Raw genomic sequence first — 55353 nt, 5'->3', positions numbered from 1 at the left:
GTTCCTGTGCCGGGGCGAAACGGAGTGTTCATGAACGCCGTCTCGAACCACTGGTACTGGCCTTCCACTTGGGCGTCGGCGTACCAGAGGGAGTGGCTGCGGCCCCCATAGCCGTGATGGTTGGCAGGGATCTTCAGGGAGAGGGTCGCGGAGGCGATGACGTCGAACGGCGCCGGCGCCGCAGGGGCGTGCCAGACCTCGGGCGCCGTCTGCATGAAGCCGGACAGGGTCAGCTGAGCGTCGTTGAGGCGGAGCGTCCATCCGGCCTGGTTGCCCCGGCGGATCTCCGCGCTCGGCGCGGCAGCTTTGAGGCTCGCGAGGAAGGCGTCGGCGGTGAGGGAGAAGGATGTTGTGGCTGCCTCGAGCAGGGTTGCGCGGCGGTCGGTCTCGGTGGCGTGCGCCGAAGCCCGGCGGTCGGCCTCGGCTTGACGTGCGACCGCGCCCTGGTTGGCCTGCGCAAGTGCGGCCAGCCCGCCGGAGGGCGGGGCGGAGGGGATCTGCGCCAGCCGGGCGAGCACGTTACCGGCTGCCGGACGTGCCTGCGGAGCGCGGAAGAGGCACTCGGTGATCAGCGCGGCCAGCAGGGGCGGGGGTGTGGTCGTGAGGGGTGGTGGGGTTCCGTGCAGGTGCTGCTCCTGGTAGTCGTGCTCGTCGGGTCCGGTGAAGGGGGTGGTGCCTTCCATGAGTTCGTAGGCCAGGACGCCCAGGGCGTAGATGTCGGTCGCGCCAGTGGCCCGCTGGTACTTCCAGACCTCGGGGGCCATGTATGGCAGGGTTCCTGCCCCTTTGTAGGTGTGCCGGGCGGTGGTCGCTTCGGCGTAGCGGGCGATACCGAAGTCGGCCAGGCACCAGCGGCCGTCGAGCAGCAGGATGTTCTCCGGCTTGAGGTCGCGGTGGACGATCTCGCGGTCCTGGAGGTCGGCGAGTGCCTGGGCGACGTCGGACAGGACGGCGATCGCTTCGTTGAGGGGCAGTCGTCCGTGCTCTTGGAGGTGGGCGCGCAGGGACGTCTCGGCACGGGGCATCACCAGCACCCACTGGTCTTCGTGTTCGCCGCTGTCGATGACCGGCACTACGTTGCGGACGCCGTCCAGGTTGGTGAACAGCATCTCGCGCTCGGTGCCCGGCCGTTGAGGGACGAGTTTGACCGCTGCTTGCTCGCCGGCCGCGTTCTGCGCCTCGAAAACGGCGCCGAAGCCGCCGTCCCCGATGGATCCGCCCAGGGTCCACTGTTCATTCAGTACCAGCTTCATGGCGCGTGTTGTCTCCGTCGTCAACTGATGTGCCGTGGGGCGGTTTCGTCCCACTTCCTATTCTCTCTGGCCCCACTGACAACGGGTCAGCGCTCCCACGCACGCCGTGTCCGCTGTCAGGGGGCTTGGACACTGCGGTAATCCCTCGACTGCGTCCTGCCCGCGTGGCGGACGGCAGACTGGCCGGAGGGCAAGAAGCAGCCGTACTGGCGGCATCGCGAAGCGGCCCACCGCGCGATTGCTCAATTCGGGGCCGAACAGGAACTCATCGACAATCTCGGCAAGCGTTCAGGGGCTTTGGAGCAGCGGGCGCTTCCGCGGAGCAGTGGGTATGGCAGCCAAGGCGATCAATGCCCAGGCGCAGGCCAAAACTGGCGGACCTCGGCGAGCTCTCCCTCGTCGGCCGGGATGCCGAGTTCCATGGGCACCACGGCCACGAGCGCCTCCATCACGGGGCGAGTCTCGACGCCGTGGCGCTCGGCCAGGTACTCGCCCGCGCGGTCATCACGGCGGATCGCGGCGAGGAGCTCGGATCCGGCTCGGTCATCATCTGCTCCCTGGTCTTGAGTCAGCCGGTGGTCGGGGTGGAACGTTTGGGCCTCGTGCCGCCCGGACGGGCGCGCCTTCGCCCCCGCGACGGGCCGGGCGCCGGGAGTTCGTGCAGCGCGCAGATGCGGGCTGCTTCGCCGACGGCCTTCTGGTCCCAGCCGCTCAGCCGCAGCGGTCCCTGGCCGCGGGCCAGCCGGTCCAGGTTCCCGAAACAGTGCGCCGCCTTGATGAGGTCCGCGGCCCACGCCGGTGCTGGTGTCGCGCCGCCGGGTGCTGCCTCGGCGTCCGCCCCTGGCCCGGCGGGGCTGGGCAGCTGGGTGACCGGGCGGCCGGTGAGGATGCGCCAGGTCAGCGCCGCGACGTGCACGGGGTGGGCGATGCGCGCGTGCAGCCGGTGCGCGAGGAGCAGGGTGTGCTCGTCCGGCCCGCACCCGAAGCGGCCGGGTGCGGGCAGTTCGAGCACCACGCCGTCCAGGCGGCGGGAAGCCTCCGCGAGAACGGCGCGCGACGGCGGACGCCGCACCGGCAGCCAGAAACACGGCTCGCCCGGACGGGGCGGGAACTGCGCGGTGGCCTCCCACCACGCGAACCGGCCGGCCGCGGGCGCGTCGGCCAGCCCGGTGGCGGCCAGGGCCCGGCGGGCCGCGGGCAGGGTGTGCACCTGCTCGTGCGCCACCGCCGGCAGGGCGGCGGCCAGGGCGGGCGGCAGCGGGCCGTGGCACAGTAGGGTCAGGCGCATGCCGGTCAACTCCCGCAGGGCGAAGAGGTGTTCAAAGTGCCGGGAGCTGATGCGGTGGGCACGGGTGATCACGACATGGCCGATGCGCAGCGCCACCGTCCAGGCGGCCACCGCGCGCCAGGCGATCTCGGCCTGGGCCGCCCAGCCGACGGCCTCCGGACTCCCGTGGGACGGGAGGTGTTTGCCCATCGAGCGCAGCAGATCGTGGGCGAGGGATGCGGGGGCGACGGCCACGGGGGTGGGGTGGACGGTGATGCGTCCGCGCGCAGGGGCGTGGGCGAGCGCGGCGGCGGCCATGAAGGCGTAGTCGTCGCCAGCGTCGTGGACCACGGTGAGCGGGGGCAGACCGGGGCGGGTGCCCTCCGGTGACCACGTCGGGCGCCACGGGCCGCCCTCCTGCACCGGTCCGGCCGTCTCGTACGACGTCACCGCCCGTCCCCTCCCGCCGGTGGCGGTGTACCGGCCGCCGCGGCGTGCGGTACACCGCCACCGGCGGGAGGGAAGACCGCGGGCAGGGGATGATCGGTCAGCCCGAGGGCGAACAGCACGTCGGGGTGCGGGGCCGGCTCGCCGCCGAAGGGAGCGAGCAGCCCGCGCCCGGCCAGGCGCGGGAGTTGCTCGGCGGGCACGGCGTGGGGAACGCCATGGGCAGCCGCGTGCAGCAGACCGGTCAGCGCGATGGCCTCGCCCGGGCTGAGGCTGGCGGCAGTATGGCCGCCCTCGTGCAGGTTCTGCTGCTGTTCGGCGGTGAGCAGGCCGGGCTGCACCGCCAGGTGGAGGGTGGTGTCGGTGTGGACGAGCCGGTGCGGGCCCGCCTGCTGCTCGAGCTGGACGGCCAGGGCCCCAGCGGCCCGCTGCAGCCGGTGCGCCGGCCACTGAAGGGCCGAGGCCAGGTCGTCGGGGTGGACACGGCCGGTCTGCAGCAGGGCGGCGTGCAGCACGGTGGCATACGGGGCCTTCCCCGCTGGCGGCTGCGGGCGCCGGGTGGGCCCGCCCTCGTGCAGCAGCGAGGCGGGGTCGGTGTCCAGGGCGCGGGCCAGAGCGAACAGTGCTGCGGCCGAAAGGGTGCGGGGGTTGAGGCGCTTGTCCCAGTCGGCGGTGGGGATGCCGGTCAGGGCGGCCAGGTCCTCGTCGGTGAGATCGCGTGCCCGGGCGCGCTCGCGGCACAGCGCCAGGTCGAAGGTCATCACGTCTGTCGTGTCCCGCCCGTCGAGCGGCAGTTCGTCCCTCATGGGCGCACCCGGCCCAGGCGCGGCAGAACATCCAGGGTGGGCAGGGTGGGGGTGTGCAGGTGCCAGCCGCGGGCGGCGGTGTGCCAGTCGTCGTCGGTGTGCGAGTGGTTCAGGGCGGGGACGGCCAAGCCCGCATCAGCGATCAGGGCTTCGAGGCGGGGCGTGGTGCCGAAGCAGTTCGCGAACAGGCCGTGCGCAGGAGCGGTGCGCGGGGTACGGCGGCGGAATGCGAGCGCGGCGGCCAGCAGCGGGCGGGCGCGGGGCGGAATCGCGTACAGGTGCCGCGCCGTGGGCGGCGCGCCGGGGCTGATCCGACGGTCACGGTCAATGGCCATCTGAGTGGCCCCCTCGTCGATGCCGGCGATCGGCGTCATCGCCAGCAGCGCGGTGGCGGTGCCGGTGAACAGCAGGGCCGCGACGGCGGCGGCGCGCAGCGGGTTGGGCAGCCGCATCGTGATCGTGTGCACGGTGCGCGGGGTCAGGGGCACGGTGGTGATCCCGGGACCTGCGCGGCGGGTGAGGTCGTCGGGCACATTCAGCAGCACCGCACCGGTCAGCAGGCCGGCCTGGGCGCCGCGGACGCGGGCCACGGTGTGCTCCGGGCTGGGACTTGAGACGGTCAGCCGGGACAGGAACAGCCGCAGCGCCTCACTCTCGTGCAGGTCAAACGCGGTCGGCTCGGCCGGACCGACGTCTTCGCTGCCTGCGCTGCTGGTGGGAGCGGGTGGCGCCTTCGCCGGCAGGGTGCGGGCCAGCCAGGTGCGGGCGGCAGCGTAGCCAGCGCGGTACTGGCCGTCGGTGTGGGCGAAGTCGGCCCCGTTCTGGCGGCGCCAGGCCTGCGCGCGGAAGGCGGCAACCGAGGCACGCGGTACGGCGGGAAGGGGGTAGGCGTGATCGGGCGGGGGCGGGCCGATGGGCCGGCGGGCGGCGGGCGGGCCGATCGCGTCGAGGATCGCCTCCGTGCCTTGCACGTGCACGACGTCCGTCATATCGGCGGCGGCCAGGTGCTCCGTCAGGTGCCGGATGCCGGCCGGATCCGGGGCGTGGGCCACCAGGGTGAGGCGGATACCGGTCTCGGTGCGCCAGACGGTCAGCCGGCGCAGCCGCTCGACGGTGAGACGGTGGGCGCGCAGCACGATCGCCTCGTGCACGCCGGTGGCCAGGCTCCAGCAGGTCACCGCTCGCCAGGCCGGGTCGGTAGACATCCGCTCCGCACCCTCGCGGGAGAACCCGGACCGGCCCATCGCGCGCAGCACATCCAGCGCAAGGTAGGCGGGGCTGGTGGTGTGAGGGGTGGGATCGACGGTGATCCGGCCGGGGGCGGGATCAGCCCACTGGTAGGCGGCCTGGTGCACCGTACGGTCGTCCTCGCCATCCAGCAGCAGCCGCACCGGCCCCGCCGCGGCGGCCGCGGGCGGGGGCGGCGTCGATGCCGGGCAGGCCGGTACACCGCCGGCGGCAGCAGCGGGCGCCAGCGTCGTCATGTGCACCGTCCGCCGTCGATCCGGTCGGCGACCGCCTCGAGCAGCCGCCCGTCGGGCACGTCGGCACGGGCGCGGACCAGCAGCTGCCGGGTGTGATGGGTGATCACGGCCCAGCGTCGCAGCGCGCCGCTGGCCAGCCGGGCATCCAGCGCCATCAGGACGCCGGCCTCGACGCCCCGCCACACCGGGTGCAGCGCGGGCACCGCGAGCGGGACCTGATCGCGCGTGAGCGGCTGAACGCGGAGCCAGCCGGAGGTCCGGGTGGCGAGCATCCGCTGGGCACGCAGGCGCCGCTCCCCTCGGCGAGCGCCGACGAGGACCACACACAGCCCACCCGGGGCACCGTCGTGCAGGAAACGCAGGTACTCCATGCAGGACGCCGACAATCGGTGGGCGTCCTCGACCACCACGATCCGCGGCCGATCGGCCAGCGCGTGCCGGATCAGCGTGTCCGCGGCCCCCGGATCAGCAGGCGCCTGGCCGGGCAGCCCCAGGGCCCGGTGCAGAGCCGTACGCAGGTCCACCGGCGCCGGCTGCGCCCTGAACTCCAGCGACAGCAGCGAGCCGAGCTCACCCAGACGGCGTGCGGCGGCATGGACGGCAAAGGTCTTGCCGACCCCGGCGTCGCCCAGCACACACAGGAAACAGCGCTCGGCCGCGGCAGCGGCGAGCGCTGCGCCCACCGCGAGCATCGCCGGGGTGAGCAGCGTCCGCATCCCCTCAGCACGCAGAAAATGCAGGCCGGACAAGGCAGCGTCGTCGCCCAGGACGGCGAACGGCCCAGCCGCGGCCGCCTCGCCCCACACGGAGTGCGCGGAAAACCCTGGAGCCTCGGTGGACTCGGTGGTCAGCATCGGCCCAACGCCCAGTCCACGACACGGTCGTCGATCTGGTCGGCCCCGAAGTACTCCATGCCCTTGAGGACATGCTTGGTGACCTTGACCCATTCACGGAACGAGCCGAGCGCGTACTGGGTGTCGATCCGCTTCAGCAGCGCCTCGTCCACACCCCGCCACACCGGGTGGGAGTCGGGGACCGCCTTGAGGATCTCGCCCTCGGTCATCGCGAGGATCTCCAGCCGGATGTAGATCCGGGAGGCCAGCGCCGGGTCGCTCTGCAGCGTCTCATAGGCCTCGCGGCCGCCGACGAACACGATGGCGGGCTTGGGCTCGCAGTTGTCCCACAATTTGCGCAGGAACTCGAAATTCTCCCTGCGGTACTGCTGCGCCTCGTCGCACACGATCACATACGGGCGCCGCGGCAGGGCCTCGCGCAGCAGCTTGTCGAACGCGGTCGGCGTGCCGGGCATCTTGCAGCTGAGATTCATCTGGTGGAACAGCTCCTCGCGCAGGTCCTTCGGCCCCGGGCGGGAGCGGGCGAAGTCCAGCGGAAGGATCAGGTCCGGGTTCATCTCCTGAATCGTGGCCCGGGTGGAGAAACTCTTCCCCAGCCCCGGGTCGCCGTAGATCACGGACATCGCCTGCGACTCGACGGTGTCGATGACGGTGTCCTTGATCTGCAGCAGGGTGTCCGTGGCGACCAGTGTGGAGTCCTTGAGGCCGAGAAAGTGCTGCGGACGCAGATCGGGGCGGCGCCGCGATATCTCGCTCTCGGCCGCGGCGGCCGGCTGGCGGCGCTGGCCAAGGTGCTTGCGTTTGGGGGCAGTTGTCATGAGGCGTCCTCTTCGGATGGAGTGTCGGTAGATGTGGTGTCGGGGAGGTCCTGGCCGGGGCGTTTCCACGCAGCCGGGACGGGGGTCAGTGGCCGGTAGGGCTGGGTACGGCGGCGCGGCGTGTCGGGCGCCTTCGTGCCCTCCAGTTCGGCGCGGGCCTCGGCCTCGGTCATCCGCAGAGCGCGGACGGGCACCTCGGGCCGGGTGGACGGCAGATGGCGTTCCTGCTTGCGCTCCGCGGAGCGCTTCAAGGCTTGCCGCAGCCGGCTGCTGTGCTCGTCGCGCTCCAGGAGCACCTTGGCGCGCAGTTCCTCGCTCGCCTCGTCGCTCAGGAAGGCCCGGCCCAGATAGCGGTTGCCGCGGAAGGTGTACAAGTCGATCTCGTGCGTGTGGTGCGGCATCCACCGCACCCGCACCTCCAGACCGATCCGGCCCACCCCGTTCTCGGGCATGTAGCAGCGCTTGTTGAACTCCACCCCATGACTGGTGATCTTGTGAACCCGGTGGTCGCTCTCCAGCATGAAGGCGCGCAACTCGGACGCGCTCGGCTCGGGCCGGATCTCGGTGGGATCCGCCTGCCAGGCCTCGAGCGGCGTCATCCCGGTGCGCTCGATGACGTGCCCGGTGTTGTACTTATGGACCCACTGGCCCAGCAGGCCCACGAACGCCTCGAATGTCAGCGGCGGGTCAGTGTCTCCGACCCGGCGGCGGTGATCGAGCCGGGGCGCCTTCGTATAGCGGGGCAGATCGGCGAAGAACCGCGTCATACTCGTACGGTTCAGCCGCTCGATCCCGCCCTTGTGCCGGGCGCTGCGTACGCGGTGGACCGGCACGCCGAGGAGTCCGAACGCCCGACGGACCGTCTTGGACAGGAAGTCCGCGCCGCCGTCCACACGCACCAGGCGCGGCAGCCCGCCCGCCGGACCGTAGGGATCCTCCCGCAGCACCGACATCCGCACGGCCGCCAGGACCGAACCCCGGTGCGCAGAGCCGGGAGTGACGGCCCAGCCCATCACATAGCCGGTGCCGCGGTCCTCGAACCATGTCACCCACACCCGCGACGGCTTCCCGTCGGGCATCATCACCACGGTCTCGGCCTGCTTGTGATCGCCTTCCCACACCTCGTTCCGGGCCGCCTGCGGGCGCTGGAACGCCGGGTCGAAACCGCGGGCCGCGGGGATCCCCTGGCGCAGGCCCGCCATGAAACCCGGATCGAGATCCCGGGCGATCGCATCATGCAGCGTCGTCAGACCCGGCGGCCGCTCCCCCGCTGCCACCGCCAGCTCGACCAGCCGCTCGTGAGCACGCTTCACATTGCCCTGGCAGTCGGCGAGGACGTCGACGATCTCCTCGGTGACACGGAAGCGCCGGCGTTCCGGCTTCTCCACACTGCCGGTCTCCTCCGCCTGCTTCAGCCAGCTCCACACCGTCCTGATGTGCACACCCACCACCTCGGCGACCAGCCGCACATGCGCCGTCGTCAACTCCCCCGACGCACGCAGCCGCAACAACTCGCGCACCGCGGCGGGACGCAGCTCGTCTCGATGCCGCCCCAAACCGTCCACGGCCCCAAGGGCCTCGCCCGCCGTCACCGGAGCCGGCAGGCACGCACAGAGCAGACCGGTATCCGAGCAGTGATCACAGCACCAGCCTCCGGGCAGTCAATTACCGCCCCACACAGGGCAGTTCACGATGACGCCCGCAACAAGGGCGACGGAAGAGACGCTAGAGCCGCCACCCCGACACACATCCCCGCGACCACTGGGACGGGTGACAGATCCCCGTCCCGCCTCCACCCCACCCCCTCATGCGCTACAGAGCACGCCGCCAAGGAGGAGGTTCGAGGAACGCAGCACCGAGCGATCCAGGACCCCGCCACCACATATCCGGAAACCCACCACCAAGATCACACAACTGAAACGCCTACCGACCAGCGCAAAAGCACACCCTCGTCAACGGCGAAGAAACCCGAACACCTCAGTGACACCTTCCCCGAACCTCACAGCGTGTCGGCGCGGCGCTGCGGCAGTGGCTCTCGCCCGACAACTTCGAGGCGGAAGGCCGCCAGAAGCGGTCCCTGCCCGACGTCCGCGCTGCCGGCGCAGGACCGGGGCACTGACCAGCGTTTCCATCCACCCGACATCACCGAAGGACCGCATGAACACCGGCTTCGACGCCACGGCCTGGCGCTACGGACCGCTGGCAACCCTGTACTACGAACTCGACAAACCGGCAGGCACCTCGTTCGGGGACGTCGAGTTCTACGCCGAGCGCCTGCGGAACGTGTCCGGCCCCGTACTGGAACCAGCCGTGGGCACCGGCCGCATCCTGATCCCCCTCCTCGAACGGGGACTTGCCGTGCGCGGCTACGACACCTCGGCCGTCATGCTGGCACAGTGCCGCGCGAACTGCGCCTTGCGCGGACTGGAGGCCGATGTCTTCGAAGGCGACATGACCACGCACCGCGAGCCCGGCGCCTACGAGGCGATCGTGATCCCCACCGGTTCCCTCGCCCTGCTGCCCGACCACGACAGCGCACGGACCGCGCTGACCGCCATGCACGACAGCCTCGCTCCCGGAGGCCGGCTGATCGTCGACGTCGAACCGCCGAATCCGGACACGGCGCCCGACACGGGACCGGTGCCGCACCAGTGGAACGGCACCGAGCTGGTCACCCTCACCACCTGGCGCACGCACATGGACCCGGTGGCCCAGCGCACCACCCGCTGGCTGCGCTACGAAGCCTGGACGGACGGCGCCCTGACGCGCACCGAACTCCAGATCTTCTCCCTGCTGTGGTTCGGGCTCGCCGAGTTCACCGCCATGCTGCACCGGGCGGGCTTCACCGACGTCACCGTCCACGGCGGCTACCGGGCAGACACCGCGCCGACCGCCGCAGACGACGTGTGGACCTTCGAGGCCACCCGCACGTAGCACGCCCGCCCCCACCGGAAAAACCGCACGGGCGAACGGCGCTCGACACGGCACCAGCAGCGCGTGCCGCGTCCCGCCGCCCGTGCACGAACACAGAAGGAACACCACATGACATCGAACACTCCGACCATCCGCCCCCTCGCCGCGGCGGACGAAGCCCGCTGGCGCGAACTGTTCCGCCAGTACCGCGAGTTCTACAAGCTGGAGGAGTCCGAGGAAGTCGTCTCCCGCGCCTGGGCCTGGCTGACGGACCCCGGGCACGCATGCGACGCCCTCGTCGCGGAGGTCGACGGAGCCGTCCTCGGGTTCGCGCACCACCGCCCCGTCCCCTCCCCGTACACCGGGACGACGGGCATCTTCCTCGACGACCTGTTCACCGACCCGGCAGTCCGCGGACGGGGCGTCGGACGGGCACTGATCCAGGGGCTGCGAGCACGCGCCGCCGCCGAGGGGCGGTCCTTCGTGCAATGGGTCACCGCAGAGGACAACCACCAGGCCCAGGCCCTCTACAACACCGTCGCCGTGCGCACGACCTGGGTCACGTACGAGAGCAGCGTCCAACTGGTCATGTGACTGTCGCCGGGCTTCGGTCGTCGGTCCGGGCATGGGGCAGGAAGAACGCGGCGTTCCGTCAGAACACGATCAAGCGCCGCCCGGCCTGCGGATCCCCGGTGCGGCTTGCCGCCGGGAAGGCCCCGATCTCCATTCCGTCCCATGAGCATTTCGAAGCCGCCGCGGGCGTGGAGGCGGAGGCGGGCCACGTCGCGGGCGCTGGTGCGGGCGGCCCCGGTCTTCTTCCGGTTGCGGATGATGCCCGGGTGGCTTGCGCGTTGTTCGAGGCGGCTGTCGGTGAGCCGTGCGAAGGTGTCGGGGTCGGAGCCGTCGAATGCCTCGCGGAAGGCGGGGCGTTCGACGAGGACGGTGCGCCGGCTCGGACCGGCCTGGAAGGCTTCCAGGGTGATGCGAGCCGGGCCTGCCCGTTGTAGAAGTCGATCAGCGCGGTGTCCGGGGTGTAGCCGTCCGCCGTCTGCTCGTCGTGGTCGGCCGGGCGCAGGGCGCCGCGGCCGAGGTGGACCATCCAGTCGGGGAACGGGGCGACCTGTTCGCCGTTTCCGTCGCCGGCGGTACGGGTGCGGCGGCAGGGCTGCCGGTGCCGGCCGACGCAGACGGTCTGGACGGACATGACGCCGCCGCGCGCGGCAGCCGGGTGTGGCGGATGGGGACCGGGCCGGTGGCCCGGGTGCGGCAGGCGGCGACCAGGTCACGCCGCTCGTCGAGGGTGAGCCGGCCCGGCACGTGCCCCGTGCCCGGCGCGACCTCCATGGCGGGACGGGGAATCAGCGCGCTCACGCGTCCCCTTCCGACGGCGGGTAAAAGGTGACCCAGACACCGCGTACGTGCCAGATGCCGCCGTCGGCGCTCGCGCCGCGCAGTCCGCTCAGGGTGCCGGAGCCGGCGAGCGCGGGCAGGCGGGAGGTGTGCAGCGAGGAGAACGCCACGGTGCGGGCGGGGTCGAAGTCGGTGGATGTGCGCAGGCGGCGTGCGAGCTGGGCGAAGCCGGGCACGGAGGCGGCGATCACCCAGGCGTCGGGGGTTTCGGCGGTCAGCCGCGTTGCCGGGCGCAGCCAGGAGGCGGCCGCTTCGGGCCAGTCGACGACCGTGAGCACGTGTCCGCCGCGGGCCGTCCAGGCGTTCCGGAACGCCTGGACGGTCGTGCGGGAGGCGTCGTCGCGGCTGTGCCCGATCGCGACCGTCTCGATCCGCGGCTTCGGTACGGTCAGCAGGCCGAGGAGCGCGGTGAGTTCGGCGGCGGTGTGCGGCTGGGGCGGGGGAAGGCCGTCGGCGTGGACGGCGAGGTCGGCGGGGCTGATGAGGGGCGAGCGGGAGTCTTCGTCCTGCTCGGTGAGGGGGTTCATCGGGTGGTGACTTTCCCGTCCGGCTTTCCAGCGGGCGTAGCCGGCGGGCAGGCACACGGCGCAGGGCCGGTAACCGGCGGCGACGGCGGCGTGCTCGTCGGCGAAGAACACCCGTTGGGTGACGTAGTGTCCGTCGGCGATGGCCCGCAGCGCGGAGGGGCAGTCCAGCCGCCCGTAGAGCCGGCCGCGGCGGTGTCCGCCGAGCGTGCCGGGTGTCGGGCTCCGGTAGGGCTGTCCGTCGGCGCCGCACAGGGTGTAGGTGCGTGCAGGCTCGCCGCCGTCGGCATGGGCGGGGATCATGCGGCGTCGTGGAAGACGAGACCGAGGGTGTGCCGACGGCCGGAGCGGATGGTGCTCACACCGTGCCGCATCGGCCCGTTCGACCAGCCGCGTCTGGTGGCCACCGGCCGGTCGCGGGTGGTGAAGACCAGGCCGTGGCCACGGGGCAGGGCGGTGGCCGAGCCGCGGGACTGTGCCCGGGGACGCTGTTCGGTCATCAGGAACTCCCCACCGGTGAAGTCGGTGCCGGGGGCGTCGAGGCCGATGACGACCTGCAGGGGGAAGAGCATGTCGCCGAACACGTCGCGGTGCAGGGCGTTCCAGTCGCCGGGCCCGTAGCGCAGGAGGATCTGCGCGGACTTGGCCTGCCCCGCCTCGTGGCACTTCTCCAGCCATTCGGTCAGGGTGTCGGGCCAGGGGTCGGGCTTGCCCAGCTTGGCGGCCCAGTCCCGTGCGACGGGCAGCAGGCGTGGGTAGAACGCCTCGCGCAGATCCCGCACGAGGTCGGGCAGGTCGTGGGTGAAGTAGCGGTACTGGCCGGAGCCGAATCGGTGGCGGGCCATGTCCACGGTCGTGCGGAAGCGGTCCGGCTGGTCGTACAGGGCGGTGAGGGCGCGGCACTCGGCGGGGGTGATCAGCGGCCCGGTCAGGGCGTTGCCGTGCTCGTCGAGTTCGGCCGCCAGCGCGGCCCAGTCGGTCTGTGCGACCCGGCCTGCGACCGGGCCCGCGAGCCGGATGGTCTCGGTCATGACGGAGATTCCTTGGATCGGTGAGGGGAACGGAGCCGCCCGCCCCGTTCCCCGTACGGGATCGGCGGGGCCGGGGTGATGCCGGTCAGGCGGCCTGGCGGACGTTTTCCAGGTCCGGTAGCCGCTGCTTGTGCTCCAAGCCGCCGGCAAGCCGGCCAGCCTGCCTCCGGCGGAGATGACGCGGTGACAGGGGCGTACGACCAGCGCCGGGTTCGCGCCGATCGCCGTGCCCACGGCCCGCACCGCGGTGGTGGCGCCGATCTTGTCGGCGATGTCGCCGTAGGTGAGGGCGGTGCCGTACCGGATGGCCTCCGGGGCCGTCCACAGCCGCTGGTGACGTACTCGATGTCGAAGCGGGTCAGCCGTCCGTCGAAGCAGGAGCTCAGCTGGGCGACGATCTCGGCGAATGCCTCCGGCTTGCTGGTCCAGCCGTCCTGGACGCCCGCGCCGCCTCTCCGTCCGGCCACGGACGGCGAGGCCGGCGCGGTGCCGCCCTCTGCGGTGACCGATTCCTCGCCGACCAGCAGCGATTCACCCGGCGGGCTGTCCGTCGCCGTGCAGACCGTCATCGGTCAATATCCTTTCGTACAGTTCTGAAATACTGGCATCACCATCGACTTTGCGGCTGATGAGCCACATTGTCTGGCGGGATTCGGACGCCGCTCTGTAGGGTTGCAGCAAGCCGGTGCCTTTCCCGGGACCGTGAACGGGCCGTGCTGCGAACGGAGTGCAGACGAGGGCGGGAAGGCCATTCGGGTGATCAACCACCATGGCGGCTCGGGCCGTGAACTCGTACTCGTGGGTGAACTGAGCCCAGCGGACGTCGTGCTTCTTCACCGCGAGGCGCTTCGCGTTCTGCGCGACGGCGTCGACGCTGCCAACCTCGACGCCTACAGCGACGACGACTGGCCACCCGCGGTGCTGCGTTCGCACGAACACGCGCTGTCCCTGGCCGCGGAAGCGGTGGCCGATGGCACTCGCTCCCGACGTGCCGACCCCGGGATGGGCATCGACATCGACGTCCGTGACGACGCGCAGTTCGAGCTGCTGTTGGACCTGGTTCCCCACACGATCAATGCCGAAGGCTGGCGGGGGGACCAGTTGGTCTTCAGCGCCAGTGACTCGGGAACCTCACTGTGGATGACCGTCACCCAGGAACAGGAGGCAGAACTCCTGTCCCGCCTGGAAGCGCAGGGGATCCCGCCCACCGCACTTGCCGTCCAGCCGTCCGGCCGCTGAGACGCATCCACGGTACGGGCCCGCGAAGCCACAGGATCAGAGCAGCAAGCCTGAGTCCTACACGGTATCGTGCCGCGAGCCCGTCAAAACGGGTGGCGATCGCGCGGAACTGCTTGAGGCGCTTGAAGCAGCGTTCGACCACGTTGCGGGCCGTGTGGAGCTCGCGGTCGAGGACCGGTGGCCTGCCGCCCGCCTGAGGGAACGCGCGGCGGGACAGCGCCCGCATCGCGGCGGTTTGCCGCGTTGGGCCCGCGTCCCGATCCGCCTGCTCGGCCCTGTCGCTCCGTGCCCGGGATGTTCCGGCGTCACGTGGGTGGCTACGAAACGGCCCTCTGGCGTGGCGGGCTCGATCATGGCGCGCATGCCCACTTCGGCCACGGCCGGGACGAGCGCGTGCGGCATCGCACCCGTAAAGCGCGCCGGACGGCGAGGTCCAGGGGATTCCGCTCGTCCGGTATCCCCACGACGCGTAGGGGCCGGTCCGGAGCGTCACGGCACGACAAGTCCGCCCCGGTACGCGGCGATCACCAGCTGAGCCCGGTCGCGTGCCTGCAGCTTGGCCAGCAGATTGCCGATGTGGGTCTTCACGGTCTTCACGGACAGCACGAGGTCCTGGGCGATCTCGTCGTTGGAGCGCCCCTGGGCGATGAGCAGCAGGATGTCAGTCTCGCGTGGCGTCAGGTGCCCGAGTCCTGCGGTGCACGGAGATCCCGGCGTGGGCCGATCGAGATAGTGCTCGACCAGGCGCGTCAGAATGCTCGGCGCGAACAGCGAGTCGCCGGCGTGCGTGCGGCGCACCGCGTCGAGGAGTGCGGCCGGCCGCGCGTCCTTGAGGAGGAAGCCGCTGGCTCCTGCCCGCAGGGCCGAGTAGACGTACTCGTCGAGCTCGAACATGGACAGCACGAGTACCCGCGTGCCCGCCAGACCCGGCTCGGCGGAGATGCGCCGGGTTGCCTCGATGCCGTCGCCGCCGGGCATGCGGATGTCCATCAGGACCACGTCGGGCCGTTCGGTCACCGTCTGCGCGAAGGCGTCCTCGCCGGTGGTCGCCTCGGCCACGACCGTCAGGTCCTCGCGGGAGTTGATCAGCAGCGCCAGGCTCTCCCGGAACAGGTGCTGGTCGTCGGCGACGAGTACGCGTACGGCACCGTTCATCGGGCCATCTCCTGCCGGAAGCGGGCCTCTACGCGGAAGCCGGGGCCACAGGGTGCGGCGGTCAGGGCGCCGCCGACGGCCTGTACCCGGTCGTGCAGCACGCTCAGTCCGTGCCCCGCGCCGGTGCCTGCCCGCCAACCCGGCACCGGCCCTTCGTCCTCGACCCTGACCAACAGGTCATCGCCGTCTGCTCGGACCGTGAGCGTCGTGATGGTGGGGCCGGCGTGCCGCAGCGCGTTGTGCAGTGCCTCACGGGCCACCGCGCAGGTGGCCAGCTGCACCCCGGCGGAGACCCGGGCGGGCCCGACGCAGTCGAGGTGCACCGTCAGACCGGTGCGTTCGGCCGCCGCGACGATGCCGGGCAGATCGGCGAAGCTCTCGGCGGGCCGCAGCGGAGCGGCATCGGCGGTGGCGGCGGGCTCGCGGAGCACGGTGAGCATACGGCGCAGCTCGGTGGTGGTCTGCCGGCTGACGTCCTCGATATCGCTGAGCGCAGTGGCCAGTTCCTCCCGCTCCTGGCCGGTCGCCTGGGCGGTGGCGGCCCGTACGGTGATCAACCCGATTCCGTGCGAGACCAGATCGTGCAGGTCACGGGCGATGCGCAGGCGTTCGGCCTGGGTCGCCCGCTCGGCCGCCCAGGTGGTCAGGCGCCGCTCGTACTCCGTGCGCTGGGCCCGGATACGGGCCATCGCCCAGAGCGAGACGGCGACCGCGACGCAAGGCACCGCGACCAGGGTGATCTGCGCCCCACGCGCCGACGAACCGACGGCGACCAGGCTCAGAAGCAGGACGACCACCACCGCCGTGGCGATGGCGCCGGTGCGGGATGTCCACCGTGGGCGCTCGTGGGATATCTCGGGGCGTTCGCGAGTCATGGGCGTTCGATCCTAGACGGTCGCCGACGAGCAGTCCTCGGACCCAGGTCCGAAAGACCTGGGCCGCAGGCGCAGCCGCGGATCTCGGTTCTGGGCCCGATCCGCCGTGCCTTCACCGCGTGATGACGTACGGCCATGATTATTTTCGATTCGGTGGTCAAACGCCGCGGGGAACGCCACGTCCTGACCGGCATCAGCTGGGAGGCCCGCCCCGGCCGCGTCACCGGATTCCTCGGAGCGAACGGCGCCGGCAAGTCCTCGGCCCTGCGCATCCTGCTCGGCCTGGACCGCGCCACTTCGGGCAGGGCCCTGATCGACGGTGTCCCCTACGCCCAGGTGCGCGACCCGATGCGCACAGTCGGCGCCGTACTCGACGGGTCGGGCGCCCACCGCTCCCGCACCGGCCGTGCCCACCTGCGCTGGCTGGCACACGCGGCGGGGATTCCCGTCGCCCGCGTCGCGGAGGTGATGGCGGACGTCGGGCTCGCCGAGGCCGCCGGGCAGCGCGTCGGCTCGTACTCCTTGGGCATGGGCCGCCGGCTCGGCGTGGCCGCGGCACTTCTCGGAGACCCGCCAGTCCTGATTCTGGACGAACCGGCCAACGGCCTGGATCCGCAGGGAATCCGCTGGATGCGCAACATGGTTCGGTTCCGGGCCGCCCAGGGCCACACCGTGCTCCTCTCCAGCCATCTCATGGCCGAACTGGAAGAGACCGCCGACGATATCGTGATCATCGACCGTGGCCGCATCATCGCCCAGGGCACGCTCACGGAGGTCACCGGTGCCCACCGCACCCTGGAGTCCGCCTTCTTCCACCTCACCCGGACGGAGAACGGACGGTGACCACACTGTTCAGGGCCCTGCGCGCGGAGGGGCACAAGCTGCTCACACTGCCGTCGGCACGGCTCGCTGTCGCGCTCGGTGTCCTGCTACCGGCCGGGATCGCCGCGCTCAACGCCCGTTCGCCGCACTGGTCCGGCGATGTGGACGCCGGATTCACCGAACTTGGCGTGGGCGGTGCGATCGGGGCCATCGTGCTCGGCGTCGTCGCCGTCAGCAGCGAATACACCACCGAGGGCGAGGAATCCGCGGCGACACGGCAGATCACCACCACCCTGACCGCCACACCGGCACGGCTCGTGGCCCTGACCGCGAAGCTGACCGCCGTCGGCCTGCTCGCACTCGCACTCGCGGCGACGGCCGGCGTGGCGACCTTCACCGCCGTACATCTCGTACGAGGCGAGCCGGCTGCGGCCGTCACGGCGGGACGGGTTCTCGGGGTGCAGTTCTACCTGTTGTGTACGGCCTGGCTGGCCCTGGCCGTCACCGTCCTGACCCGCAACGGCATCGTGCCGATGGCCATGTTGATCGCCAACGTGTCGGTGGTGTCGGTGACCTATCTGCTGTCCAAGGTCACGGACGCGGCGCACTACTTCCCTGACGTGGCCGGCCCGCACATGTTCCTGCGCGACGCGGCCACGGAAGCGCACTTCGCGCCGGTCACGGCAGGGCTCGTCACGCTGGCCTGGGTGACGGCGCTCCTCGCCCCGGCCGCCGTCGTGTTCTGCCGGAGGGACGCGTGAGGCTGCGACTGGCGTACCACGCCGAGCTGTCCAAGCTCCTGAGTCTGCCCGCCGTGTGGATCACCCTGGCAGCGCTCCTCGCCCTCTCGCCCGCACTCGGCGCGGTCGCCGGACCTCGATCCGCCCCGTACACCAGCATCGGCTTCCTCGTGCTCGGCGTCATCGCGGTCACCTCGGAATACGGCGGAGGACAGGCCCGGACCACCGCGATGGCCATGCCCCGACGCCTGCCGCACCGCATCGCGTCGACGGCCGCCCTGCTCACCCTGACACTCCCGGCCGCAGCCGGCTGCGCCTCCACCACACACCTGGCATCCGGACATTCGACCGCCGTGACCACGCTCCCCGCCACAACCGCGGGACTGGCCCTGGCCGCCCTCCTGGCCTCGGCGGCCGGCCTCCTGCTGCGCCACGCACACGGCACGATCGCTCTGCTCGTCGGGTACTTCACATTCGTCGGGCCCCTGCTGCGCGCGCGGTTCCCCGGTGTGGCGGATGTGCTGCCCGACGTCGCCCCGGTGTCGGCGCGGCCCTTGCCGGTCACGCTGGCGTGGACGCTGGCCGCCCTGGCCGTCGCGTTCGTGACATACCGGCACCGGGACATCTGACAGCACGAGCCACTGGGTGGCCCCGGCACGGCCGCCAGCTACAAGGCCCGCACGAGCCGCTACGCGCGAGAGGTCACCCTGCCGTCCTGGGCACCCCTGCCACACCGCGGTCGGCCCGGCTACCGCCGGGGCCTCGGCGGCTCGTCCGCCGGCGCACCGCCCTGTCGCGATGTCCGAGCGCGTCGACGGCGCTCACCTTCCACCCGTCCGGCGTGCGCAGCATGGTCATCCGTGTCGGCCCCATCCGGCCCGACCGTCCCGTCCGCCCCGTCCACCCCGTCCGCCCCGTCCGCCCCGGACAATTAGGCGTCGTCGTCCATCCGTGCCAGTCCCTTGGAGCTCAGCGCCCTCCTGAGAGGGGACGCCGAGGATCAGTCCGGGAAGGCGGAGGCTAAGGGCCCTACCATGCGACGCCGTTCGAGTAAGGCCGGCCCCGCTCGCAACCCCGCCCCCTGCATGGTGGGGCTATCCGGTGAGGACAAGGATGTGCAGGCGGGCGATACCGGGCATCGCGTGGTCCACTTCCCATACTCGGGATCGTCCCGCGCACGGACAACGTCCGTGTCGACTTCGGCGGCGGCCTGCGCCTGAACGTATGACCCCGCGCTGTGGGCGCGGTCGGCGGTCTACGCGAAACCGAAGAGGCGCCGGGCGTTGTCCCTGCCGATCTTGGTCCGGTCGTTCTCGGCGATGAGGGCGTTGTCGAACCACTCCGCCGCTTCGTCCATGTACTCGTAGGGGTAGTCAACGGAGAACATCACGCGGTCGGAGCCGACCTCGCTGATCGTGTCGAGCAGCCCCTTGGTGTGGAAGTGGCCGCTGGTGGTGATGTGGAAGTTCTCGCTGAAGTACTCGCCGACGGTTCGGCGGGCTGTGCCCTGGCCGGTGCCGTGGCGTTGCAGGTACAGCCGGTGCTCCAGCCGGGGAAGCAACAGCGGCAGCCCCTCGCCCAGGTGACCGAGGATGATCTGCAGGCCGGGGTGCTCGTCGAAGAGTCCGCTGAGCATGAGGCGGACGGCGTGCGTGGCGGTCTCGTGGGCGAAGCCCCACGCAGACCCGACCAGCGCGTCATACCCCTGGTACAGCAGCTGCTGGGTCGGCAGTGGTTCTCTCGGGTGCAGATAGACGGGAACGTCCAGGGAGGCGACCCGCTCCCAGAAGGGTCGTACCCGGTCCTCGTCGAGATACTGGCCTCTGTCACTGGTACCGACGTTCGTGTAGCCGTTGATCAGCGCGCCGACCATGCCCAGGTCGGTGACGGCGCGCTCCAGTTCGTCAGCTGCTGCCTGAGGGTCCTGCACGGGGACAGCGGCGAACGCCGAGAACCGGTCCGGAGCACGGGACACGTACGTCTCGGCGATGTAGTCGTTCTGCTCACGGGCTGCCTCGACGGCCTCGGCAGGGTCGAGAACGGACTGGATGCCGGGCGCGGTCAGCGACAGGATCGTGCGCTCGATGCCGTTCTTGTCCATGTCGCGCAGACGGTCGTCGACTTCCAGGAGCCGCTTCTCGATCCATGCCATCCACTCAGCACCGTTGCGGCTCGCTTCTCCGACTGAGTCCCAATGAGCATTGTTCGCGGGAGTGGACACATGCTCTTCCAGCGCGATCTTCCGTTCCATGGCTGCTCCTTCGAGGGGGTCCGGTCGTACGTCGTTACGTTCGGGAGACGGGGCGAGACGTACTCCGTGAGTCACCGGGGCCGGGCACTCCGCCCCTCCGAGCGGGTTGGGAATCGAGTCAGCCAGATGGGAGCGAGCGCCTTTCGCTGACGCTATACCTGCACATAAGGGATGAAACCGATCAACGCGGCCGCCGATCCTCGCCGTGCTGTCCTTACCTGCGTGGGCCCCTCTGCGCCTGGCGCCGAAACACACGCGCTCCCGAGAACCGTCGTTCTGATCAGACTGCGCTCGGGTGAACCTGCCGGAACCCACCCGCCCGCCACACCAGGCTCGCCAGGAGATGCCGGGTGACAGCCACCACCCCGAGTCCCCCGGACCCCTGGCACCACTACAGCCGCGCCCTCGCCGTCACCGGTCGAACCGTCCCTGACCGCTTCCCCTGGACACGGAGCCAAGACCACGGCCCCGGGCCGGAGACCCTCGGCGATATGACTGGCTGCATGGTGGGCGATCTCTGCGCCGGCCAAGCCCGGCACGCCGCTACGCGAATCGAGTCCGCCCAGGAGCGGTGGCGAGTGGTCACCGGGACGCACCTGGTGGCGTTGGTACGGGCCGGAGCGAGCTTCGAAAACGGCGTACTCGTCGAGCGCGCGAAGGCCGCCGGTTGGTCACGAGTCGCCCGAGCCACAATTCTTGACACACGAAAGATCGAGGCTAAGGGCTGTCCCCTAATCCGTGGTGGATCAGTGAGCGGCGTCGGATGCGGTGCATCGTAAGGCGGAGGGGCATCCGCGTACTGGATGTATGCGGATGTGCCGACAACGCCGCGAGGTTCCGTAGCTGTCGTCGCGCGCCCGCCAGAGATTGCGGGACAGCCCTTGGCGCCAGTCAGCGGGGATATCGGCCATCTGTACCAGCACGTCCCCGTTCTGCGGCTGGTGGCGTGGGGATTCCCACAGCGCGCCGTTCGCGACCCATTCGGCTCGATAGTTCCGAACCTTCATCAGGTCCGTGTCCTCAAGGCCGGACTCCATTCCGCAGCAGGGGCAGACGACGTACTGCGGCACTCCGTACTCCCACGTGGCCACGTCTTCGAAGTCGAATCCACAGATTCGGCAGACGTGCTCGGGATCCGCGTTCATGTTGTCCCCCGTAACCGCATTGCTCACCGCGAGGGGATCTGGCACCTTCCCGTCAAAGCTCGGGGAACGCGCGGCGGGACAGGTCCCGCATCGCGGCGGTCTGCCGTTCCATCGCTTCCGCGATGCCCGGGCCCACCCGTAGTCGGACGCGATAAACCTGGCGACGTCGGCGATCATCCCCGGGATACTGGTCGCCCATGGATGAGGTCAAAGTCGTCGTCGCCCATTCCGAGCGCGCGACTCTGCGCGTCGGCGACGTGTTCTTGAAGGTGGACGCCGATCAGGCGCGCATCGACGTCGAGGTCGAGGCAATGTCCCTCGCGCCGGTCCCGACCCCGGAGGTCCTGTGGCGCAAGCCGCCCGTGCTTGCGATCGCCGCGCTCCCGGGGACGACGCTTGGGCGCCTCGGCGGGCCGTCGACCGGTTCGCCGGCGGCGTGGGCCGCGGCGGGCGCCGCCATCCGGAAGCTGCACGAAGCGCCGCTCCCGCCCCGGCCCGGCCCGGCCCGGCGGGGCCGGGCGGAGCATCGTCGCGCTGGCGGCGGAACTCGACGACGAGTGCGCATTGCTCGTGACGAACAGTGTCCTGCCCGCTGACCTGGTCACCCGCAACCGCCAGGTCGCCGAGGCCGCGCTCCGGCCGTGGACTCCGGCGTTCACACACGGCGACCTGCAGATCGCGCACATCTTCGTCGACGGCGATGAGGTCACGGGCATCATCGACTGGTCCGAGGCGGGCCAGGGGGATGCCCTGTACGACCTCGCCACCTTCACTCTCGGACACGAGGAGCACGTCGACGACGTCATCGCCGGCTATGGCACCGACATCGACCTCGACGTGATCCACGCGTGGTGGTCGTTGCGAAGCCTGCTGGCAGTTCGCTGGCTGATGGAGCACGGCTTCGACCCGTTCGCGCCGGGCTGTGAGGTCGACGTGTTGAGATCCCGGATGTGAGGCTGCGCGGGCCAATCTGCCGGGATTTGTCTGTCAACCGCGGTAGCGATGGCTGCTGATGTGCGTGACTTTCGCCTGTGCTTCCAGCGCCTCCTCTGCCTGGGCAGCGCGGAGGGCAAGGAACTGAATCTGTGCGGCGGCAAGCTTGAGCTGAACTTTCAACTCTCGGTTGCGGCGGCGGAGCATTGCGTTCCTGGCGGTGAGCCGGTCGTGCTCGCTGCGGGTGCCGGGGGTCGGCTTCGTCGGTTCCGAGCGGCGGAGCCCGATCTCGCGTGCGATGTCGGGGTAGTTGCGGCGGAGGATCGTGTTTACTCATGCCGGCCTTCTGCGCGAGGGCGAGGACGCTTGGGCGACGGTTGTGCTGCTTGCAGACGGTGAACATCTCCTGGAGCTTCTTGCGGATCAGGACCTCGGGGACGGTGTTCATGCTGAGGCCTCCAACTGGCCGCTGTCCCGAAGGGACTCAGTGATCTCCTCTCGCCGTTTCCGCAGGCGGTCGGCCAGCAGAGGCGGGCGGGCGTCGAGCCGGCGCTCGATCCTGGTCGAGTTCACGGTGCCAGGCCGCTGTGTTGCCGGGTGCAGAATCGTGGATGCAGGTGATGTGAGTCGCCCGGATAGACCGCCGGATCATGCCGCTTCATGTGAGATGCAGCCATCCCCTATGGAAGATTCACTCGTGGCGGGTCAAGAGCACGGTTGCGGGCAAGTGCAAGCGCATGGCCCGTCTCATTGGCTCGCAACTCAGGGAGCGGATACCCGTCACGTCGTGTCCGGTAAGCCAATATCTGGTGGATTTCCGTGATTGTGAGGATTTCGGATGCCTCTGGATCGCCGAAGTTGAGCACGTCGATGAGTTGCTGGGTGAAGATCGGCATGCCGTCGCCGTCGACGAAGGACGCACTCCGCGCTCCAGCGGAGGCGAGCAGATAGGTGCTGGGGGCTTCTTGCATGCCCGTGTATGGCCCCATCACATCCAACGCACGGCCTGAGTAGCAGGCATCTAGCACAACCAGCGAACGCTTGGCCCTGCTGGAGGCCACCAGCTCCCTGATGTCGTCGTACCGGACTGTGGAGTAATCGACGCCGGGCTCAGTGCTGCGGGTGGCGAATTGAAGCTCACCTCGCTGCGACACGAGGCCATGACCTGCGAAGTAGAGCATTAGCACATCGCGAGCGTCATCCGCAGCCGCTTGGACGGCCCGCAGGATGTCCCGGGGGTCTTCCGGGTCGATCATCAGGCCCAGGTTGTCAACGGCAAAGGCCGGATCTGGCTGCGACGAAGTCAGAACGTCCGCCAGCGCTCGCGCTCCCTTGTGCACTCCCGGCAGACCGGGAAGGCCAGCGTCGTCGTAGGAGCCAGTTGCCACCAGAAGGGCCCGCGACTCCGCCAACTCCGGCATTTCGGTGTGACGCGGGGCGCGCGTTCCAGACGATGGCTGCGAACTGACAGTCCTGTCACCGATGGCCTTGCCCTCCACCGCAGTGAAGGACGGCTGGGCCTTGGATTCCGGGGATTCGGCGGGGCGGCTAGGCACCTCAGCTTCGGAGCCAGGGGCGCTCTGCCGCGGTGAGGTAGGTGGTGGAGGCTCTGGCGGCTGCAGAAGAGTGAACGTCACGGCCGCCGCCCACAGGGCGTCAAGCTCCGCGAAAAACCGCTCTTCGTCTTCGTCGCCGCCCCTCAAGCGCGGCCGTGACCCCTGCCTGCCCAGCCACTCGGCGAGATCGAACAAGGTGCTCCCGTCACGAGGGCATTTGCCCGAGGTCAGCATCTCGTGGATCTTGTGGTGACTGCATCCGACGGCCTCGCCCATCGCCCGGACGCCAGGAGTTCCGGCTCGGCCGTGCAGTTGGTGCATCCAGATCAGAAGATCGCGGACAGGACTGGGACGGAGGTCAGGGAACCGGAGATGTCCCACCCGCGTTCCTCCGTGTCCCCTCGTGTCATCTCATGTCATGTGGCTTCAGCCAGCTTAACGCGGTGTCATGGGTCGTCATATGGGTGCGACGAGGGCAAGAGGATGTCTCTCAACTCTCCAGGACATGAAGGGAGGTGAGAGACATGCCCGTTTCTGAAGAGATCGGCAAGACGGTCCGGATGGCCATTGCCAAGCGTCGCCGGACCGCCCGCCTGATCTGCATCCTGCTGGTGGTGGGCGCCATCGCAGGTGCGGTCCTCTTGATCGCCAACGGTGGTGGTGTCTCCGTGACGATCGGGTAGAGCATCCCGATGGACCTCTCTGCCCTACCCCAAGCGCTGGGCAGTGGTCACAGAGACCTGGAAGCGTTCGGCAGCTCAGCGAAGAGTCCAGCCGTCCTCGACTACGCAGCGGGCCAGGCGCAGGCGACCGGTCTCGATCAGGGGTGCATTACGGTGGGGCACGAGGGCCTTTCGGTCGGTGTAGACGTCACAATCCACACCGAACCCGGAAGGCCCCCACCCGTTCAAGATCCCTCAACCGAGACCTGACTCGCCTGTCCACAACCTCCCCGGACAGAACAACTAGCGCCATTCCACGGGGATGTGGGCCAACTGCTTGAGGATGTCCCAGCCCTGGGGCTTGAAGGCGGGGGAGTACCATGCGGCGCCTTTCCCCGCCCAGTAGCCGCGGTAGTCCCGGACTCCCATGAGGCTTGTGTCGGACACGTCCGACTCGTTTCCGCAGCACACACAGATGAGCGCGGTCGGCCATCCTCCTTCCCAGAAGAGGTCGCCGTCGTCGTATCCGCACACCCGGCAGACGGACTCTTTGTCCGGGCCTGGGGGCAGCGGGATGTCGGAGCTCATGTCTTTTCCTCGTTCCTTAACGCTCGTGCTGGCCTTGAGCCTTGAGATAGTCCTCAAGTGTGGGCCATATGCCGGTTCTGAAACCTCTCGGGTCGCTGGCACTCTTCGGAGCCGGCCGGTTCATCGTCTTCGGCACGCCGCCACTTTCGCAGGAGACGAGAGTATTGGACTTCTTCTCGTAGACGACGTAGCCCTTGGGATTGCCGCTCTTGTCGAGACGGTCCCAGACGCGGTACCCGGTCGGGGGTTTGGGTTCCTTTGCCACCTGGCGGTAGCAGTGGGCCTTTTCCACGTACTGCTTGGCGTTCTGGAGCTCGGGGAATTCGCCGCGATGGCTCTTCCGGTGTTCCAGAGCGTTCCTGACGTTGGAGGCTGTTGTCTTTCCGGGTCCGACAGCTGCGCTTGCGCTGGTCAGGGGTAGGGGTGGCGTCGGTGTGGGAGTGATGGATCGTCGTTTCGTCGCTCCCGTGGAGGTCGCGAATGCCATCGGTTGTCGGACTGCTGGAACAGCACGGGCTTGCCGCTCATCGTCGTATGGACGGACTGCGTGAGGAAGCCGACCGCATCCGGGCCGAGCTCGCGATGGCCGAGCAGGAGTGGCTGGAGTGGGCGATTGCCCGCGAGCGTGTTGGTGCGGTGCTGTCCGCGCCGGGCGGGAGTCCAGCCGACGCGGTGGTCATCGACGTGCCGGGAGGTGCCAGGACGGAGGTCGGGGTGCGGGCGTCACCGCCCGTGGCGGCGAAGGCGAAGTCGCAGATTCCGGTGTGGCGCGAGGGGCTGGCCCGGGTGGCACTGTCGGTGGATTATCTGCGCATCCTGGCCGCGCTCAAGGATCGGACCCGTTTCGGTCAAGGCCGCTGACCTGCCGTGAGATGGCCTCCTCCTTCGGCATGGGCGTGGTGCCGGCCAAGGTGGAGGGGCTGCGGTCGAAGGCGAAACGCCTTGTCGTGCAGGGCTGGCTGACCGAGCCGGCGCCGGGCCGGTTCACGCTCGCGCGGGGCGTGAGCGGCTCAGGCGGCGGGTCATGACCATGGTCATCGACCAGAAGACCATCGCCTCGGCGCTGCTGGTGCGGCGTCCGAAGACCCGGACCGGGCGGCGGCTTCACATCAGGTGGACGAAGAGTCGCTCGACGATCCACCGCCTGGGCAGCACCACAAAGCCGCGCATGTCGTCGCTGCGCTTGACGATTGCCAGAGCCGGCGCGAGCGCGGCCAGGCAGTGCTCGACGGGGCTGCCGGTGTAGCCGACGTCGGCCCAGACGAGTTCCAGCCGGTGGTGAGCCTTGGCCACCCGCTCTTGCAGCACCTTCGCGGCGGCGCGATCGCCGATGTCCGCCGCGGTGGCCATCACGCCCAGCAGCAGGCCGAGAGCGTCGACAACCACGTACCGCCTGCGCCCGTTGACCGTCTTGCCGCTGTCGAAGCCGCGGCTGTCCTCGCCGACGACCGAGTCCGCCTTGACGGACTGCGAGTCGATCACGCCGGCCGTCGGTTCCGCATCCCGCCCCGCCTCCTCCCGGACCCGGCCGCGCAGCCGGTCGTGAAACTCGCTGACCAGTCCGTGGTCACGCCAGTGTCGGAAGAACGCATACACCTGGTACCACGGTGGGAAGTCGGCCGGCATCGCCCGCCGTCTGATCCCGTCGTCCGCCCGATAGCACACCGCGTCCAGCATCGCCCTGTGGCCGTACGCCTCCGGCTGCCCGCCCCGACCCCGCAGCCGCCCCGGAACCGGCAGCGGCGGACGGACCACGGCCCACTCCGCGTCCGTCATGTCCGAGGGATACCGCCGAACGCGTTCCGGGTGATCGGCGCCCCGCGTGAGCAATTGTCAAGAGTTGTGGGTCAGGTGGTGCGTGAGGGAGCTTGTTGAAAGCCTTGTGCCCGAGCCTGGCATGCCGGCCTGGGAGGGCTTGTCGACCGGACGTGGGGCTTTGTGGCGCCGACGGCGGTGCCTCATATGCTCAGCCCATGAGAGAGCCTCATCCGGTCGAGCTATCAGGAACGTTTGTCAACAAGGGCGACGATCGTTGGCGCGATGATCGGTGGTATGGGCGGTACCGGTTGCGGTTTCCTCAGGTGTCGCCGTGGCCCGACCCGAACTGGACGTTTGTTCGCGTGCGTCCGGAGTGGCGGTCTTTGGTCGAGGAGACGCTCTCGGCGGTGGCCACCAAGGTGCCCGGGCAGAAAACCTGGCCGGTCCATCTGCTCAACCAGAAGGTCCATGGGCGAGGCTGGGGCTTCGACCTGGGCCCACCGGAGGCTGACTACCTCGGCCTGGAGATGCTGTCGGACATCTGCTATATCGACATGCGCAACCTTCACCGGCTCATCGATCTCCTGGCGCCAGCCATGGAGGACGCGCACTTCTTCGTCTACTCGTGGGGCGACGGCTTCGACCGGTGGGTCGACGAAGTGCGCATCCGTGACGGGCGTAGCAGCGTTGCCAGGTGGACCGTCGAGGGAGAGGCCTGGCTTGATTTCCCTGCGTTCTGCGCGGAGCTCGCCGGTAATCGGACTGGGGACGAGGCCTTCGGTCGCTTCGTCACCCTCCTGAGCGGTCAGTGAGCCCAGCCGCGAATCCCATCACGCGGCAGTGTTCTCCAAGCGTTCGACGGAGACGCCGTTCTCGAACCCGGCGCCGGAGCGGACGAGCGCGACGAGGTGGGCTCCGCTGATCGCGCGCCAGCGGGTCTGGGCGGATCCGACGAGTTCGCACACCATCGCGAGGGCCGCGGCGGGGCTGCCTGCCCCGCGGGTGACCTTGGTCCGGAGTTTCACCGTGGAGAACGTCGACTCGATGGGGTTCGTGGTCCGCAGGTGGATCCAGTGCTCGGCCGGGAAGCCGTAGAACGCCAGCAGTTCCTCCCGGTCCTCGGTGATCTTCGCGACGGCCTTGGGGAACTTGGCGCCGTAGGTCTTCGCGAACGCCTCGATCGCCTTCTCGGCGTGGGCGCGGGCTCCGGTCGCGTTCCCGAACCGGTGAGCGACACAATCAGACGACAGAGCAGCCGAGTTGAACTCCACCGGCGCGAGCACGTACATATGCGGCAACAGGGTCTCCTGGATCTCGGTCGGCTTCGCAACCCCGAGCCACCAGGAGGCCCTGCCTTCATGCCCGCGGCCAGTCGCGATCACCCGATCGGGACTCCCGTTCGACGCCCACCCCTCAAGATCGGAACGACAACAGCTACTCAGCAGTCTGGTCTAGGTTTGGCGTGTGAATCACCGCAACTTCAAGAATGGGGCGCCCCGCGAGCCTGACTTGCCGCCCTACCAGGTAGTTCTGGTGGAGACTGACTGGGGTTCGCTCCAGACGGCTTTCGGGAACGGTGAGTGCCTTCCCGAAGTCCTGGCACGGTTGCTGGAGCCCGATCCCACGGTGCAGGTCACCGCATTGTCGGAACTGAGTGAGCTGGTCGGCCACCAGAACAGCATCTACGAAGCCACCGCCCCCGTCGCCGTGTATGTCGCCGGAATCCTCACCCACCCGGCGGCCACGACCCTCCGGCCGTATCGCAACGTCCCCATCCGCGCGACATGGTTGAACTGGTTGGTTTCCACGGCCTACGACGCCTCCGACGAGATTGTCGACCGCACCGAGCAGTACTTCCCTGGCTTCCTCACCCACAACACCGCACTGGCGGCCTTCCGGGACCTGCGCCCGATGCTCTATCGAGCCGTCGCGCCCTTCCTGCAGGACAGTCACGAGGACGTGCGCGAAGCCGCCGGCCTCGCCGCGCTCATCCTCGCCGAACACCCCGCGCTCGCCCAGCACCGCGATCACCTCGCCATGCACGCGCGCCGCATCCTGGACACCAGCAGCAACGCCCCTGACCGGCGCGTTGCCTGGAAGGCCCTCGAAGCGTGGGGCCACGACGTCACCGGCATGGAACCTCTCCAGGAGGAGCCCTGGGACTGGGGGCCACACAGCGATGGCCACGGCGATCTCGAACCTCCCTTCTGACTGATGGACGAACGGCCCACCGGCCCACGGATGTGCGACCAGCTGGGTATTTCGGAACGAAGAGCGGTCGTGCCACATCCGTGCCAGATCGATCGGGGAGTCACGGGGAACGAGGGGCGTCAGCGAGACCCCGAGTTCCGGAGAGCCCGGGCGGGCCTTCGTCCTCGGGAGCAGAAGCGGGCAGGCCGTAGTGGGAGCCGAACAACGCCGTCCAGCGCTCTGCCTCGACGCGATGCCGGGAGAAGCCCGGCACCTGGGCGACCGCGGCCCCAAGGTCGCCGTAGCGGACCTTCCCGGTCGCCGCACCCCGCCCAACGTGTGGAGGGCGTGGACGTGGCCCTCGAAGAACGCCTCCTGACCTGCCGAGGCGGAGATCCTTCTCTGCACTGCTGACGGCGCCGTGAAGGGCTAACTTTCCTGGCCGAGTTCAGCGACGGTTGCTCGCGCGGCCCGCTCGATCTTCGGGTACAGGGCTTCCAGGAAGGCCACGTCGTGCCGCGGAGTCGCGTATGGGGCCGACGTCCCCGTCGAGCCGTCGACCTGTTCGCGCAGGATGTCGGCGTGTCCTGCGTGCCGACTGGTCTCGGTGAGCACGTGGACCAGGATGTTGAACAGCTTCACGTTGGGGCGGGGCCACCAGGGCACATGGCCAGGGGAGTCGATGGCGAGGGCGGTGATCGTCGCGTCCGAGTGCTCCCAGACGCGACGGTAGCGGTCGATGATCTCCTGGCGCGTCTCGTGTTCGGTCGCCCACATGTCGGCGCCGCGCTCCCGGGCGTCGTCCCACCGGGGCAGAAGCTCGAGGAACGGCCGGTCGAAGACCTCGCCGAAATACCTGGACTCCCAGATCGACAGGTGCTTGACCAGGCCGAGAAGGTTGGTACCTGTCGAGGTCAGGGGCCGGCGGATGTCGTACTCACCGAGCCCGTCGAGCTTCCAGAGCATCGTCTTGCGTATCTCTCGCAGATCGCTGTGAAGGTACTCTTTCGCGAAATCATCGATCACGGCGTACGAGCCTGTCACACACCACCGGTGGGCTCAACATGTGCCTCTCCGGCTTCGTTCACGTCTGGCGGCAGCATTTGCGCACGAGTTCCGGAGGCAGTTGTTGATCACGGCGGCGGAAGATGTTCGGGAGTGTTGACGGCGCCGTCGTGCCGTCACCGCGTCGACTGATCAATGCGCCGTGCATCGACAAGCGGCGTCCGCAGGATTCCCTCGTGACGGATGAGCGTGAGCGGGCCGTGCAAGCGGCCATTGATGGGGAGATGCGGCTTCCCGATCCCGAGGTGCGGGCTTCGCCGGACCGCGTCCCGGAGCTTCTGGATCCGGAGCGGACCGAAATCGGGGCCTCTGGACGCCGGTGGGAGGTGGGTGGGGGCACGCACGGGGCAGCCCACGGCTATCGGGATTGTGGCGCAGGTCCGGGCAACTCCAGCCGGCCACATGCCGCTGCCACGAATGCGGCGGCGGCGTGCGTCGTCGGCCCTGTCCGTCCGTCGCGTTGGTGGGCGATGGCCGCGGCTACGACCTCATGGTCCCCGCAGCGGTCCAGGTACCAGCGGCCGCCGTCGAGCTTGGAACACAGCTGCCCGTCATCGGCGAATCTCAGCGCGCGGCAGGCGTTGAGGACGGCATAGGTCGCGGACGCGTGGTCCAGCGCCCACCGCAGTTCGCTGACCATCGCGGCGCCGACACGGTCGGCGGGAACCGGGCCGAAAACCTCGGCGGCTGGCGGACCGCTGACAGCGAGGGCATGCTCTCGGCACACGGCGCAGTGCAGGACCAGGTCGGCGTCACCGGCATGACCGGCTCCGGGGATGACGGCGGTCTCGGTCGCGCTGGTGCGAATGTGGACCTCGAACGGACAGGAACCGAGATTGGCCGCGGTCGCCGCGGTGATGACGCTCAACTCCAGACCCGTACCAGGGCACCGCGCCGCGGTCTCTGCCACTGCCTCGCCCATGGCCTGCTGGCCGGCCCTGGTGGCGGACTCAACGACGACGGCCAGCACATCCACGTCACTGCGCGCAGCTCGGAATCCCCCCAGCACAGCGGAGCCGTGCACGTAGACACCAACCAGGTCGGGGCCCACTCCGGCAAGCACGGCCGAGACTTCGGCGACATAACGGACGACATCGGAGGGAACAAGAGCATCGGTGGCCACGAACCCGAGCATATTCGCGCCTCACCGAACGCGACGGGGAGCACCAAGAGCTCTCACGGGCCGACCCGACGCCATGTGCGGGGCAACCTTGGGAAACCGGCTGTGCGCGGGCGCTTCCAGGAGTCCTTGCGCATGTATGGGCCGGGCGGCGCGCCTGCCGAACACGACCGGTGTGTCCTGGTCGGCCGACTTGAGAGGACCGGCTCGTCTGCGAACAGGTGGCGAACGCCCCGTTTCTCCTGCGCGGCCGGGTGGGCAGGAGGTCTTGGAGGGTCTGTCGTCTCCGGGACAGGTCCTCCAAGACCTCCTGCCGGTGTCGCCGGACGATCGTCGTGCGAGGAGGTGCGGCGGTTTCATACCCGGGCCCCTGTTCAGGGCTGGTTGCGGAGTTTCCTTTTGTCGATCTTGCCAAGGGCGGTGAGGGGCAGCGAGTCGGCGAACTGGAGCAGTTTCGGGGCCCAGAGTGCGCCCTTGCGGGCGCGGACGTGGTTCGTCAGATCGGCTGGGGTGGCCTGCTGTCCGGGGCGCAGGACCACGGTGGCGGTGACGGCTTCGCCCCAGTGCGGGTCGGGTGTGCCGTAGACGGCACTGACGGCGACGGCCGGGTGTGTGGCGAGGGCGTCCTCGACTTCGCGCGGGTAGACGTTGAATCCACCGGTGATGATGGTGTCTTTGATCCGGTCGATGATGGTGATCAGGCCGGTGTCGTCCTGGCGGGCGACATCGCCGGTGTGTAGCCAGCCTCCGTCGAGCGCCGTTGCGGTCTGTTCGGGTTTGTTCCAGTAGCCGTCCATCACGAGTGGTCCTCGGACGCACAGTTCGCCGGGCTCGCCTGCCGGTACGTGCCGGCCGTGCGGGTCGAGCAGGGCGATCTCCACGCCGGGCATCGGCCGACCGCAGCTGCCCAGGACGTGCGGGTCGTCGCGGTGCTCGGCCGGGTCCAGGACGGTCAGGGCATTGGGGGCCTCGGCCTGGCCGTAGTGCTGGCTGAGCACCGGGCCGAGGAGCCGGTGTGCCTGGGCGAGGCGGGCGGGGTCGGCGGGTGCGGCGCCGTAGAGGACCCAGTTCAGCCCCGACAGGTTGGCTGCGGGGAGCCGGGGGTGATCGAGCAGGGCGTACAGCATCGTGGGGACGACGAACGTGGCGCTCACGCCACCGTGTTCGATCGCGTCGATGACGTGGTCCGGGTCGAAGGAGGGGTGGAGTTCGAAGGCGGCGCCGTGGAGCAGGCCGGGTGCGACGAGGAGTCCGGCGGCGTGTGACATGGGGGTGGTGATCAGGAAGTGGGAGTCCGGCGGCCAGGCCCAGGTGGAGCAGGCCCAGGCGTTGGCGAGCAGTGAGCGGTCGCGCAGCATCACGCCCTTGGGTTCGCCGGTCGTGCCGCCGGTGTAGAAGAGGTAGAGCGCCGGGCCGCGCGGGTCGTCCGGACCGGGGGGTGTGTCGGCGGCGAGGCGGTCGAGTGCGGCGAGGGTGATCGCCTCGGTGCCGTCGGGGCGGGCCCGGGCGGCGAAGCGCGTGTGGTCCACGACCAGGTAGTCGGACGCGCTGTCGCGCAGGAGGGTCCGATCGGTGTCCGCCGTGGCCAGTGGGTGCAGGGCGGTGTAGCGCAGTCCGGCCAGGCAGGCGGCGGCCATGACGGTGAACGCCTGCGGGTCCGGGCCGCACAGCAGGGCGATCCCGTCGCCGGTCGTGAGGCCCAGCCGTCCGAACGCGGCCGCGGTGCGTTCGATCCGTTCCGCGGTCTCGCCGTAGGTCCAGGTCTGCTTCGTCCTGTCGTCGCCGGTGAAGCGGAAGGCGGTGCGCTCGGGCCGTCGGCGCAGCGCCGACAGGATCAGGTCCGCGTAGCCGGGTCTCATCGGTTCCTCCCCAGGACGGTGACGGCGGCCACCGCCTCCTCGATTCCGTAGAGGCCGCCGCCGTTCTCGGCGACGGCGATGCGCGCGTCGGAGACCTGGCGTGCGCCCGCTCGGCCGCGCAGTTGCGTGACCAGTTCGTAGATCTGCGCCAGTCCGGTGGCGGACACCGGATGGCCGCGTGATTCGAGTCCTCCCGACGGGTTCACCGCAATGGTGCCGCCGAGCGCGCCGGCGCCCGAGGCCGACCACGGGCCGCCGTCGCCGATCGGACAGAAGCCCAGGTTCTCCACCTGCTGGATCTCGCCGAAGGCGGTGGCGTCATGGACCTCCGCCGCATCGACGTCCTGCGGACCGATGCCGGCCCTCTCGTAGGCGGCGAGCGCGGCGCGGCGGCCGATGTGCTGCCCGGCGTCGTCCGCCGAGCGGTCGGTGCCCGACAGCAGGACGCTGCTCAGCACCGCCACGGCCGACTCGTCACGGGTGAAGTCGGCCCGCACGACGACGACGGCGGCGGCCCCGTCGCTGACCGGTGAGCACATCGGCACCGTCAGCGGCCACGCCACCCGTCGCGCCGCCAGGATCTCCTCCGCGGTGAACGCTCGACGGTAGTGGGCCCGGGGGTTGTGGACGGAGTGCGCGTGGTTCTTCGCCGAGACCGCGGCCAGGTGGGCTTCGGTGGTGCCGAAGCGCTGCATGTGGGCGCGGGCCAGGGAGGCGTAGATCTCCATGAACACCGACCGGTCGCCGTCCACGAGAAGTTCGGGCGGCAGCGGGTCGGTCAGGGCGGCGAGCGCGGCCAGGGTCTCCTCGCGGTGGGCGACGTCCATGGCCCCGTCGAACACCGCCAGTCCTCGGGCGGGATCGGCGCTGACGAGTTTGTCCACACCGACGGCCAGGGCGACGTCCGACAGGCCCGCCCGCACGTGGGCGATGGCCAGCCACAGGGCCGTGGCGCCGCCCGCACAGGCGTTCTCCACGTTCACCACGGGCACCCCGGCGAACCCGTGCGGGCGCAGGGCCACCTGGCCGGGAATCATGTGCTGGCCGTCGATAGCCTTCTGGCTGACCGTGGCATGGAAGACGGCGCCGACGTCGGCCGGGACGAGCCCGGCATCGCGCAGCGCCTCGTGCGCGGCCCGGCCGGCGAGGTCGCCGGCACTGCGGTCGAGGTGGCGGCCGAACGGGGTGGCGCTGACGCCGACGACGAGTGCCTCGCGATTCATGACACCACCCGGTTGCGCAGCACGCCCAGGCCGGAGACTTCGAGTTCCACGGTGTCGCCCGGTTCCAGGAAACGGCCGTGCTCCAGCCCGCAGCCGGTGGGCACGGTGCCCGAGCACAGGACCTCTCCCGCGTGCAGCCGGGTCGACCGGGAGGCGAAGGCGATCATGTCGGCGAAGCTGTGGTGCATGTCGGCGGACGTGCCCCGGCTGACCTCCTCGCCGTTGATGCGGGCGGTCATCGTGAGCCGGTACGGGTCGCCGAGCTCGTCGGCGGTGACGATCCACGGGCCCAGCACGTTCGAGTCGGTGAAGTCCTTGCTCTTGCTCAGGCCAAGCCCCGTGGTGATCTCCTCCAGCTGGGTGTCGCGGGCGCTGAAGTCGTTGAAGATCGTGTAGCCGAAGATGTGCGACTCGGCGTCCGCCGCGGGGATGTCCGTGCCGCCGCGCCCCAGCACGCAGGCGAACTCCAGCTCGTAGTCCCGCACCGAGGAGTACGCGGGCCAGTGGACGTCGCTGTCGTGGCCGGTCACGGAGAGCCGGTTGGTCACGTAGTACAGCGGCCGTTCGAGCATGATGGCGGGCAGTTCGACCTGGTCGGCCGGGATGCCCTGGATCCGCGAGCGGGCGTTGCGGAAGTGGTCCATGAAACTGCCGAAGTCCCGGATCTGCACAGGCCTGGGCAGCGGGGACAGCCAGCGCACCTCGGAGGCGGCGACGACCGCTTCGGACGGGGCCTGTGCGGCGAGCCGTTCCAGGTTCTGCCGCACAGGTTCGCCGCCGTCGATGATCCTCTGCATGGTGGTCGGCGCGGGGTCGTGTTCGCCGGTCACCAGGCGGTGGGCACGGTCGATCAGCAGCAGGCTCTCGCCCTGGTCCAGTACGAGCGCGGCCAGCTCGACGCGGTCGTACTCCACTGTTGCGAGTTTCACGGTCGGTTCCTCTCCTCGGCAGGGGGCAAGGGGTCAGGGGCAGGGATCAGGGGTCAGACGAAGGCCACGACACGGGCCGGGGCTGCGCTCGCGCGGGCGATCTTGATCGGGAAGAAGGCCGCCCGGAACCCCGACGGGGGCAGCGCGGCGAGATTCGTCATCTGCTGGACGATGAAGACCTCCCGCTCGCGGCCGGCCCGGTGGCCGTCCCACAGCACGGAGTTGTCGCCGCTCTCGCGGAACTTGCCCGCCATCACCGGGAAGCTCAGGTCCCAACCCGCGGCGTCGGTGCCCAGGACCTTGGCCCCGAGGTCGGCCAGGAACAAGGTCGACTCGCGGCTCATGCCCGGGTAGCGGAAGAATTCGGGGTCGGACAGCCCGTACCGCTCCTGGCCGGTGCGCAGCAGGATCGCTCCGCCGGCCGGGACCGGGGCACCGTTGTCGGCGAGGGCGGACTCCAGTGCCTCGACGGTGATCGGGGTGTCCGGTTCGCACCGGTCGCGCAGGTCCAGCACGAGCGATTCGCACCACAGCTCGTCCAGGGCGATGTCGGTGATGGTGCGGGCGGGCCTGCCCTCACAGGTCGAGCCGTAGTGCAGCGGGGCGTCGACGTGGGTGCCGAGGTGGGTGTTGAAGTCGGTGAGCAGTTCCGCGCCCCAGCCCTCGCCGTCGGGCAGGTCCTCGACGCTGCAGTGCATGGCGGCGGCGAACTGCTCGCGGCCCTCGCCCGTCGGATGCGCGTAGGCCACGGTGGGCGCGATCACCGGGGCGAGCGGGCGCAACTGCTCGGGGAGCAGCTCGCGGTCGGCGGGGTCCAGTGTCCTGGTGAGGTCGATCAGTTCCATGACGAGCCCCTTCTTAGTTATTGGACGCTCAGCATAGAACTGGACGAATAACATAGGCAAGGGTTCGCGGGCTCCGGCACCGCCCGGTCGTCGTGACAGAATCGGCCGCGTCAAGCCGCCGCACCGTTGGGAAGGACACCGCGTGGGTGCGACCCGCAAGCAGGAGATCTCCGCCGAGACCCGGCGTCGGCTGGTGGCCGCCGCATGGGAACTCGCCGCCGAGGGCGGGGCCGCCGCGGCGTCCGTCCAGGCCGTGGCGGAGCGCTCCGGCATCAGCCGGGGCTCCGTGGCCTGGCACTTCGGCTCGAAGGACGGGCTGATGAAGGCGGTGATCGAGGAAGCGTTCCGGTGGGGTACGGACTTCATGCTCGAACGCCTTGCCGCCGCCGGGCCGGGCGCCGGAGTCGAAGCGCTGATCGAGGCGAACTTCGCCCTGATGTCCCGGCCCGAGGCTCACATCTTCTCGACACTCCTGTTCGAGGCGGTGAGCCGCGATTCGCCCCTGCGCGCGACGTACGCCGAGCAGTACGCGAAGATTCGCGGCCTGTACGCCGACCACCTGCGCGCGACCGGCGCACGCGTCGCCGACCCCGAGGCCGTCGCGTCGGCCCTGCTCGGCGGCACCCTGGGCGTCAACATCCAGCACCGCCTGGATCCGGCCCTGGACCGCCAACGGGCCGTGACCGCGATGACGGACATCTACACCGACGCGCTGTCCGTCACCGGACCTGACAACACCCCGCCCGGCACCTGATGGATCGGGGCACGGCGGGCGGCACCCTCCAGCGGTGTGGACAGGCGTCGGCCGGCTTTCGCGGAGGATGACTCCGGCGAGGGCGCCGCAGCCGTCGTTCCTGGGGAGGGCGGCGGCATGTCGGCGGACGCCCGCGGCCACCGCAGGGGCGTGCCCGGTGAGCTGGAGGGCGATCTGCTCGTCGTCGCGGGGGTCAAGGTCCGGTTTCTTCCACGCGAGGACGCCGGTGACGAATACGCTCGTGCAGGGCACGGTCCAGGGAGAGCACGACCTCGATCAGACCACGAGGGCCGTCGAGCGCCTGGGGCCGAGACCGGCCCGTCGGGCCGTCAGGGCGCCGCCGACGGGGTTGTGGTGACCAACTCGGCACGTGGCTCTCACGGGGCAGCCCCTCCCGGGCGGTCGCGATATTGGCGGGCTCGTTTGGTGCTGGGCACGGCGAGACCGATCGGTGCCCCGATGTGCGCAAAGCTCGCCCTGGTTACTGCGGTTGAACTCGTGGTGTCGTAGAGGGTGACGGCTGGCCGTTGGCTGCGGTATCACCGGAGCCATGCGGTATCCCCGAGGGGACGGGCTGACGGCAACAGTTCCGCTCCGCGAGGAGTTACGGCTCCGGGCGGCCGGGCGGTTCGCCCGGGGCGGGGGCAGTACAGCGATGGCCAGGGTTCTGCGGGTCAGTGTCCGCTCGGTCCAGCGATGGCGCCACGCGTGGGCCGAGGGCGGCCCGCGGGCCCATGTGACGACATGGTCGCCACGCGGCCGGACCCCGGTGGCCCGGGTCCGCGGCAGCTCCCGCAGCAGCACGACATCCCGAGTTCAACCTCAGCAACTGATTGTTTCCGAGCCGACTTTGCTCTCCTGAACGCAGTGGGGTCCTCGCCATAGCTGAGGGCTCCACGGGTTGGATCGGAGCCCGGGGCCACCGTGTTGCGCGGCGTCAGTGGACCCGTCGGATGATTGTGAACCCGTCCCAGCCTTTGGAACCCACGGTCTGGAGTGCGGTCGCATCCAGTCGTGCGTCCCGCGCGATGTCCGCGAGGACCGTGCGGACGCCTTGGACCCGCTCATCGGGACTGTCGGGATCGGTGACGGCGCCGTTGCGCACGACGTTGTCGATGACGATTACGCTCCCAGGGCGGGTCAGCGCGAGGGACGCCCTCAGGTACTCGGGGTTGCTGGGCTTGTCTGCATCGATGAACACGAAGTCGTACGGCTGTGTGCCGTCCTTGATGAGTCGTCGTGCTGAGTCCGTGGCAGGACCGACGAGGACATCGACACGGTCGGCTACGCCCGCGTGTTCGAGGTTTGCTCGGGCGATCGCAGCGTTGTGCTCCTCCAGTTCGAGCGAGGTGACACGGCCCTTGTCGCCGACGGCACGCGCGAGCCAGACGGTGCTGTAGCCGGCCAGGGTTCCAAACTCCAGCACCCTGGTCGCACCGGCTATCCGGCACAGCATCGCGAGAAGTTTCCCCTGGTTGGGGGCCACCTCCGCCTGCGGCATCGTGGTCTGCCGACCGGATTCACGAGCGTCGATCAGCGCCTCGTCCTCGGGTACAAGCGAGTCGACGAAGTAGGCATCGACCTCACGCCAGGCTCCTTCGGATTCATACACCGGTGTCTCCCCTGCTCGTACGTACATCGCGGCTGTTTCTGCGTGATCCAGTATCCGGTCACGCGACCTGAATCGCGGGGTAGAACAGATGATTCAAGCCGAGGGCGCGTCCTTCGGACCCGCCGGTCCTCCCTTGCGTCAGCGACGGGCCGGTGATCTTGGTGAAGCCGGATATGCCGAGGTCGATGGCCGGGCGGGCACGGGCCTGCTCGGCCATCGAACTGGGTGAGCTTGTCCTCAGTGCCAGCGAGGCCGACCTGTAGCCCCTCGCCCCTCCGAGCCGGCCTTTCCGCGGGGAGATCCTCCACATCGCCGACCGGCCACCGCTGCTGCCATGTATCCCCAGAAAGGCGCTCCAGCCAGCGCAACAGCTTGGTCACCCCGCATCGACGACCGGCCCGGGTGCCGTTGACCGCCGAGTCGAACGGCGGCACGGTCAGTCGCCGCAGCGCCCCTCCCGGGACCAGGGCTTCCAGGAGGGGCGCATGGGGCGCAAGCCGCATGGCGTCGGTGCCGTGTCAAAGGACGGTGTGGGGCGTAGTGACAACACCTGTGTCAGGGCCGGTAGATGCACTCCGCAATCGTTGAGTGTTTCTTCCAGCCCAATGTCTCGTAGAGCGCATGACCGGCGTCCGTCGCACCGAGAACGCCCATGTCCGCACCCCGGGCCAATGCCTGATCGGCGAGTGTGCGCATCACGAAGTTGCCCAGTCCTCGCCGTCGGTGAGCCTCTGCAGTCACCACTCGGTCCATCACCGCGGCCTCGCCGGTGATCGCCGCCTGTCCCTGGGCTGCCGTCCTGCCTGCCTCGTCCAGCACGCGGACATGAACGACCCCGTGGAGGTACTCGATGTCCACGAGGTACCCCTCAGGCGTGCACGGTGTCGTGGCCATCAGGTCGATGGCCATCAGATGACCGGTCTCTTCCCAGGCCACCACCCATCCCTGCGAGAGCCAGGGTTCGACCTCCACAGGCTCGGCGGGCATCTTCATCCAGGTCCGCGGGACCGTCACGGAGGCGGCCGCGCTACGGACTAACGACTCCTCGGTCTCGGGGAGGACATGACGTCCCACTTCAGCGAGGTTATCGGCCACCTCTATGTAGTACCCCCAGGGCTTCTCGACCGGTGGAGGCGTCCGCCGTGACATGGCCCAGCCCGACACCCATGTCCTTACCGTGTTCGCGAGCATTGCGCCCTCCCTCCGCAGGAGCCGCATCCGCAGCTCGCGTAATACCTACAATGCATCTCCGCATCTTACGTACTGCCGCATGACGTAGCAGGGTTGTTCCTACGAAAAGCCGTGAGCGAGCGCGGCTGAACCCGTACGACGGCGAGCCGGCCGGGCCGGCGCGCGCCGCCGTCACCCGAGCGGCCCCGCCCCACGGCGGCGGGCATGCGGGACGGGGGCCCCGCGCCTATCGTCGACAACGCACACCAGTGGCGGTGTCCTGGACGGCTCTCATGCCGTTCGAGGATGCCGGTTCGGCGTGGGAGGCCGGTCAGCCATGAGACTCACCGAAGCACGTCGCCGAGGCCGGGACCGGGACCGCCCTCTTCTCGTCACCAGATGGCGTGAGACTGCGGACCGGCGTCTGACCCCGCTGCAACGGTCGTTGCTGATCACGTGGATCTCCTTCGGGCTCACCTTCGGCACCGTCCGCGTCATCACGCACGGCATCCGGGGCGGCTGGCTGCCGTGGGGCAATATCTCCGCCGGTGGCGAACACCTGCACCACTACAACATCGGCATCGCCACCCTCGCGGGCGTGGGCCTGATCGCCGTACGCGGTGACGAGCGCGCGGTGGGACACCCCGGCGTCGCGGCCGCGTACGGCTGCGGCACCGCCCTCATCTGCGACGAGTTCGCACTCCTGCTGGACCTGCAGGACGTCTACTGGGCCAAGCAGGGCCGGATCAGCGTCGACGTCTCCCTCGGTGTTCTCTCCACGCTGGGGACCTATCTGACGGCGAAGCCGTTCTGGCACGAGATCGGCCGTGTCACCCGCCACCACATCGTGGCCGCAGCCACGCGCCGTGGCGCCACCGCCTGATTCACCCACCCGCCTCATTCCCGCACGCCCACCACGGCCCGGCCATCGCCGTGCATGCCGTGCGGGCGGTCGCGCCCGCCGTGAGGAGCAAGGCGTGAGCCAAGCCGAGCCGAGCACAGAAGCCGGACCGGGATCGGGTGAGAGCACTTGTCGGTGGGTTTCGGCATCGCTCGGCATCGCTCGGCATCGCTCGGCATCGCTCGGCATCGCTCGATGTCGCTCGATGTCGCTCGATGTCCGTAAGAGTGCATGAAAGCCGATGAGAAGAAGGAGCATCCGCTGTGGTGCGGTGCACCTGGTCTCTTGTGGGACTGACGTCGGCACGTACGCTGCGATCATGGATGACCCCGTGCTCACCGCCCGCGAACTGGTGCGGGACCGGTTTCCCGCCGCCCGGGCAGCCTTCCTCGCCGGCAGTGTGCTGACCGACCGCCGGACGCCCATGTCTGACCTGGACATCGTGGTCCTCCTGGATGGGCCGCCCGCTCCCATCCGGGAGAACCTGATATATCGCGGCTGGCCGGTGGAGCTGTTCGTTCAAACGGAGGCCGTCTGGCACAGCTTCGCCGACCAGGAGACCGCAAAGCGGAGTTCGCCGCTGCTCGCCATGTGTGCCGACGGCATGCTCCTGGTAGACACGGATGGGCTGGGCGCTTCGCTCCAGGACGAGGCGCGAAGGCGTTGGGCCGCGGGCCCGCCGCCGCTCTCGGACCGTGAGCGTGACTACCAGCGGTACATCCTGACCGACTTGCTCGATGACCTGCGTGGCTGCGCGGACCCTGCGGAGCGGGTGTACTTGGTCTCGCACATGCTGCAGCGTGCCTCGGAGCTGGTCCTGCTGGCCGGCGGGCACTGGCTCGGCGGAGGCAAGTGGTTGTCGCGGCGGCTGGCTGCGGCCGACCCTGGGGTGCACCGCGCGTTGTCCGGAGCTGCCGCGCAGGCGATCGCCGGGGATGCGAAGGTCTTCGCCGCGGTCGTGGCAGAGGTGCTGGACCAGTTCGGCGGCCCCCTGTGGGACGGGTATGCCATCCGGTGAGTCGGTGGGGGCGCGATCATGCCACCACAGGGGTATGGCCGCGATCAGCCAGCGGCGTTGGCAGGCGAGCGAACAACTCGTGCACGTCACCGCGACGATCGCCTGCCCGCCCGACCGGGGCGGAGACGTCGCGGAAGCCGTCTTCGACTACGCGCGAACGCCCGCAGACCGCCTCGGCCCCGAAGTCACGGCGCTGAGCACCCGATGGCATGAACCCCCGCAGCCCCCGGTGATCCACAACAGCGACTCTTCATCACCCCCCTCCGAGCGCGCAGAATCCTCTCTCTGGCAGCCCGCGTCCGCACCGGTGACAACATGCCAGCTACGTGACAACCACCGTGCTTCGGCTCATGGACGGATGTGACTGAGCGCTTCGGTTGCCGAGTCTCGCCAACCGAAGCGCTCACGCGGAACCGGAGCCCCTGGGGTCAGTCCTGGTCTTGGGCGTACTGAGCTGCGTACCAGCTGGAGTCAATGGCGGGGTTGCGCAGGGTTCCCCAGAATTGGCTGTCAGGTATCGGTGGCAGTGACGGTCTGCCCAGGTCTGCATGCAGATCCGCACGCCAGTCGACAGCAAGACGACCCCGGATCCCCGCGCTCTCGTACACGGACCTGTAGGGCGAGCCCCAGATCCCGTGTGCCATTTTCTCCGCGGCCCATCTGCGAGTGGTGTCTCGGTGGGCATTCGCCTGCACGAGCACTGCGCGCAGTCGCAGGGCCAGCGGGCTGGTCTGGTCCGGCCGTGACGGGACCTCACCCCGCTCCAACGCGTCCAGGGCCGACTTGACCTCCGGGTACTTGTTCAGGCCCGTTTCGACCGCCAGTCTGCGCAACTGCTTGCGAGCGGCCTCGGCCACCCGCTCCCGCGGCAGGACCGCGAGCAGTGCGCCGAGTTCCTCCAGCCCGTCCAGGCAGCTCGCGTGGAGGAGGTCGGTGGGATGGCAGGAGAGGTCCAGCTCCGGTAGCTGCTCATCCGGTGCGGGAAGAGGATCGTCCGCACTGCCCCACTCCGGGTGGGCAGACATGGCCCACTCCCAGATCAGCCGGCCGTTGAACGTGACGACACCGGCATCCCGGCCGTGTTCGAGCTGACCAGCCAGCTCTGCCAGGTACCTGCCCAGTGAGTCGGCCTTCCCGAAACTGGTGCCGGTCTCGTCGAAGAACCGTCCGATCGCGCCGAAGGAGCCCCGCCCAGTACGGCAATCGGTCATGAGACCGTCCGACGTCGCCCCATAGGAACCGAACTTCACGTAGTCGTGATGCCAGTAGTACTCGGCCTCCTCCTCGTCGAGGTCATCGGCGACACTGCGCATGAACCCGGTGTCCTCAAGGATTTCACTCACTCCGAGTAGCCGGTCCTGCGTGCTGAACCGGAAAGCCCCTGGTCCGTCCAGTGCCCCGTTGTGCCGGAGCAGCGAAGCGACCAGGTCCGGAGGAAAGGTGATGCCCAGTTCCTCCTGTGCTGCCGCGATCTCCTCATTTCCTGCGGGCGGCCGGAGCGTGGCGAAAGTGCGAGGCGCGTGCTTGCGCAGCCACGCGTCGATGCGGTTCCAGGAATCCTGGACCAGGTCTGCTGTCATGGGACTGACCCTAGAGTCAGCCACCGACATCGATGCTGATACTCGGGTCCAGCTCGACCGTCGCTCACTGTCCTTGACCGCCGCGTCTGAGTTCGGTTCGGCACCGTCAAGACCCATGTGGTCGCCATCTTCGCCAGGACCGACACCACCAGCCGCGTCCAGGCGGCCGTTCTCGCTCACCGCACCGGTCTCGTCCACTGATCCGGCTTTCATACTGCTCTCTCGGGCACTCCCCGAGTCATCCGCCCCTTCCTCTGCGCTCCGGCGCGCCGGAAGGGGCTCCGTCCTTCGACAGAGGCACCGGTCGTCCTGGAGAGGGAAACGAACCACCACTCCCCCTGATCTCCCCTGTCCGGCGACAGAGGAGAAACCACCGCCTGAGGACGATGTTTTCGCAGGTCAGGCGAGGTGATGATGGTAAACGTCCCCGGCCGGCATCCTGAATGCCCAGTGGTCTCCCCCGACGGGGGAAGCCCCGGGCCCACCCGGTCGCCTTCTTCTCACCCCCTGTGCCGGAGTGTGTCCATGTCGCCGATGCCCTTCCCCCACCACGCCCCGTACGCGGGCTCCTCCGCCCCGCGCCAGTCGTCGGCCCCGTTCGCCGCGAGTACATCCGACCTGTCGAAGGTGTACGGCAGCGGGGACACACAAGTCGTCGCCCTGGACCGGGTGAGCATCTCCTTCGAAGAGGGCGAGTTCACCGCGATCATGGGCCCCTCGGGCTCGGGCAAGTCGACCCTGATGCACTGTGTCGCCGGCCTGGACTCGGCGTCCTCGGGTTCGGTGCGAATCGGCACCACCGAGCTGAGCCGCCTGAACGACCGGCAGCTCACCGAACTGCGCCGGGACCGGGTCGGGTTCATCTTCCAGGCGTTCAACCTGTTGCCCACCCTGACGGCGGTGGAGAACATCACCCTCCCCACGGACATCGCCGGCCGCGAAATCGACCGGCAGTGGCTGGAGACGGTCGTGAACATGGTGGGCCTGTCCGGTCGCCTCGACCACCGCCCCAGCCAGCTCTCCGGCGGCCAGCAGCAGCGTGTGGCCGTGGCCCGGGCCCTGGCCTCCCGGCCCGCGATCGTCTTCGGTGACGAGCCCACCGGAAACCTCGACTCCCGGGCCGGTGCCGAGGTCCTGGGCTTCCTGCGGGAATCGGTGCGGCAACTCGGACAGACGGTGGTGATGGTGACGCACGACCCGGTGGCCGCCGGCTACGCGGACCGGGTCGTCTTCCTCACCGACGGCCGGCTCGTGGACGAGATGCGACAGCCCGCCCCGGACCGGGTCCTGGACCGCATGAAGGAATTCGACGCCCGGGGCCGCACCAGCTGACCGGGACGTCCCACCGGTGCTCCCGCCCACCGGGCTCCGCTCGCGCCGCACTCCCCCTTCCTCTCACGCCCCGGACACACACCCATGCTGAAGACAGCCCTGCGCAACGTCCTCGCGCACAAAGCCCACCTGGTCATGACCGTGCTCGCGGTCTGCCTCGGCGTCGCCTTCGTCAGCGGCACCCTGGTCTTCGGCGAGACCTCCACCGCCGCCAACCGCGCCGCCGCCTCCGAGAACCTCGCCGACCTCTCCGTCCGCGTCAGCCCCAAGCCCCCCAGGTCCGGGGAGCCCGCGCCCAGGGGCCGGCCCCCGGCGCTCAACGACGCGACCGTCGCCAAGCTCGCCGGTATCGGCGGCGTCGACAGCGTCCGGCCCTCGATCTCCGGCTCCGCCGTACTGAACACGGCCGACGGCAACCCGATGCGCAGCGCGAAGCGCGGCGGCAACCGAGCCGACGCCTGGATCCCCGGACCCGGCGGCAAGGACCCCCGCTTCCCGATCGCCCAGGGCCACATACCGCGCACCGGCGACGAGATCGCCCTGGACGCCGGCACCGCCGCCCGCGGCAAGCACAAGATCGGTGACAAGATCACCCTCGCCACCAACGGCCCCGTCATGCACAAGCGGCTGGTCGGCATCGTCACCACCAAGGACACCCGCGTCAGCTCCGGCACCCTCGTCCTCTTCGACAAGGCCACCGCCCGTGCCATGTTCGGACGGCCCGGCGCCTACTCGTCCATCGACCTGACGGCCAAGCCCGGCACCGGTGACTTCGACCTGGCCGAGCGCGTCACGGACGCGCTCGGCGCCGACCGGGTCGAGACCTCCACCGCGAGTGACCTCGTCGCCCAACAGGACCGCTACGTCGGCGTCCTGGTCCGCGGCAACGAGAAGGTCGCCCTGATCTACGCCGTCGTCGCCCTCTTCATCGGCTCGTTCCTGATCGTCAACACCTTCACCATGCTGGTGGCCCGCCGCAGCCGGGAGATCGCCCTGCTGCGTGCCATCGGCGCCTCCCGCCGCCAGGTGATCCGCTCCCTGCTGGTCGAGGCCGGTTTGGTCGGCCTGCTCTCCTCCGCCCTCGGCTTCGTCCTCGGCCTGGGCCTCGCCGTCGCGATGCCCCACTTGATGGCCACCGACGGGAACGCCGCTCCCACCGGGCCCCTCGTGATCGGGGCCACGCCCATCGCCGCCGCGCTCTTCGTCGGCGTCGGCCTCACCGTGCTCTCCGCCTGGCTGCCCTCCCGCAAGGCGTCCAGGATCGCCCCGGTCGAGGCGCTGCGGGCCGTCCACCGGCCGCCGTCCGCGACCGCCTCCCGCTTCCGGGCCATCGCGGGCGGACTCCTCGCCTTCGGCGGCGCCGCCCTGCTGATCTCCCTCTCGGGGGCGGAGGACGCCTCCGACGAGAACCTCCAGAACGCCCTGCTCGGCGCGTTCGGCCTGATCGTCGGCCTGTTGATGCTGGCCCCGATCCTGGCGGTCCCCATGATCCGGGCCGGCTGCAAGCTCACCACTCGCTTCGGCGTCGCCGGCCGGCTCTCCCGCGAGAACGCCCTGCGCGACCCGCGCCGCACCGCCGCCACCGCCGCCGCCGTCATCGTCAGCACCGCCCTCGTCGCCGGCCTCGCCACCATCGCCCACTCCAGCGCGCAGGCCCTCGACCGCCAGGCCGCCGCCGGCCTCACCGCCGACCACCTGATCACCGCCGACCACATGACCGGCATCGACCAGGCCACCGCCCGTAAGATCGCCGACGCCCCGGGCGTGCGCACTGCGAGCGCCATCGCCGATGGGCGGATCCTCCTCGGCGGCGACAGTCTGAGCGTCACCGGTGTCGATCCCGCCGGTCTCGACAACGTGATGAAGCTCGACTTCGTCTCCGGCTCCCTCAAGGGCCTCAAGGCCGGTGCCATCGCCGTCTCCGAGAGCACCGCCCGCGAACACCACCTCAGGGCCGGCTCCCGGGCCGAGACCACCCCCGGCTTCGGCCGCGACGACATCCGGACCTACACCGTCATCGGCGTCTACCGCGACAACCCCACCGCCGGCCCGGCCATCGGCGACCGCGCAGAAGTCCAGCGCCCGGACGAGAACAGCGAGACCGGCCGGTACTTCACCCGGGTCCTCGTCGCCGCCGGCGAGAACGGCGTCTCCAGGACCAAGCTCCTCGACGCCACCGGCAGGAACCCCCTTCTCACCGTCCAGAGCCGCGACGAGTTCGTCGCCGAGGCGTCCGGTGCCATGGGCATCGTCATCGACCTGATGTACGGCCTGCTCTTCCTCGGCGGCGCCATCTCCGCGCTCGGCATCGCCAACACCCTGGCCATGTCCATCACCGACCGCACCCGCGAGATCGGCGCCCTGCGCTCCATCGGCATGCACCGCGCCGGCATCCGCACGATGATCCGCCTTGAGGCCCTCACCGTCGCCGCCTTCGGCACCGTCCTCGGCGTGGTGAGCGGAACCTTCGGCGCCTGGACCGTCGGTTCCCTCGCCAACGGCTCCATCCAGCAGTACGAGTTCGCCCTCCCCTGGGGAACCCTCCTCGCGGCCTGCGCGCTCTCCCTCGCGGTCGGCATCCTCGCCGCGGCCCTCCCGGCCCGCCGGGCCGCCGGCCTCAGCCCCCTGGAGGCCGTCGCCGAATCCTGACCCCCGAGCCGCTCGACAGCCCCACCCGGTGCCCGCGTCGGGCAGACCCGTCACCGGCCTGCCCGACGCGGGCATCGTGCGTGAAGAGCTGGTTGAGGCCAGTGCGGAGACGGACACACCGGACAAGTGACGGTGACGAGGCGGCGGCGCCGTTCGCCGCTGCCTGTGTTCCTGAGTGTCGCCTTCGGCGGCGGCCCACGCCTTCTCCGCGTCATCAGCCCCTCGGGACGCCGCCGCCCGCTTCTCTCTCCGGTCCAGCGATGTCGCCTTGCAGCTGCTGCTGGACTGGCTGGAGCACCGGCGCCGCCGGTGGCCGCACACCGCGAACCTCCACCTGCTGATCAACGACCGGACCGCCAACACGACGAGCCGGGCCGGCAGTCACTGGATCAGCGCTCCGATGCGGGGACGGGATGCGACCCCGGAGAGGCTCCGCGTCGACCGGCGGCCCGAAGAGACCATGGTCAGAGGCCCCGACCCGCTCCACCTCGCCGGGGTCTTCGGGCTCGACGAGAAGACCGCGATGCGCTACGAGGACTCCGCACGGGCGTTGCCGGAGCAGACCGCCGAACAAATGCCCGTGAGCCGACGGTGACCTTCTGCCATTCTGCTTGCCATGTCCGCACGAAATCGAAGGCTGCCCCGGCACCGTGCCTGGCCACTGACCACCACCGACATCAACGCGTGTCTCGGCCCCTACATGACCCGAGTCACGGACCTGGCATTCCTCACCGGACGTGACAGCGGAACCATCGTCCTGGGAGCGGCATGGGTCGCTCAGAACCCCCGCAACTACGGCCACGGCGTCCACCCGGACATGGTCGGCTTCCGCATTGACGTCCACCCGGTCGATGCCACTGATCGTGCTGCCACCCGCGCTGTTCTACGAGCGCATGCCCTCCCGCAACTCCACGAATGGATCACGCAGGCGATCGCTGCCGACGAGACCTGGCAATTGACTGACCACCAGCACTACTGGCGGCTGACAGACGGCCACCTCGTGCACCGCGACGAGGCGTGAGACCCGCGGGCCGCGGTGGGTGATGTGCCACGCCGCGTTCTCCCGGGTCCAGCCGTGCCAGCCCCCCATCGGCCGGGTCCCGGCCTTCTGCCGCCAGCCGCTCACCGGCCGGCATCCGGTCCCGGGCTGCCCGCACGTCGGCCGTGGTCGCAGCCTGGATCGCCTCGAACAGCGCATCGGGACAGGCGCGTTCAGCGGCCGACCACGGCCCTGTCCGACGTGCACCGCGGTGAAACCCCGTCGGGCCTGCATCGCCGAGCCCAGCCCGGCCGGGTGTTCCTCCTGGACGAGCCGCAGCAATTTCACCACCTGCTGCATCCGCAGATGTGACGTGGTGCCGGACTCCCCGCACCGGGCGGCCAGGTTCGTCCCGAAGGAATCCGGGAACTCCGGGAGCAGGCTCTCCAGGTCCGTGTCGCCCGGCGTGTCCACCGTCCGCGCCAGGCGGGTGACGAACGGCGGTGGGTACCGCGGCCGGCTCGTCGGCGGGGTCCGGTTCGCGTCCCGCACTCGCGCCGGGCTCCTGCGCCGGCCCTCCTGGCACCGTCTGCGCGCCGGCCTCGGCCCGGACGGCATCCTGTGGCTGGGCGAGATCAGACCCCCGCGGACGTCCGGGCGTCCTCGGCGGGTGTCACGGGCGCCGTCGCAGGGTCGCTGCCGTGCCCTCTCGGGGACCCGAACCAGGCCACCGCCACCGCGCCCGACACCGCGAGCACGAACCCGGTGATCGCCGCCCAGGCGAAGCCGGGACGGGAGGCATCGCCGAGCCACAGGACGCCGATGATGCCCGGCAGGACGGTCTCGCCGACGACCAGCGCGGCGGTGGCGCCGTTGACCGAGCCGATCTGCAGGGCGACCGTGTGCAGGTACATGCCGCCGATGCCCGCCACCAGGATCGCGTAGAGCGCCGGGTCGCGGAGCAGCGCTCCCGGGTCGAAGGGGTCGATGCCGTTCAGTACGCGGACCCCGACACCGAGGGCGCCGAAGCCCAGTCCGGACAGCAGGCCGGCCAGGATCGCGGCGCGCGCCCCCAGCAGGCGTACGACCACGGTGCCGCCCACGATCAGGAGCAGTGAGATCCCCAGCAGCCACCAGTGCGTGGAGACGGGGGTGGCGCCGCTGCCCTCCGGGCCCGCCGCCGTCGCCAGCAGCACCAGCGCGGAGCAGACCACGGCAATCGAGGTCCGCTCGGCGCGGTTGAGCCGGATGCCGAGGAGCTTGATGCTCAGCACCGCCGTGATCACCAAGTTGGCGCTGATCACGGTCTGCGACAGGAACAGCGGCAGGAGGCGCGCCGCCAGTGCGCCGAGCCCGAAGCCGACGAAGTCCAGGATGGTCCCGACGATGAACTCCCAGGTCATCGCCGCCTTCGCAGTGGACGACAGGCTCGGGCCACCGTGCTGGGTCACGCTGCCCGCGGCGGCCTCCCGGCGGGCTGACTTCTGTGATCCGACGGCCTGGAGGACGGATCCCGTGCCGTAACAGATCGATGCTGCCACAGCGGTGAGCAGTCCTATGAGCACCGAAAGCTCCGTTCATGTATGGGTCGGTGGGGTTCGGTCCCGTTCCCACTGGCAGACGTGGCTTTCGGCGCGAAAGTTGCTTCCGGCGAACCGGTTGCCGGCTTCTCGGTGGACGGCACCCGGATGAACATCGTGGTGCCCCCCGGCCCCGGCCGGCGCGACGGTGCCCGGCGCGCGCGACGACATCCCTGTCGGCGAAGAGCGAATCCGGGTCGGGAAGCGATCCGGCCCGCACAGGGTGGTCCGGTGCCTGGTCACCGGCGGGCGCGGTCCTCCGCACGTTCGGCCACGCCGACCCGGACGCGATCGCCCGCGATCTCAGCCGACGCCCGCACAGGACCCATGGCCATCGCACTCCGGCAGAGGTCTGCGCCGACCTCTCGAACAGCGGTGACGCGATGACCGCTTGAACTCGCCATCGTTTGCCGACAGACGGCCCGTGCCCTGGCGGTGCGGCCGGGACGGATCACCTTCCGCTGGCGGTGAACACCGGTCCGACCGGGCCCGACGGTCACTACCGTCCAGTTTTATGACGATGATCACAACGCGTACGGTCGAGTATCTTGCCGACGGCCTGACGATGATCGGGCACCTCGCGCTCCCCGGCGGTGTCGGCCACCGGCCCGCGGTCCTGATCGGGCCCGAGGGGCCGGGACTCAGCGATGTCGAGCGCCGCCGGGCCGATGCCCTGGCCGAATTGGGATACGTGGCGCTGGCCTTCGACCTCCATGGCGGGCGCTATCTGGGCGACCCCGAGGAGATGCTGGCCCGTTGCATGCCGCTGCTCGCCGACCCCGACCGGATGCGGGGCATCGGCCACGCGGCGCTCGACGTGTTGCGCGCCGAACCGCGGGCCGACCCCGAACGGATCGCCGCCGTCGGCTACGGCACCGGAGGGGCCATCGGGCTGGAGCTCGGGCGCGCCGGCGTCGGACTGCGCGCGATCGGGACAGTCAACGCACTGACCACGGGCCGGCCGGGCGAGGCGGCGCGCATCCGCTGCCCGGTGTGGGCCGGGGTCGGGTCGGAGGACCCGATCATGCCGCTGGCTCAACGGGACGCGTTCACCGCCGAGATGCAGGCCGCGGGCGTCGACTGGCGCCTCGTGATCTACGGCGGTGCCCTGCACGCCTTCCACCACCCTCCGGTCGACCACATCGTGCGCCCCGGCGTCGGCCACCACCCACTACACGCGCAGCGGGCCTGGCGCGACATCGTCGGCCTGTTGGCCGAGTGCCTGTCCGTACCGGAGTGATCCGGTCAGCTCCTGACGCTCCTGTCCGCCGTCCTCGTCCGGCTCCGGCGCGTCCGGGTCGCGCGGTGGGCGCCGGAGCCGGAACGGTGGTGATGAAGCCGTAACGGCCGGGCACGTCGAGGTTCTCGTGCCTGAGCGGGGAGACCCGGGCCACGTCCTCGTCGCTGATCTCGTGACCTTCGGCGCGGAGCTGGTCGACGGCGGCGTCGACGTACCGCGTAGTCACGACCGGTGCCGGGCGAGCTGGTTGCCGGGCTCGCTCGTACGGGTGACTTCTCCGGCGGCCGGCGAACCGGACGCCGGAGAAGCTCTCGCGCGCGTCCGGGCCGGGAAAGCGGTTCACCGGTTCGTTCCCGAGACGATCACGAACTGCCGGGACGTCCTGCGGTCGGCTCAGCCCGACGGCACCGGTTCCGCGGCGACCACAGACTTCGGCTCTGCCACCGCCTGTGTCCCAGCGGCCATCAGCAGGTGGCAGCGCTGGAGATTCGTATTCCTGTCAGCGTTCCGCCGGTCACGCCGAAACTCGATTTCGGGGGTATGCAGGTCGTGGCGCCATCCGACCAGCGGATATGGGCGACGTCATCATTGCGGGTGTTCTGGACCACCAGTCCCGGTCCGGAGGGTTTGGACGGCAGGTTCTGCCACGTACTGGTGACATCCTGGAACTGGCCGATCTTCACGCCGTTCTTGAAAAGACAGACGTACGGGTAGGCGCAGGTGTCCGCCGCCGTCTTCACCGTGGCCCCGGTCGAAGCCACCGCCGTCGCCTGGGCCGCGACAGACACACCGCCGGCCATGGCCACCGTCATCACCACAGCTCCGAGAGCGCGTACTGCTTTCACTTCGAGCCCCTTCGGTTCATGGACGTTTCACACGTGCGTGGTGCGCTCCGCATCCTCCGGCAGACCGGCACGGCCGCCCAGATCCATACCGGTCAATTACCGAGTGACGCTCAACCCGGCCACCGCGCAGGCCAAGGGGCCACCCGGCCCAGGGACCGGCTGCCCCTCACCGAGATCTTCACGAGTCTTCCGGTGCGGAAGCACTCCGCGCTCCTGGGGACGATGTCGTCGGACAGCCTGAAGGTGATCCGCCCGGCGGGCCCGTCACCGGCGGTGATGTCGAAGCGGAACGTGTTCGACATGGAACCATCTCGGCATCGGCCGTCCGGGGCTTACGGGCGGGAGCGGTTGCGCCACCGGAGCACCCCCGTCATCCGCACACGGAAGAGGGCGGCCCCGGTTGTCCGCAATGCGGAAGGCGATGGTGCGCGTCGTCCGACTGTGGTTACCTGGGCACATGATCGTGCTCGTGACCCGCCGCCACGTGGACTACGCGCGTGTCACGACCATGAGTTGTCCCACCGCCCGCTGACGCGGCCCGTGGTGGCGCCTTCCGCGCCGTTGTCGCACACCCCCGCGTACAGCTCCGAGCGGAGCCCCGTACGCCTGCTCCCCGCACCCCGCCGCTCGCACCGGCACCACCCTGCCCCTCGCCGGGCATCGCACGTGTACCGAGGAGAAGCATGAGCCAGCCGATCGACGCCGTCACCGCCGGCCGCACCCCCGAGGACGAGCCGACCGGTTCCGCCACCCCCGCCTGGTCGTTCGAGACCAAGCAGCTGCACTCCGGCGCCGTCCCCGACCCGACCACCGGCGCCCGCGCGGTCCCGATCTACCAGACCAGCTCGTTCGTCTTCCGCGACACCCAGCACGCGGCCGACCTCTTCTCGCTCGCCGAGCCCGGGAACATCTACACCCGCATCCACAACCCCACCCAGGATGTCTTCGAGCAGCGGATCGCCGCCCTCGAAGGCGGCGTCGCCGCCGTCGCGCTCTCCTCCGGGCAGGCCGCCGAGACCCTCGCGATCCTCAACGTGGCGGGCGCCAACGACCACGTCGTCTCCAGTGCCGCCCTCTACGGCGGCACGTACAACCTCTTCCGGCACACGCTGCGGAAGTTCGGCATCGAGGTGTCCTTCGTCGAGGACCCGGACGACCTCGACGCCTGGCGGGCCGCCATCCGGCCCGACACCAAGGCCCTGTTCGCCGAGACCCTCGGCAACCCGCGCGGCAACGTCCTCGACATCCGTGCGCTCGCCGACATCGCCCACGAGGCCGGCGTGCCGCTGATCGTGGACAACACCATCCCCACCCCCCTACCTGCTGCGCCCCATCGAGCACGGCGCCGACGTCGTCGTCCACTCGGCGACCAAGTTCATCGGCGGCCACGGCACCACCATCGGCGGCGTCGTCGTCGACGCCGGGACCTTCGACTTCGGCGCGCACCCGGAGCGCTTCCCCGACTTCAGCGAGCCCGACCCCAGCTACAACGGCCTGCGCTACTGGCCCGCCCTCGGGCCCGGTGCGTATGCCATCAAGCTGCGCGTCCAGCTGCTGCGCGACCTGGGACCGGCCATCGCGCCGCACTCCGCCTTCCTGCTCCTGCAGGGCGTGGAGACGCTGAGCCTGCGCATGGAACGCCACTCGTCCAACGCCCAGGCGCTGGCGGAGTGGCTGGAGCAGCGCGACGAGGTCGCGGCCGTCCACTACGCCGGACTGCCGTCCAACCGCTGGTACGAGGCCGGGCGCCGCTACCTGCCGCGCGGTGCCGGAGCCGTGTTCTCCTTCGAGCTGCGCGGGGGCGTCGAGGCCGGCAAGCGCTTCGTGGACGCCGTCGAACTCTTCAGCCACCTCGCCAACATCGGTGACGTGCGCAGCCTCATCATCCACCCCGCGTCCACCACCCACAGCCAGCTCGACGACGCGCAGCTCGCCGCCACCGGCACCTCCCCGGGCCTGGTGCGTCTGTCGGTCGGCATCGAGAACCTGGAGGACCTCAAGGCGGACCTGGAGGCGGGCTTCCGCGCTGTGAAGGAGGCGTCCTGAACACCGCGGACCCCACCGTGGAGCACATCACCGGCGGCACCGGCCCGTGGGCGATCCCCCCTCCTGCCACCGGCGCGTGGCAGGAGGGGGATCCGCCGGGACGCCGGCAGTGGTACCACCGTCCGGAGCCTCTGCCGCTGGAGGCGGGCGACCGGCTTCCCGGTGTGCGGCTGGCGTACGAGACCTGGGGGCGGCTCGCGCCCGACCGTTCCAACGCGGTCCTCGTCCTGCACGCGCTCACCGGCGACAGCCATGTCGCCGGACCCGCCGGGCCCGGACACCCCGTTCCCGGTTGGTGGGACGCGCTGATCGGACCGGGCCGGGCGCTCGACACCGACCGCTGGTTCGTGGTGGCACCGAACGTCCTGGGCGGCTGCCAGGGAAGTACGGGCCCGGCCTCCCCCCGCCCCGACGGCCGCCGTTGGGGCGGGGCGTTCCCCCGGCTCACCCAGCGCGACCAGGTGCTGGCCGAGGCCGGGCTCGCCGACGCGCTGGGCATCGAGCGCTGGGCCCTCGTGGCCGGCGGTTCCATGGGCGGGATGCGGGCGGTGGAGTGGGCGGTGTCCCACCCGGAACGCGTCGCGTCGCTGCTGCTGCTGGCCACGACGGGGGTGGCGAGCGCGGACCAGATCGCCTGGGCCACCGCCCAGCTCCACGCGATCCGCGCCGACCCCCACTGGCGGGGCGGCGACTACCACGACGCCGAACCGGGGCAGGGGCCGCACGCGGGCCTCGGCGTCGCCCGCCGCATCGCCCACATCACCTACCGCGGGGCCGAGGAACTCGACGCCCGCTTCGGCAACCACGCCCAGGACGGGGAGGACCCCGGGAACGGCGGCCGCTACCGGATCGAGTCCTATCTCGACCACCACGCCGCCAAACTCGTCCGGCGCTTCGACGCGGCAAGTTACGCCGTGCTGGCCGAGGCGATGAACGCCCACGACATCGGCAGGGGGCGCGGCGGCACGCGCGCCGCCCTCTCCCGGGTGACGGCGCGGACCCTGGTGGCGGGGGTCGACTCCGACCGCCTGTACCCGTTGTCGCAGCAAGAGGCGCTGGCCGCGGGCATCCCCTCGGCCGACCGGGCCAGGGTGATCGCCTCGCCGTACGGCCACGACGGATTCCTCATCGAGACGCCGCAGATCGACGTGCTGGTACGGGAACTCCTGGACGACGTACGGGACACGGCCGCCGTTCAGGCCGGGTGAGCGCCGACGGGTCCACCACCGGCCGGGCGGACGTCGGTGGTGACGACCGGAGGGGCGCTCCGACGGGCCTCGCGCGGCTGCCGGCGGGCTTCGCGGATGTGGCGCACCGTGGCGACCGGGGCGAGTACGAAGCCGTACGCGCTCCGGCCGGCGAACCAGAGCCGGGCCGGCCCACCGGCGCGGGCGACGGCGCCGGGTGAAGACGCGGCGGACCACGTGCTTCCTGGCCCAGCCGTCGATCGTGCGCCCGGCGCGTTCGAGGACGTGGGCGCTGCCCGCCCAGCAGCCGACGACGACCGACCGGCCCCCACCGTCTCGCGCCGGCCCGTCGGGGAGAGCGCGGGCGGTTGCCGGGAGAAGACATCGGCTGGGCGCCTGGGTCGTAGGCGGCCGTGATCCGGCGTCATGACCGGCCGCGGGACGGGCGACAGCGTCGCTGCCGGTGACATCACCGGCCCGGACGCGGATTCCCGGCCCCCGGGGAGTATGCGACCGGAAATCGGCGGTAGCGGAGCGATCCTGGTTTCGGTTCGGTGATGTGCTCGTTTTGCCTGGTCAGCGGGGTCTGCGGTCCGCGGCATGCCTGTTGAGCACCTGTCTGCCGGCCAAGGGAATCCGCTACGGCCGGTTCGCCACGGAACCGTCGCCCGGGGAGCTGGAACAGTTCTTCCGCCGGG

50 protein-coding genes and 10 pseudogenes (2 of these 60 cut by a window edge) are annotated in these 55353 nt (G+C 70.1%); 23 read left to right on the top strand and 37 right to left on the bottom strand.

What is annotated here, in order from left to right; translation table 11 throughout:
- The 7 genes from ACF1CT_RS03960 to ACF1CT_RS03930 form a co-directional block, all read right to left on the bottom strand.
- On the bottom strand, window positions 1–1253 hold the 5' portion of the coding sequence (locus tag ACF1CT_RS03960; RefSeq protein WP_391782137.1) for a serine/threonine protein kinase. Its footprint begins 220 nt before the window's first position; only the first 1253 of its 1473 coding nucleotides appear in the window; the start codon lies at window positions 1251–1253; its stop codon lies beyond the left edge, outside the window.
- A 568-nt stretch (window positions 1254–1821) separates the two neighbouring features.
- A complete protein-coding gene (locus ACF1CT_RS03955) occupies window positions 1822–2970 on the bottom strand; it encodes a hypothetical protein (RefSeq protein ID WP_391782136.1) in 1149 nt (382 codons plus the stop codon).
- The gene (locus ACF1CT_RS03950; RefSeq protein WP_391782135.1) at window positions 2967–3773 is read right to left on the bottom strand and encodes a hypothetical protein; all 807 of its coding nucleotides are present in this window, start codon (window positions 3771–3773) and stop codon (window positions 2967–2969) included. The genes ACF1CT_RS03955 and ACF1CT_RS03950 overlap by 4 nt, the downstream gene beginning before the upstream one ends.
- Complete coding sequence (locus ACF1CT_RS03945; protein ID WP_391782134.1) at window positions 3770–5257, bottom strand: hypothetical protein; 1488 nt, start codon at window positions 5255–5257, stop codon at window positions 3770–3772. Before ACF1CT_RS03945 ends, ACF1CT_RS03950 begins: the two co-directional genes overlap by 4 nt.
- Entirely contained in the window at window positions 5254–6111 is an 858-nt protein-coding gene (locus ACF1CT_RS03940) for an AAA family ATPase (RefSeq protein WP_391782133.1), read from the bottom strand. The genes ACF1CT_RS03945 and ACF1CT_RS03940 overlap by 4 nt, the downstream gene beginning before the upstream one ends.
- Window positions 6105–6929, bottom strand: coding sequence for an AAA family ATPase (locus ACF1CT_RS03935; RefSeq protein WP_391782132.1), 825 nt, complete (start codon window positions 6927–6929; stop codon window positions 6105–6107). The genes ACF1CT_RS03940 and ACF1CT_RS03935 overlap by 7 nt, the downstream gene beginning before the upstream one ends.
- On the bottom strand, window positions 6926–8494 hold the full coding sequence (locus tag ACF1CT_RS03930) for a Mu transposase C-terminal domain-containing protein (protein ID WP_391782131.1): 1569 nt from the start codon (window positions 8492–8494) through the stop codon (window positions 6926–6928). The genes ACF1CT_RS03935 and ACF1CT_RS03930 overlap by 4 nt, the downstream gene beginning before the upstream one ends.
- A gap of 592 nt (window positions 8495–9086) precedes the next feature.
- Between ACF1CT_RS03930 and ACF1CT_RS03925 the strand changes: the two genes are divergently transcribed.
- The gene (locus ACF1CT_RS03925; protein ID WP_391782130.1) at window positions 9087–9863 is read left to right on the top strand and encodes a class I SAM-dependent methyltransferase; all 777 of its coding nucleotides are present in this window, start codon (window positions 9087–9089) and stop codon (window positions 9861–9863) included.
- A gap of 108 nt (window positions 9864–9971) precedes the next feature.
- Complete coding sequence (locus ACF1CT_RS03920) at window positions 9972–10436, top strand: GNAT family N-acetyltransferase (RefSeq protein WP_391782129.1); 465 nt, start codon at window positions 9972–9974, stop codon at window positions 10434–10436.
- Here ACF1CT_RS03920 and ACF1CT_RS03915 read toward each other — a convergent pair.
- The 5 genes and pseudogenes from ACF1CT_RS03915 to ACF1CT_RS03895 form a co-directional block, all read right to left on the bottom strand.
- Window positions 10370–10591, bottom strand: a pseudogene (locus ACF1CT_RS03915) (hypothetical protein); the annotation flags it as partial. The gene ACF1CT_RS03920 and the pseudogene ACF1CT_RS03915 sit on opposite strands and share 67 nt — an antisense overlap.
- Window positions 10592–10663: 72 nt before the next feature.
- A pseudogene (locus tag ACF1CT_RS03910) lies at window positions 10664–11128 on the bottom strand (DNA-3-methyladenine glycosylase I); the annotation flags it as partial.
- An 81-nt stretch (window positions 11129–11209) separates the two neighbouring features.
- The gene (locus tag ACF1CT_RS03905; protein ID WP_391782128.1) at window positions 11210–12079 is read right to left on the bottom strand and encodes a hypothetical protein; all 870 of its coding nucleotides are present in this window, start codon (window positions 12077–12079) and stop codon (window positions 11210–11212) included.
- Window positions 12076–12807, bottom strand: coding sequence for a 2OG-Fe(II) oxygenase (locus tag ACF1CT_RS03900; RefSeq protein ID WP_391782127.1), 732 nt, complete (start codon window positions 12805–12807; stop codon window positions 12076–12078). The genes ACF1CT_RS03905 and ACF1CT_RS03900 overlap by 4 nt, the downstream gene beginning before the upstream one ends.
- Before the next feature lie 85 nt (window positions 12808–12892).
- Window positions 12893–13376 (bottom strand): annotated as a pseudogene (locus ACF1CT_RS03895) (methylated-DNA--[protein]-cysteine S-methyltransferase).
- A 187-nt stretch (window positions 13377–13563) separates the two neighbouring features.
- Here ACF1CT_RS03895 and ACF1CT_RS03890 point away from each other — a divergent pair.
- Window positions 13564–14046, top strand: coding sequence for a hypothetical protein (locus ACF1CT_RS03890; protein WP_391782126.1), 483 nt, complete (start codon window positions 13564–13566; stop codon window positions 14044–14046).
- A 16-nt stretch (window positions 14047–14062) separates the two neighbouring features.
- On the opposite strand, the pseudogene ACF1CT_RS03885 reads toward ACF1CT_RS03890, so the two are convergent.
- The 3 genes and pseudogenes from ACF1CT_RS03885 to ACF1CT_RS03875 all read right to left on the bottom strand — a co-directional run.
- Window positions 14063–14245: pseudogene (locus ACF1CT_RS03885) on the bottom strand (IS5/IS1182 family transposase); the annotation flags it as partial.
- Between the two features lie 290 nt (window positions 14246–14535).
- Complete coding sequence (locus tag ACF1CT_RS03880) at window positions 14536–15201, bottom strand: response regulator (protein WP_391782125.1); 666 nt, start codon at window positions 15199–15201, stop codon at window positions 14536–14538.
- On the bottom strand, window positions 15198–16076 hold the full coding sequence (locus tag ACF1CT_RS03875) for a sensor histidine kinase (RefSeq protein ID WP_391782124.1): 879 nt from the start codon (window positions 16074–16076) through the stop codon (window positions 15198–15200). The genes ACF1CT_RS03880 and ACF1CT_RS03875 overlap by 4 nt, the downstream gene beginning before the upstream one ends.
- A 135-nt stretch (window positions 16077–16211) precedes the next feature.
- On the opposite strand from ACF1CT_RS03875, the gene ACF1CT_RS03870 reads away from it, so the two are divergent.
- Genes ACF1CT_RS03870 through ACF1CT_RS03860 form a run of 3 tightly spaced genes read left to right on the top strand, consistent with a single transcriptional unit; the run spans window position 16212 to window position 18267 of the window.
- Window positions 16212–16919: an ABC transporter ATP-binding protein gene (locus ACF1CT_RS03870; protein WP_391782123.1), complete on the top strand. Its 708-nt coding sequence runs from the start codon at window positions 16212–16214 to the stop codon at window positions 16917–16919.
- Window positions 16916–17659 carry a hypothetical protein gene (locus tag ACF1CT_RS03865; RefSeq protein ID WP_391782122.1) on the top strand — a complete coding sequence of 248 codons (744 nt, stop codon included), beginning with the start codon at window positions 16916–16918 and terminating at the stop codon, window positions 17657–17659. The genes ACF1CT_RS03870 and ACF1CT_RS03865 overlap by 4 nt, the downstream gene beginning before the upstream one ends.
- The gene (locus ACF1CT_RS03860; protein ID WP_391782121.1) at window positions 17656–18267 is read left to right on the top strand and encodes a hypothetical protein; all 612 of its coding nucleotides are present in this window, start codon (window positions 17656–17658) and stop codon (window positions 18265–18267) included. The genes ACF1CT_RS03865 and ACF1CT_RS03860 overlap by 4 nt, the downstream gene beginning before the upstream one ends.
- 626 nt (window positions 18268–18893) lie before the next feature.
- Here ACF1CT_RS03860 and ACF1CT_RS03855 read toward each other — a convergent pair.
- The gene (locus ACF1CT_RS03855) at window positions 18894–19790 is read right to left on the bottom strand and encodes an amidohydrolase family protein (RefSeq protein WP_391782120.1); all 897 of its coding nucleotides are present in this window, start codon (window positions 19788–19790) and stop codon (window positions 18894–18896) included.
- A 1441-nt stretch (window positions 19791–21231) separates the two neighbouring features.
- Here ACF1CT_RS03855 and ACF1CT_RS03850 point away from each other — a divergent pair.
- Window positions 21232–21988: pseudogene (locus ACF1CT_RS03850) on the top strand (phosphotransferase family protein).
- A 33-nt stretch (window positions 21989–22021) separates the two neighbouring features.
- On the opposite strand, the gene ACF1CT_RS03845 reads toward ACF1CT_RS03850, so the two are convergent.
- Both ACF1CT_RS03845 and ACF1CT_RS03840 read right to left on the bottom strand, forming a co-directional pair.
- The gene (locus tag ACF1CT_RS03845; RefSeq protein ID WP_391782119.1) at window positions 22022–22174 is read right to left on the bottom strand and encodes a hypothetical protein; all 153 of its coding nucleotides are present in this window, start codon (window positions 22172–22174) and stop codon (window positions 22022–22024) included.
- A 473-nt stretch (window positions 22175–22647) separates the two neighbouring features.
- Entirely contained in the window at window positions 22648–23799 is a 1152-nt protein-coding gene (locus ACF1CT_RS03840) for a caspase domain-containing protein (protein ID WP_391782118.1), read from the bottom strand.
- A gap of 248 nt (window positions 23800–24047) precedes the next feature.
- Between ACF1CT_RS03840 and ACF1CT_RS03835 the strand changes: the two genes are divergently transcribed.
- Entirely contained in the window at window positions 24048–24206 is a 159-nt protein-coding gene (locus tag ACF1CT_RS03835; protein WP_391782183.1) for a hypothetical protein, read from the top strand.
- Here ACF1CT_RS03835 and ACF1CT_RS03830 read toward each other — a convergent pair.
- From ACF1CT_RS03830 to ACF1CT_RS03820, 3 genes and pseudogenes are all read right to left on the bottom strand, one after another.
- Window positions 24184–24368 (bottom strand): annotated as a pseudogene (locus tag ACF1CT_RS03830) (IS481 family transposase); the annotation flags it as partial. The gene ACF1CT_RS03835 and the pseudogene ACF1CT_RS03830 overlap by 23 nt on opposite strands.
- 120 nt (window positions 24369–24488) lie before the next feature.
- Window positions 24489–24773 carry a hypothetical protein gene (locus ACF1CT_RS03825; RefSeq protein ID WP_391782117.1) on the bottom strand — a complete coding sequence of 95 codons (285 nt, stop codon included), beginning with the start codon at window positions 24771–24773 and terminating at the stop codon, window positions 24489–24491.
- A 16-nt stretch (window positions 24774–24789) separates the two neighbouring features.
- Window positions 24790–25260, bottom strand: coding sequence for a hypothetical protein (locus ACF1CT_RS03820; protein WP_391782116.1), 471 nt, complete (start codon window positions 25258–25260; stop codon window positions 24790–24792).
- Between ACF1CT_RS03820 and ACF1CT_RS03815 the strand changes: the two are divergent.
- A pseudogene (locus ACF1CT_RS03815) lies at window positions 25254–25801 on the top strand (hypothetical protein). The gene ACF1CT_RS03820 and the pseudogene ACF1CT_RS03815 sit on opposite strands and share 7 nt — an antisense overlap.
- Before the next feature lie 76 nt (window positions 25802–25877).
- Here ACF1CT_RS03815 and ACF1CT_RS03810 read toward each other — a convergent pair.
- Window positions 25878–26549 carry an IS5 family transposase gene (locus ACF1CT_RS03810; protein WP_391782115.1) on the bottom strand — a complete coding sequence of 224 codons (672 nt, stop codon included), beginning with the start codon at window positions 26547–26549 and terminating at the stop codon, window positions 25878–25880.
- 197 nt (window positions 26550–26746) lie between these two features.
- Between ACF1CT_RS03810 and ACF1CT_RS03805 the strand changes: the two genes are divergently transcribed.
- Window positions 26747–27343, top strand: coding sequence for a hypothetical protein (locus ACF1CT_RS03805; RefSeq protein ID WP_391782114.1), 597 nt, complete (start codon window positions 26747–26749; stop codon window positions 27341–27343).
- 18 nt (window positions 27344–27361) lie between these two features.
- Here the strand turns inward: ACF1CT_RS03805 and ACF1CT_RS03800 are convergent.
- Window positions 27362–27724 (bottom strand): annotated as a pseudogene (locus ACF1CT_RS03800) (transposase); the annotation flags it as partial.
- Window positions 27725–28064: 340 nt separating this feature from the next.
- On the opposite strand from ACF1CT_RS03800, the gene ACF1CT_RS03795 reads away from it, so the two are divergent.
- Entirely contained in the window at window positions 28065–28742 is a 678-nt protein-coding gene (locus ACF1CT_RS03795) for a hypothetical protein (RefSeq protein WP_391782113.1), read from the top strand.
- A 408-nt stretch (window positions 28743–29150) separates the two neighbouring features.
- On the opposite strand, the gene ACF1CT_RS03790 is transcribed toward ACF1CT_RS03795, so the two are convergent.
- The 6 genes from ACF1CT_RS03790 to ACF1CT_RS03765 all read right to left on the bottom strand — a co-directional run bounded on the left by ACF1CT_RS03790 (window position 29151) and on the right by ACF1CT_RS03765 (window position 35762).
- Window positions 29151–29747, bottom strand: coding sequence for a DinB family protein (locus ACF1CT_RS03790; protein ID WP_391782112.1), 597 nt, complete (start codon window positions 29745–29747; stop codon window positions 29151–29153).
- A 397-nt stretch (window positions 29748–30144) separates the two neighbouring features.
- Window positions 30145–30909, bottom strand: coding sequence for an aminoglycoside adenylyltransferase domain-containing protein (locus tag ACF1CT_RS03785; protein ID WP_391782111.1), 765 nt, complete (start codon window positions 30907–30909; stop codon window positions 30145–30147).
- A 371-nt stretch (window positions 30910–31280) separates the two neighbouring features.
- On the bottom strand, window positions 31281–32765 hold the full coding sequence (locus tag ACF1CT_RS03780; RefSeq protein WP_391782110.1) for an AMP-binding protein: 1485 nt from the start codon (window positions 32763–32765) through the stop codon (window positions 31281–31283).
- A complete protein-coding gene (locus ACF1CT_RS03775) occupies window positions 32762–33988 on the bottom strand; it encodes a thiolase family protein (RefSeq protein ID WP_391782109.1) in 1227 nt (408 codons plus the stop codon). Before ACF1CT_RS03775 ends, ACF1CT_RS03780 begins: the two co-directional genes overlap by 4 nt.
- Window positions 33985–34917 (bottom strand): fumarylacetoacetate hydrolase family protein, encoded by a 933-nt coding sequence (locus ACF1CT_RS03770; protein ID WP_391782108.1) that lies wholly within the window; start codon window positions 34915–34917, stop codon window positions 33985–33987. The genes ACF1CT_RS03775 and ACF1CT_RS03770 overlap by 4 nt, the downstream gene beginning before the upstream one ends.
- A gap of 53 nt (window positions 34918–34970) precedes the next feature.
- Window positions 34971–35762 carry a cyclase family protein gene (locus tag ACF1CT_RS03765; protein WP_391782107.1) on the bottom strand — a complete coding sequence of 264 codons (792 nt, stop codon included), beginning with the start codon at window positions 35760–35762 and terminating at the stop codon, window positions 34971–34973.
- Window positions 35763–35904: 142 nt separating this feature from the next.
- Between ACF1CT_RS03765 and ACF1CT_RS03760 the strand changes: the two genes are divergently transcribed.
- Window positions 35905–36516 carry a TetR/AcrR family transcriptional regulator gene (locus ACF1CT_RS03760; RefSeq protein WP_391782106.1) on the top strand — a complete coding sequence of 204 codons (612 nt, stop codon included), beginning with the start codon at window positions 35905–35907 and terminating at the stop codon, window positions 36514–36516.
- A 550-nt stretch (window positions 36517–37066) separates the two neighbouring features.
- Window positions 37067–37378 (top strand): helix-turn-helix domain-containing protein, encoded by a 312-nt coding sequence (locus ACF1CT_RS03755; RefSeq protein WP_391782105.1) that lies wholly within the window; start codon window positions 37067–37069, stop codon window positions 37376–37378.
- Between the two features lie 75 nt (window positions 37379–37453).
- Here the strand turns inward: ACF1CT_RS03755 and ACF1CT_RS03750 are convergent, their stop codons facing one another.
- The 3 genes from ACF1CT_RS03750 to ACF1CT_RS03740 form a co-directional block, all read right to left on the bottom strand.
- Window positions 37454–38128 carry an O-methyltransferase gene (locus tag ACF1CT_RS03750; RefSeq protein WP_391782104.1) on the bottom strand — a complete coding sequence of 225 codons (675 nt, stop codon included), beginning with the start codon at window positions 38126–38128 and terminating at the stop codon, window positions 37454–37456.
- Window positions 38129–38186: 58 nt separating this feature from the next.
- Window positions 38187–38345, bottom strand: a complete 159-nt coding sequence (locus ACF1CT_RS03745; protein WP_391782103.1) for a hypothetical protein — start codon at window positions 38343–38345, stop codon at window positions 38187–38189.
- Between the two features lie 338 nt (window positions 38346–38683).
- Window positions 38684–39319, bottom strand: a complete 636-nt coding sequence (locus ACF1CT_RS03740) for a GNAT family N-acetyltransferase (RefSeq protein WP_391782102.1) — start codon at window positions 39317–39319, stop codon at window positions 38684–38686.
- Window positions 39320–39635: 316 nt separating this feature from the next.
- On the opposite strand from ACF1CT_RS03740, the gene ACF1CT_RS03735 reads away from it, so the two are divergent.
- Window positions 39636–40181 carry a hypothetical protein gene (locus ACF1CT_RS03735; RefSeq protein WP_391782101.1) on the top strand — a complete coding sequence of 182 codons (546 nt, stop codon included), beginning with the start codon at window positions 39636–39638 and terminating at the stop codon, window positions 40179–40181.
- A 337-nt stretch (window positions 40182–40518) separates the two neighbouring features.
- The gene (locus tag ACF1CT_RS03730; protein ID WP_391782100.1) at window positions 40519–41217 is read left to right on the top strand and encodes a nucleotidyltransferase domain-containing protein; all 699 of its coding nucleotides are present in this window, start codon (window positions 40519–40521) and stop codon (window positions 41215–41217) included.
- A 428-nt stretch (window positions 41218–41645) separates the two neighbouring features.
- Here ACF1CT_RS03730 and ACF1CT_RS03725 read toward each other — a convergent pair whose 3' ends face one another.
- The gene (locus ACF1CT_RS03725; protein ID WP_391782099.1) at window positions 41646–42797 is read right to left on the bottom strand and encodes an SMI1/KNR4 family protein; all 1152 of its coding nucleotides are present in this window, start codon (window positions 42795–42797) and stop codon (window positions 41646–41648) included.
- Between the two features lie 534 nt (window positions 42798–43331).
- Between ACF1CT_RS03725 and ACF1CT_RS03720 the strand changes: the two genes are divergently transcribed.
- From ACF1CT_RS03720 to ACF1CT_RS03705, 4 genes are all read left to right on the top strand, one after another.
- Complete coding sequence (locus ACF1CT_RS03720) at window positions 43332–44129, top strand: ABC transporter ATP-binding protein (protein ID WP_391782182.1); 798 nt, start codon at window positions 43332–43334, stop codon at window positions 44127–44129.
- Between the two features lie 84 nt (window positions 44130–44213).
- On the top strand, window positions 44214–46778 hold the full coding sequence (locus ACF1CT_RS03715) for an ABC transporter permease (protein WP_391782098.1): 2565 nt from the start codon (window positions 44214–44216) through the stop codon (window positions 46776–46778).
- A gap of 268 nt (window positions 46779–47046) precedes the next feature.
- On the top strand, window positions 47047–47373 hold the full coding sequence (locus tag ACF1CT_RS03710; RefSeq protein WP_391782097.1) for a hypothetical protein: 327 nt from the start codon (window positions 47047–47049) through the stop codon (window positions 47371–47373).
- A 21-nt stretch (window positions 47374–47394) separates the two neighbouring features.
- Entirely contained in the window at window positions 47395–47799 is a 405-nt protein-coding gene (locus ACF1CT_RS03705; RefSeq protein ID WP_391782096.1) for a hypothetical protein, read from the top strand.
- Between the two features lie 593 nt (window positions 47800–48392).
- Here the strand turns inward: ACF1CT_RS03705 and ACF1CT_RS03700 are convergent.
- Window positions 48393–49322, bottom strand: a complete 930-nt coding sequence (locus ACF1CT_RS03700; protein WP_391782095.1) for a hypothetical protein — start codon at window positions 49320–49322, stop codon at window positions 48393–48395.
- Window positions 49323–49851: 529 nt separating this feature from the next.
- Here ACF1CT_RS03700 and ACF1CT_RS03695 point away from each other — a divergent pair.
- The gene (locus ACF1CT_RS03695; RefSeq protein ID WP_391782094.1) at window positions 49852–50577 is read left to right on the top strand and encodes a dienelactone hydrolase family protein; all 726 of its coding nucleotides are present in this window, start codon (window positions 49852–49854) and stop codon (window positions 50575–50577) included.
- A gap of 18 nt (window positions 50578–50595) precedes the next feature.
- Here the strand turns inward: ACF1CT_RS03695 and ACF1CT_RS03690 are convergent.
- The 3 genes and pseudogenes from ACF1CT_RS03690 to ACF1CT_RS03680 all read right to left on the bottom strand — a co-directional run.
- A pseudogene (locus ACF1CT_RS03690) lies at window positions 50596–50800 on the bottom strand (Tn3 family transposase); the annotation flags it as partial.
- Between the two features lie 241 nt (window positions 50801–51041).
- Window positions 51042–51377, bottom strand: a complete 336-nt coding sequence (locus ACF1CT_RS03685) for a hypothetical protein (protein ID WP_391782181.1) — start codon at window positions 51375–51377, stop codon at window positions 51042–51044.
- Window positions 51378–51532: 155 nt separating this feature from the next.
- A complete protein-coding gene (locus ACF1CT_RS03680; RefSeq protein WP_391782093.1) occupies window positions 51533–51724 on the bottom strand; it encodes a hypothetical protein in 192 nt (63 codons plus the stop codon).
- A gap of 381 nt (window positions 51725–52105) precedes the next feature.
- Here ACF1CT_RS03680 and ACF1CT_RS03675 point away from each other — a divergent pair.
- The 3 genes and pseudogenes from ACF1CT_RS03675 to ACF1CT_RS03665 form a co-directional block, all read left to right on the top strand.
- Window positions 52106–53468, top strand: a pseudogene (locus ACF1CT_RS03675) (bifunctional o-acetylhomoserine/o-acetylserine sulfhydrylase).
- Between the two features lie 26 nt (window positions 53469–53494).
- A complete protein-coding gene (locus ACF1CT_RS03670) occupies window positions 53495–54676 on the top strand; it encodes a homoserine O-acetyltransferase (RefSeq protein WP_391782180.1) in 1182 nt (393 codons plus the stop codon).
- 586 nt (window positions 54677–55262) lie between these two features.
- Window positions 55263–55353: the 5' portion of a DUF4158 domain-containing protein gene (locus tag ACF1CT_RS03665; protein ID WP_391782092.1), read on the top strand. 305 nt of this gene lie beyond the right edge of the window; 91 of the gene's 396 nt are visible here — the first part of the coding sequence; it begins with the start codon at window positions 55263–55265; the stop codon falls past the right edge of the window.

This window comes from Streptomyces sp. NPDC014734 (genome assembly GCF_043083325.1).
In the GTDB taxonomy this organism is placed as follows: Bacteria; Actinomycetota; Actinomycetes; order Streptomycetales; family Streptomycetaceae; genus Streptomyces.
The sequence above is the reverse complement of the archived record's forward strand: the minus strand, read 5'-3'. Positions and strand labels throughout refer to the sequence as shown.

What these genes read in the sequence shown, in the direction of transcription:
- ACF1CT_RS03950 (WP_391782135.1), bottom strand. Translation starts at nt 3,773, where the DNA reads ATGAGGGACGAACTGCCGCTCGACGGGCGGGACACGACAGACGTGATG.
- ACF1CT_RS03945 (WP_391782134.1), bottom strand. Translation starts at nt 5,257, where the DNA reads ATGACGACGCTGGCGCCCGCTGCTGCCGCCGGCGGTGTACCGGCCTGC.
- ACF1CT_RS03940 (WP_391782133.1), bottom strand. Translation starts at nt 6,111, where the DNA reads ATGCTGACCACCGAGTCCACCGAGGCTCCAGGGTTTTCCGCGCACTCC.
- ACF1CT_RS03935 (WP_391782132.1), bottom strand. Translation starts at nt 6,929, where the DNA reads ATGACAACTGCCCCCAAACGCAAGCACCTTGGCCAGCGCCGCCAGCCG.
- ACF1CT_RS03925 (WP_391782130.1), top strand. Translation starts at nt 9,087, where the DNA reads ATGAACACCGGCTTCGACGCCACGGCCTGGCGCTACGGACCGCTGGCA.
- ACF1CT_RS03920 (WP_391782129.1), top strand. Translation starts at nt 9,972, where the DNA reads ATGACATCGAACACTCCGACCATCCGCCCCCTCGCCGCGGCGGACGAA.
- ACF1CT_RS03905 (WP_391782128.1), bottom strand. Translation starts at nt 12,079, where the DNA reads ATGATCCCCGCCCATGCCGACGGCGGCGAGCCTGCACGCACCTACACC.
- ACF1CT_RS03900 (WP_391782127.1), bottom strand. Translation starts at nt 12,807, where the DNA reads ATGACCGAGACCATCCGGCTCGCGGGCCCGGTCGCAGGCCGGGTCGCA.
- ACF1CT_RS03880 (WP_391782125.1), bottom strand. Translation starts at nt 15,201, where the DNA reads ATGAACGGTGCCGTACGCGTACTCGTCGCCGACGACCAGCACCTGTTC.
- ACF1CT_RS03875 (WP_391782124.1), bottom strand. Translation starts at nt 16,076, where the DNA reads ATGACTCGCGAACGCCCCGAGATATCCCACGAGCGCCCACGGTGGACA.
- ACF1CT_RS03870 (WP_391782123.1), top strand. Translation starts at nt 16,212, where the DNA reads ATGATTATTTTCGATTCGGTGGTCAAACGCCGCGGGGAACGCCACGTC.
- ACF1CT_RS03855 (WP_391782120.1), bottom strand. Translation starts at nt 19,790, where the DNA reads ATGGCATGGATCGAGAAGCGGCTCCTGGAAGTCGACGACCGTCTGCGC.
- ACF1CT_RS03845 (WP_391782119.1), bottom strand. Translation starts at nt 22,174, where the DNA reads ATGCTCCGCCGCCGCAACCGAGAGTTGAAAGTTCAGCTCAAGCTTGCC.
- ACF1CT_RS03840 (WP_391782118.1), bottom strand. Translation starts at nt 23,799, where the DNA reads ATGGGCGAGGCCGTCGGATGCAGTCACCACAAGATCCACGAGATGCTG.
- ACF1CT_RS03835 (WP_391782183.1), top strand. Translation starts at nt 24,048, where the DNA reads ATGCCCGTTTCTGAAGAGATCGGCAAGACGGTCCGGATGGCCATTGCC.
- ACF1CT_RS03825 (WP_391782117.1), bottom strand. Translation starts at nt 24,773, where the DNA reads ATGAGCTCCGACATCCCGCTGCCCCCAGGCCCGGACAAAGAGTCCGTC.
- ACF1CT_RS03820 (WP_391782116.1), bottom strand. Translation starts at nt 25,260, where the DNA reads ATGGCATTCGCGACCTCCACGGGAGCGACGAAACGACGATCCATCACT.
- ACF1CT_RS03810 (WP_391782115.1), bottom strand. Translation starts at nt 26,549, where the DNA reads ATGACGGACGCGGAGTGGGCCGTGGTCCGTCCGCCGCTGCCGGTTCCG.
- ACF1CT_RS03805 (WP_391782114.1), top strand. Translation starts at nt 26,747, where the DNA reads ATGAGAGAGCCTCATCCGGTCGAGCTATCAGGAACGTTTGTCAACAAG.
- ACF1CT_RS03780 (WP_391782110.1), bottom strand. Translation starts at nt 32,765, where the DNA reads ATGAGACCCGGCTACGCGGACCTGATCCTGTCGGCGCTGCGCCGACGG.
- ACF1CT_RS03775 (WP_391782109.1), bottom strand. Translation starts at nt 33,988, where the DNA reads ATGAATCGCGAGGCACTCGTCGTCGGCGTCAGCGCCACCCCGTTCGGC.
- ACF1CT_RS03765 (WP_391782107.1), bottom strand. Translation starts at nt 35,762, where the DNA reads ATGGAACTGATCGACCTCACCAGGACACTGGACCCCGCCGACCGCGAG.
- ACF1CT_RS03755 (WP_391782105.1), top strand. Translation starts at nt 37,067, where the DNA reads ATGCGGTATCCCCGAGGGGACGGGCTGACGGCAACAGTTCCGCTCCGC.
- ACF1CT_RS03745 (WP_391782103.1), bottom strand. Translation starts at nt 38,345, where the DNA reads ATGGCCGAGCAGGCCCGTGCCCGCCCGGCCATCGACCTCGGCATATCC.
- ACF1CT_RS03740 (WP_391782102.1), bottom strand. Translation starts at nt 39,319, where the DNA reads ATGCTCGCGAACACGGTAAGGACATGGGTGTCGGGCTGGGCCATGTCA.
- ACF1CT_RS03735 (WP_391782101.1), top strand. Translation starts at nt 39,636, where the DNA reads ATGAGACTCACCGAAGCACGTCGCCGAGGCCGGGACCGGGACCGCCCT.
- ACF1CT_RS03730 (WP_391782100.1), top strand. Translation starts at nt 40,519, where the DNA reads ATGGATGACCCCGTGCTCACCGCCCGCGAACTGGTGCGGGACCGGTTT.
- ACF1CT_RS03725 (WP_391782099.1), bottom strand. Translation starts at nt 42,797, where the DNA reads ATGACAGCAGACCTGGTCCAGGATTCCTGGAACCGCATCGACGCGTGG.
- ACF1CT_RS03720 (WP_391782182.1), top strand. Translation starts at nt 43,332, where the DNA reads ATGCCCTTCCCCCACCACGCCCCGTACGCGGGCTCCTCCGCCCCGCGC.
- ACF1CT_RS03715 (WP_391782098.1), top strand. Translation starts at nt 44,214, where the DNA reads ATGCTGAAGACAGCCCTGCGCAACGTCCTCGCGCACAAAGCCCACCTG.
- ACF1CT_RS03705 (WP_391782096.1), top strand. Translation starts at nt 47,395, where the DNA reads ATGTCCGCACGAAATCGAAGGCTGCCCCGGCACCGTGCCTGGCCACTG.
- ACF1CT_RS03695 (WP_391782094.1), top strand. Translation starts at nt 49,852, where the DNA reads ATGACGATGATCACAACGCGTACGGTCGAGTATCTTGCCGACGGCCTG.
- ACF1CT_RS03685 (WP_391782181.1), bottom strand. Translation starts at nt 51,377, where the DNA reads ATGGCCGGCGGTGTGTCTGTCGCGGCCCAGGCGACGGCGGTGGCTTCG.
- ACF1CT_RS03680 (WP_391782093.1), bottom strand. Translation starts at nt 51,724, where the DNA reads ATGTCGAACACGTTCCGCTTCGACATCACCGCCGGTGACGGGCCCGCC.